Here is a 55,156-nt window from a genome sequence, read left to right on the forward strand (position 1 = left end):
GCTTCGCGAACGTGGACTTGCCCGAGCCGGTGCGCCCGACCACGGCGACGTGCTCGCCGGGCTCGATGCTGACCGTCACGTCGCGCAGCACCAGCGGGCCGTCGCCGTAGCGGGCGCTGACCCGCTCGACGCACACACCGACCGCGCCCGGCGGCAGGGCGACGCCGCCGCGGACCGCGGCGCTGGGCGTGCGCGCCAGCTCCAGCGCGCGCCGCCAGCCGGTGAGCGCGTTCTGGGCCTCGCCGAGGCTCTGCACCAGAAACTGCAGGGGGCGCACGAAGAAGCCGACGAGGAACACCATCGCCACCACCTCGCCCGGGGAGAGCCGCGACCAGACCCCGCCGAACAGCACGGTCACCGTCATCGTCGAGATCGCGAGCTCGCCGAGGGAGGCGTTGGCGTGCAGCGGGACGAGCGTGTGCACCAGGCTGTCGCGGGCGCGGTCGACGGCCTCGCCGAGGCGGTCCCGGGTGCGGGCGGCGGTGCCCGTGGCCCGGATCACCGGCGCGCCGAGGACCGCCTCGGTCACCGCGGTCTGCAGCGCCGACAGGTCCCGGCGGGCCCGGCCGTAGCGGCGCGCGATCACCCGCTGGAGGCCGAGCATCCCGCCGAGGACGAGCGCGGCGAGGGCGAGCACGGGCAGGGCGAGGCGCCAGCTGTACACCACCATGATGCCGGTGGCGATGAGCAGCTGGGCGCCGTTGGTGAGGAACTGGACCCCGCCACCCTGCAGGAACGTGGTCACCTGGTCGACGTCGCTGGTGAGCCGGGTGGTCAGGTCACCGCTGGGCAGCCGGTCGGCGGTGCTCGCGGCCATCTCGTGCACGCGGCGCAGGCCGTCGCGGCGAAGCGTCGCCAGCCCGCCCTCGACCCGCGCGTGCAGGCGCCGGTTGAGCAGGATCGACGCCGTCCCGGCCAGCACGACCGCCGCGGCGCCGACGGCGACCGCGGGACCGACGACGTGCGGGCGCAGGCCGGCGTCGATCGCGTGCTGCACGCTGAGCGGCGCGACGACCCGCCCGGCCCCGGCCAGCAGGGCGAGCCCGCCGAGGAGCGCGAAGCCCTCACCCCGCACGGGACAGCACCACCACGCGGTCGGCGATCGCCGACGCCGCCGGGCGGCTGGTCGCCATCAGCACCGTCGTGCCCTCCAGCCCGGTCAGCGCGCTGAGCACCTCGCGCTCCACTCGCTCGTCCAGCGCCGAGGTCGGATCGTCGAGCACGAGCAGCCGCGGCTCGCGCAGCACCGCGCGGGCGAGGCAGATGCGCTGCCGCTGGCCGCCGGAGAGCGTGGCGCCGCGCTCGCCGACGACGGTGTCGAGCCCGTCGGGCAGGCCGCGGACGATCTCGTCGGCGGCGACCCGGCGCAGGGCGGCCCAGAGCTGCTCGTCGGTGAACGGGCCGGCGAGCGCGAGGTTGGCCCGGACGGACTCGGCGAACAGGAAGGACGTCTGCGCGACCACGGCGACGTGCCCGGCCACGACACCCTCGGCGAGCTCGCGGACGTCGACGCCGTCGAAGAGCACCGTGCCGGCGGTCGGATGGCTCTGCCCGCCGGCGAGGCCGAGCAGGGTGGATTTTCCGGCGCCGACGGTACCGACGACGACGGTCACCGTCCCGGGTTCCAGCACGAGATCCACGCCGGAGAGCAGCCGGTGGCCGTCGCGGGTGACCCCGGCCCCGCGCAGCTCGACGCGCAGCGGGCCGGTGCCCGCGAGCCGCGCCTCGCCGAAGCGGTCCACGCCCGGGTCGTCCAGCACCGCGCGCACGCGGGCCAGGCCGGCGCCGGACAGGGGCAGCATCGACAGGAACCGGCTGATCACGTTGAGCGGGATGGCGATGGTGATCAGGAGGTACACGACCCCGACGAGCGCGCCGACGCTGGGCGCCCCGACCGCGAGCACGAGCAGGACGGCGGCGGTCGGCAGCAGCTCCAGCACCGGGTCGAAGACGGAGCCGACGGCGGCGATACGCAGGTTCGCGCCCCGCAGCTCCTCGACGGCGGGCGCGAAACGGGCGTCCTCGGCCGCGACCAGCCCGAGGCTGCGCACGACCGGCCCGGCCTCGATCGACTCGTGGGCGATCGTGCCGACGACACCCCGGGCGGCCTGGGCGGCGCGGGCCCGCGGGGCGAGCCGGCGCTGGTAGAGCACGTTGAGGCCGAGCACGAGCACCACGAGGGCGAGTCCGGCCAGCCCCAGGGCGACGGCCCGGGCGAACAGCTCCCCCAGCGCGAGCAGCAGCATGAAGACCATGCCGAGGGCGAAGTACGCGAACTGCATCGGCGACCAGAGGGCATCCACATCGGACACCGCGTGGGCCAGGAGCCGGCCCGGCGGGTGGCGGCGGTGCCAGTCGGGGTCGAGGCGCAGATAGCGGCCGGTCACGGCGCGGCGGGTGTCGGCCTGGGCGCGGTACTGCACCCGTCCCGTGGCGACGCCGCGCACGAAGATGGTCGCCCAGCGGACCAGGGAGATGCCCAGGATCAGCAGGGCGCTGATCCACCAGGCCGACGCCGGCACCGGGCGGCCGGACAGCGCCGGCACCACGAGGTGGTCGGTGGCCCAGCCGACGGCCGCCGCGCCGACGACCATGGTGGCCCCGTTGACCAGCCCGGTGACGGTGGCGACGGCGGCCGGCCCGGGATGCGCGCGGGCGCCGGCGAACTGGGCCGCCAGCGCCCGCCACGGCTCAGACACGCACGCCCGCCGCGCGGCCGGGCACCGCGTCGAGCAGCTCGCGGGTGTGCGGGCTCCGCGGATGCGCGAAGACCTCCGCGGCCGGCCCCTCCTCGACGACCCGCCCGCCGCGCATGACCGACACCGTGTGCGCGATGTCGGCGACGACGGCGAGGTCGTGGGAGACGAACAGGTACGACAGCCCGAGCGCCTGCTGCAGCTCGACCAGCAGCCGCAGGATCTGGTCCTGTACCAGGACGTCGAGCGCGGAGACGGGCTCGTCGAGCATCAGCAGGTCCGGCCGCAGGGCCAGGGCGCGCGCGATCGCGACCCGCTGGCGCTGGCCGCCGGAGAGCTCGCTGGGCAGCCGGTCCAGATACGCGGCCGGGAGCCCGACCTGGTCGAGCAGCTCGCGGGCCCGGGCGGTGCGCTCGCGCCGGTCGCCGACCTTGAACGCGACCAGCGGCTCGGTGACCGACTGCCGGACGGTGAACCTCGGGTCGAGGGCGGCGAACGGGTCCTGGTGCACGAGCTGGGCCTTGCGCCGCAGCGGCCGCAGCTGGTTCCAGCCGCGCCCGGCGATCTCGGTCCCGTCGAGCACGATCGAGCCGCTCGTCGGCGCCTCGAGCCCGAGCGCGATGCGCAGGGTCGTGGTCTTGCCGCACCCGGACTCGCCGACGAGGGCGTGGGTCCGGCCGCGGGGCACGGTGACGCTCACGTCCTCGAGGGCGTTGAAGCCGCGCCGGCCGCGGCGCAGATCGTCCACGGCGAACGTCTTGTGCACCCCGGTGAGGGTCAGGATCGGCTCGGGCGCCGGCTCGCCGCGCACGTCGAAGCGGGCCTCCACCCGGCCCCCGTGGGCCAGCCGCGGGGCTGCGGCGATGAGCTCCCGGGTGTACTGCACCCGCGGGTCGGTCAGGATCGTGCCCGGCTCGCCCTCGTCGACCTTGCGACCGTCCCGCATGACCACCACCCGGTCGGCCCGGTCGGCGGCCACGGCCAGGTCGTGGGTGATGACGAGCAGCGAGATGCCCTGCTCGCGGACCAGGCCGCCGAGGTGGTCGAGGATGCGGCGCTGGACGGTGACGTCGAGGGCACTGGTGGGCTCGTCGGCGATGATGAGTTTCGGCCGCCCGGCCAGCGCGATCGCGATGAGCACCCGCTGGCGCAGGCCGCCGGAGAGCTCGTGCGGGTACTGCCGCGCCCGCAGTTCCGGGTCCGGCACGCCGGCCTTGTCGAGGAAGTGGTGCACCTGCTCCGCCCCGCACGCCTCGGCCACCTGCGCGCCGATCCGCTTGGTCGGGTTGAGGCCGACCATCGGGTCCTGCGGGATGAGCCCGACCACCGAGCCGCGCAGCCGCCGCAGCGTGCGCTCCCGCGCCCCGGCGATCTGCACGCCGGCGACCAGCGCGGAACCGCCGGTGATCCGCCCGTTGGCCGGCAGCAGCCCGATGAGCGCGTTGGCGGTCGTGGTCTTGCCGGATCCCGATTCGCCGACGATCGCCACGATCTCGCCGGCGCCGACGGTCAGGTCGAGCCCGCTGACCGCCGGCGTGATCCGCCGGTGCCGGGTGTAGCCGATGTCGAGGCCCCGTACCTCGACGAGCGCGTCCGTGGTCACCGCGTCAACTCCTGCATGGTCTTGGAGATGTGGTTCAGGCTGAGCACGAGCAGCGCGACGAACAGGCCGGGCAGCAGGCTGAGCCACCACGCCGTCACGAGGTAGTTGCGGCCGTCGGCGATGAGCGTGCCCCACTCGGCGGCCGGTGGGGCCGCGCCGAAGCCGAGGAAGCTCAGCGACGCGATGGCGATGATGGCCACGCCGCCGTCGAGAACCGCGAGGACCGCGACCGGGCCCCACGAGTTGGGCAGGATGTGCCGCAGCAGCACCCGCGACCAGGACGCGCCCGCGGCGCGGGCCGCCTCCACGTAGGGCAGCGTCTTGACCCGCAGCACCTCGGCCCGGGTGGTGCGGGCGAAGCCGGGCACGATGCCGACGCCGACGGCCACCGCGACCGGCATGGTGCCGTAGCCCAGGGCGGTGACGATGGACAGGGCGAGCAGTAGGCCCGGGATGGCCAGCAGCACGTCGATGATCCGCATGAGCAGCGCGTCAGTGGCGCCGCCGAAGAAGCCGGCGACGATGCCGAGGGTGAGCCCGGCGACGAGGGCGATGCCCAGGGCGACCAGCGTGGCCTCGATGGTCAGCGGCGAGCCGTAGAGCATGCGGGTCCACAGGTCGCGCCCGTAGCTGTCGGTGCCGAACAGATGGCTCCCGCTCGGTGGGAGGATCGCCGACTCGGGGTGCGTGTCGTAGGGGTCCGCGCCGGTGAACCAGCGCGGCCGGAACGCCGAGATGACCACGAACAGCACGTAGAGGGCCGCGATCAGGAACAGCGGTTTGCGCAGCAGTTGCGTGGTCACAGCGCGGCCCCCTTGGTGTAGGAGATGCGCGGGTCCAGCAGCGGGTAGATCAGGTCCACGACGAGGTTGACGAGCACGAAGATGGTCGCGGCGATGGTGACCACGGCCAGTACGACCGGGACGTCCTGGGAAAGGACGGCCTGCTGAGCCAGGTTGCCCAGGCCCTCCCGGGTGAACACCGTCTCCACGACGATCGAGCTCGTCACGGTGAGGCCGACGATCACGCCGAGGATCGTCATCGCCGGGAGCGCGGCGTTGCGGAAGGCGTGGCGCAGGTGCACCGCCGAGCGGGACAGGCCCTTGGCCCGGGCGGTGGCGATGTAGGGCTGGCGCAGGGTCTCGTCGAAGGTCTTGATGAGCACCTGCGCCAGCACCGAGGAGGTCAGGACCGAGATGGTGGCGACCGGCATCACGAGCGACGCCGCGCCCTGGGTGCCGGTCGCCGGCAGCCAGCCCAGCTGGAAGGAGAAGAACTGGATGAGGAACAGGGCGACGAAGAACTGCGGGAACGAGGCGCCGAGCGCGGGCAGCCGGGTAAGGGCGATCCGCAGCGGGTTCCAGCGGGCGAACGTCGCCAGGTAGGCCAGCGCGGAGCCGGCCACCAGGGACACCGCGGCCGCGCTCACGCTCAGCAGCAGGGTCTGGCCGAAGCGCTGGCCGATGAGCTCGGTGACCGGCACGCCCTGGCTGAGCGAGAGCCCGAAGTCGCCGTGCAGGGTGCCGGCCAGGTGGTGCCAGTACTGCGCCCAGATCGACTCGTCCAGCCCGAACCGGTGCCGCATCGCGGCCAGCTGCTGCGGGTCCAGGCTGTCCTGCTGGATGCCGGCCGCGGCCAGCTGCAGCTGCATCGGGTCGCTGGGCAGCAGGTACAGGATCGCGAAGGTCAGCGTGAACGCGGCCCACAGCACGGCGACCGCCTGGCCGACCCGCCCCAGGACGTACCGGGTCACCGGGTCAGTCCTTCCAGACGTCGTTGAGCTTGAGGAAGCTCTCCGAGGTGAACGCGAAGCCGTGGACCTTGCCGCTGACGCCGGCCTTCTGCACCCGCTCGAACAGCGGGAACGTGACGCCCTCGTCGAGCAGGAAGTCCTGCAGGTCGGCGTAGGCCTGCTTCGTCTGGGCGGCGTCGGTGCTCTGGATCGCCCGGGCGAACAGGGCCTGGATCTTCGCGATGCCGTCGGGCGAGGCCGAGCGCCGGGCGAGGGCCTTGGAGTTGGCGACGTCGGGGTTGAGGATGAACTGCAGCGCGCCGGGGTCGGCCCGGGTGAAGTAGGTGCCGGTCAAGTCGTAGTCGCCGTTGGGCAGGTACGTGGTCGTCTGCGCGGTGGTGAGGGTGCGCAGGCTCAGGTTGATGCCGACCTTCTTGAGCTGGGCCTGCAACAGTTCGGCGCCGGGGGTGGCGCTGGTGATCGGGTAGTCGATGGTGAGCTGGGCGCCGTTCTTGGTGCGGATGCCGCCCGGGCCGGCGGTCCAGCCGGCCGCCTCCAGGGTCTTCTGGGCCGCGTCGGGGTCGTAGCCGAGCTTCGCGGACTTGTCGGTGAAGAAGGGCGTGGTGGAGTCGAACGCGCCCTGCACCACCGGGTAGCTGGCGCCGAAGACGGTGGTCGCGTAGGTCTTGCGGTCGACGGCCTGGTTGAGGGCCTTGCGCACGGCCGGGTCGCTGAGCACCTTGCCGTCGGCGGTGTTGGCGAAGAGGGTGTAGGCCACGCCGGGCAGGGCGCGCTGCTCGACCTTGTCGCCGGAGCGCTGGATGAGCTGCTCGTCCTGCGGCGTGAACGGGTTGCGCGGCCAGGCGATGTCGATCGCGCCGCTGACGAGGTTGCCGGTGCGGACGCTGTCCTCTGCGACGTAGGTGAAGACGACCTTGTCGAGGTACGCCTCGCCCTGGTTCTTGGCCAGGGCCGAGCCCCACGCGTAGCCGGCCCGCTTGGTGAGCACCGTCTCGACCTTGGCCGTGTAGTGGTCCAGCACGAACTGCCCGGAGCCGACGACTCCCTTGCCGGTGCAGCGCTCGGCCGGGGTCAGCTGGTATTCGGCCGGGTCGGTGATGGCGAGGTTGGTGGTCGACGTGGCCTGCAGGAACGACGAGTTGGGCTTGGCGAGGTGGAACGCGACGGTGCCGGGGTCGACGACGTCGGCGCCGGTGAGCCCCTGGACGTAGGAGGCGCCGTACGCGGCCCCGTTGGTCGCCTTCACGGTGGCGATCCAGCCGGCGGCGTTGTCGGCGACCGCCTGGGCGTCGAGTTTCTTGCCGTTGGCGAAGGTGACGCCGTCGCGGAGCTTGAAGGTGTAGGTGAGCCCGTCCGGGCTGATCTGCCAGCTCGTGGCGAGCCAGGGCACGATCTCGCCGGTCTTCGGGTCCTGGTCGGTGAGCGAGTCGGCGAAGTTGCGGATGATGGAGCGGGATTCGATCCAGTACACCTGGAACGGGTCGATGCAGGGCAGCGTCGCGTTGTCGGGCCAGAACGACACCTTGAGCGTCCCGCCGGACTTCGGGGTGCCGCCGCCGTCCCCGTCGCCGGCCGGCGACGTGCCGCCGCACGCGGCCAGGGCCAGCGCCGCGGCGGCCGTGGTGGCGAGCAGTGTCAGCTTGCGCATGAGATCAGTCCTTCTCGGGGTTCAGGATTCGCCGGCCGCTCGCCAGCAGGACGGTGTCCTCCTGCGGCGGGTGGACGCGGATGCACAGCGCGTCGCGCAGGTGCCGTTCGAGGGGGTGGTGCCGGGACAGGCCGGGGTTGCCCAGCGCGGCCACGGCGGTCTGGGTGGCGGCGATCACGGCGCGCGCGATGGCCACCTTGACCGCGGAGAGCTCGGGCAGGATCGAGCGGTCGCCGGCCTCGAGGCGCAGCAGCGCGCCGTGCAGCAGGGTCTCGGCCGTCACGATCTGCAGGTCGATCTCGCCGGCGACGGCCTGGATGCGCTCGGTCTGCGCGATCGGCCGGCCGAGGGCCGCGGGCACCCGCTCGCGGGCGAAGGCGGCGAACGTGGCCCGGGCCGCCCGGGCCACGCCGATGTAGAGCGCCGGGTGGCCGAAGCTGCCGGGGCCGGCCGCGGCGGCCGGGTCGCGGTACACGCCGTCGGGGCCGCGGGGGATCTCCACGAACGCGTCCGCGGGCACGTGCACGTCGGTGTAGACGACGTCGTGCGTGTTGGAGGCGCGCAGGCCCAGGTGGTCCCAGGTGTCGACCCAGGTGATGCCGGGCCGGTCGCCGGCGACGACGACGTGGCCGACGCGCGGGCGATCGGGATCGCCGTCCGGCTCGTCGGCGACCGCCCACACGACGTGGTAGGCCAGCCCGGCGCCGCCGGTGGCGTAGGCCTTGCGGCCGTTGAGCACCCAGCCGCCGCCGGTGCGGGTCGCGGTGGTCTTCGGCAGCCCGCCGCGGGCCGGCGCGCCGAGCTCGGGCTCCGCGCGGATCGCGTTGACCAGGGCCGGGCCGTCCTTCGAGCGCCGCAGCAGGTCGTCGTAGGTCTCCGCCGGCCAGGTCGGGCCGGCGGCCTGGGCGGCGTGGGTCAGCAGGGTGTTCGCGGCGAGCAGGCCGACCGAGGCGTCGCCCTCGCCGATCGCGGTGAGGATGCGGGCGACCTCGCGCGGGCCGGCGCCGGGGCCGCCGAACTGCCGCCCGACCGAGGCGGTGAGGAGGCCGGCGTTGTGGGCGGCCCACAGGCCAGGCCAGGGCAGCTCGGCGGTGCGGTCGAACTGCGCGGCGGTGACGGCGATCTCGGCGGTGACCTTGGCCAGCGCCTCCTCGGAGAGGTCGAGGCTCATGGCTGCCCCGCCGTGGCGTATCGCGCGTACTCCGGCGCGTAGTTGCCGGGGTGCTCGGCCTGCAGGGTGCCGCGCCGCCCGGTCGCGCGCCGGTGCGCGAGCTCCTGGCGGACGAGCGGCAGCACGTGCTTGCCGTAGTCGACCGCGTCGGCAAGGGTGTCGTAGCCGCGGATCGACACCAGCGAGGCGCCGTGGTCGATGTAGTCGAGGATCGCGGCCGCGACCGTCTCCGGCGAGCCGACGAGGGCGGTCGAGGCGCCGGCCGCGTTGGTGACGGCCGCGGTGCGGGTCCACAGGGCCCGGTCGTAGAGCTCGGAGCGCTCGGCGAAGGCCAGGGCCCGCTGCGAGCCGACGTTCTGGGGCTCGGCGGTGGAGCGGGCGAAGTTCTTCGCGATCAGGGTGACGTACCGCTGCGCCTTCCGCCAGGCCAGCTCGTCGGTCCGGTCGATGATCGGGCGGAACGTGACCCAGATGCGCGGCAGTGTGGTGCGCCCGGCCGCGCGCGCGATGTCGTGCACGCGGTCGATCTCGGTGCGCAGGTCGGCGAGCGGCTCGCCCCAGAAGCTGAAGATGTCGGCCTGGGCGCCGCCGACGGCGAAGGCCTCGTCGGACTGGCCGCCGATGGAGATCGGGATCGGGCCGTCGTAGGGCGCGAAGCCGGGGCCGAAGTCGTCGAAGCGGTAGAACTCGCCCTCGTGGCTGAACGGGGCGGTCTCGGTCCACGATCGGCGCAGGATGTCGATGTACTCCGACGTGCGCGCGTACCGCCGCTCCTTCGGCAGGTAGTCGCCCTGCCGGGCCTGCTCGGCGTCGCTGCCGCCGGAGATCAGGTGCACCACCGCGCGGCCCTCGGTGAGCTGGTCGAGCGTGGCGAGCTTCTGCGCGCCGACGGTCGGGAAGGTCGTGTTGGGCCGCAGCGCGACGATCGGCCGGAGCCGCTCGGTGAGCTGCCCGACGGCGCTCGCGACGACGAACGAGTCGGCGCCGGCCGCCCCGTAGGGCAGCAGCGTGTAGTCGTACCCGGCATCCTCGAGCGCGCGGACGTACCGCCGGAAGAACGGCAGGTCGATACCGCGGCCCGGCACCGGGTTCAGCTCCGTCGACGGGTTCAGGTGCGACAGGCTGATGAACTCGGCCTCCGGTGCGGCGGCCGACGGAATGGCGTCGTGCTCGGCATCTCCTATCATACCTATCAGCTTGATAGGAAATTCTCCCTACGTCCAATGCGAATCGGCACTCGGCACCGACCGGGATTCCCGATCGATCGGCGCGATCTCAAATCACACCGGCGAGATAGGATTGCGGCATGGACTCCGCCGAGCTGCGCCGCGTCTTCGGCGCCTTTCCCAGCGGTGTGACCGCGGTGGCCGCGCTGGTCGACGGCGTGCCCGTGGGGCTCGCCGCCAGCTCCTTCACCTCGGTGTCGCTGGACCCGCCGCTCGTCTCGGTCTGCATCGGCCGCGCCTCGAGCACGTGGCCGCGGCTGCGCCGCTCGGCCCGGCTCGGGGTGAGCGTGCTGTCCGCCCACCAGGCCCACCTGGGCCGGCAGCTCAGTGGCCGCGGCGACCGGTTCGCCGGCGTGACCTGGCGGGCGACCCGCGGCGGCGAGATCCTGCTCGACGGCGCCTGCGCGTGGCTGGAGTGCAGCGTCGAGCGCGAGATCCCGGCCGGCGACCACGACATCGCGCTGCTGCGCGTGCACGCCCTGGACGCCGACCGGGACACCCCGCCGCTCGTGTTCCACCGCAGCGCGTTCGCCCGCCTCCACGCGGCCTAAAAGGTCTTCCCCGGGGCGGTTGGCAGGCCGGCCTCGGCCCAGGCCGCGAACCCGCCCTCGACGTGCACCACGTCGGTGTAGCCGAGCGCGATCAGCTCCTCGGCGACCGGCCGGGAGCCGTCGACCGAGCCGCAGACGACGACGATCGGCGTGTCCGGCCCGTCGACGCCGATCTCGGCGGCGACCCTCGTGCGGTCGAGGATCCGCGCGCCCGGGATCGTGCCGTCGCTCTCCCGCCGCGGCGCGCTGCGCACGTCGACGAGGACCGCGCCGCCCTCGACCCGGCGGTGGGCCTCGCCGGGCAGCACGAGCGGCGCGCCCTGGGGCTCGGCCCCGGTGACGACCGGGCGGTCGGGCAGCTTCGCCCACTGCGACCACGATCCGGGGTACAGCACCACGTCCTCGACGCCCGCGAGACTCAGCGCCGCGATCTCGTGTGCCGCGGTCACCCCGGATCCGCAGTAGACACCGACGGCCCGTCCGGGGGTGACACCCAGCGCGGCGAAGCGCTCGGCGAGTTCCCCGGCCGGGCGGAAGGTCCCGTCCTCGTCGAGGTTGGCGGTCGTCGGCGCGCTCACCGCACCGGGGATGTGGCCCGGGCGCGGGTCGATGGCGTTGGGCTCGCCGCGGTAGCGCTCGGCGGCGCGCGCGTCGAGCAGCAGGCCGCCGCCGGCGACGAGGCGGGCCGCGTCGTCCGGGCCGGCCGTGGGCAGCGCGCCCGCGGTGAGGACGACGTCGCCCGGCTCGGGCTTCTCCTCGCCGGTCGTGATCGGCTGCCCGGCCGCGCGCCAGGCGGGCAGGCCGCCGTCGAGCAGCCGGACGTCGGCGAGGCCGGCCCAGCGCAGCAGCCACCAGGCGCGGGCGGCGGCGAGGTTGCCGTTGTCGTCGTAGGCCACGACGGTGTCGCCGGTGTTGATGCCCCACCGGCGGGCGGCTGCTTGCAGGTCGGCGAGCTCGGGCAGCGGGTGGCGGCCGCGCGCGGGCGCGGCCGGGGCGGCCAGGTCCTCGTCGAGGTCGGCGTAGACGGCGCCGGGGATGTGCGCGTCGAGGTACTGCGGATGCCCGGGCGGCCCGCCGAGCCGCCAGCGCACGTCGAGCAGCCGCACGCGGCCGGACGGGAGCAGCTCGGCGAGCTCGTCCACGCTCACCAGGACCGTTGGCTGGGTCATGTCAGATGGCCTTTCCGGGGTTCAGGATGCCGTTGGGATCGAACAACCGCTTGATGCGCCGCTGCAGCGCGAGCGGGCCGGGGCCCAGCTCGCGCTCCAGCCAGGCCCGCTTGAGCAGGCCGACGCCGTGCTCGGCGCTGACCGTCCCGCCGAGCGCCAGCGCGAGGGCGAAGATGTCGTCGGCCGCCCGCTGCGGCTCGCCGGCGTCCGCGCGCAGGATCGGATGGAGGTTCCCGTCGCCGGCGTGCGCGAAGACGTACACGTCGGCGCCGGTCGCGGCCGCGATCGCGTGCACGCCGTCGACCGCCTCGGCCAGCCGCGACCGGGGCACCGCGATGTCCTCGATGAGCACCGGTCCCCCGGCCTCGATGGCCGGCAGCGCGTCGCGGCGGGCGGCGGCCAGCTCGGCGGCGGTCGCGGGGTCGGCGGTGGTCTCGACGGTCTTCGCGGTGCGGCCGAGCACGCCGGCGACGGCCGCGATCTCCTCCTCGGCGCCGAAGCCGTCGGTCTGCACCAGCAGCAGCGCCGCGCCCCGCCCGGCGTGATCGGTGCCGCGCAGCCCGTCGATGGCGCCGAGGGTCTTGCCGTCGACCAGCTCGAGCACGGCCGGGCGCAGGCCCGCGACGGCCAGCGCGACGGAGGCGGCCGCGGCGTCGGGCACGGAGGCGAAGTGCGCGAGCGCGGTGGCCGTGCGGGGCGGGCGGGGCAGGAGCCGCAGCGTCGCGCCGACGACGACGCCGAGGGTGCCCTCGGAGCCGACGACCAGCCCGACGAGGTCGAGCCCGACGGCGCCCTTGACGGTGTCGTGGCCGAGGTGCAGCAGCGTGCCGTCGGCCAGCACGACGTCCAGCGCGAGCACGCTGTCGCGGGTCACCCCGTACTTCGCGCCGCGCAGCCCACCGGCGTTCGTGGCGATGTTGCCGCCCACGGTGCAGATGGCGACGCTGCCGGGGTCGGGCGCGAAGAACAGCCCGTGCTCGGCCGCGGCGCGGTCGAGTTCGGCGGTGACGACCCCGGGCTCGACCCGGGCGATGCCGTCGACCGGGTCGACGGCGAGGATGCGGTTCAGGCCGGACACGTCGAGCACGATCGCCCCGGCCCCGGCGGCCGCGCCGCCCGCGAGCCCGGTGCCCGCCCCGCGCGTGACGACCGGGATGCCGTCCCGGTTCGCCTCGGCGAGGGTGCGCTGGACGTCGGCCACGGTCCGGGCGCGCACGATCGCGCGCGGCGGCCCGTCCGGCCGCCAGCCCGACCGGTCGGTGGCGAGCTCAGGCACCGACCGCAACCTCCAGCAGCTCGGCGACGCGATGGGAGCCGGGCGGGCGTCCGGCCGCGGCCTGGGCGCCGAGCAGCCGCTGGAGGCGCTCGTTGACCGGCGTGGCGACCCCGTGCCGGCGGCCGAGGCGGACGATCTCGCCGTTGAGGTGGTCGACCTCGCTGGACGTGCCGCGGGCGAAGCTCTGCCACGTCGACAGGCGTCCGGGCACGTGGCCCGGCACCGGCTCGAAGGTGAGCACGGACGCGGCCCCCAGCGCCTCGGCGGCGACGATCCCGGCCGCGGCGTAGACGGCCTCGGCCTCCGCCGTCAGCAGCGCACCGGCCCGGGCCTTCTCCTCGTCGGTGCCGTCGAGCAGGTCCAGGCCGTTGCGCACGTTGCCGAGCAGTTTGCGGGCCTTCCACGCGGTGATGTCGGGCACGCTGTGCACGCCGAACCCGGCCGCGGTCAGGTCGGCGGCGATGCGCTCCTGCTCGTCGTCGCGGCCCCGCGGGTACCGGCCGATCCAGAACACGCCGACCACCGGGTGGGACGGGTTCACCACCTCGCCGGGGACGAGGTAGCTGGCCGCGACGGCGACGGTCGCGCCGTAGACCCGGCCGAACCGGCGCAGCGCGTCCTCCTCGGTCGCGAGCCCGTTCTGCAGCGTCACGACGGGCAGGTCCGCGGCCGGCCCGCCGTCGTGGACCGGCCGCCAGGCCCAGGCGGACAGCGCGGACTCGGCGTCCTGGGCCTTCGTCGCCAGCACGAGCACGTCCCCGGCGGTCAGCCGCACCTCGTCCGGGCCGCCGGCGACCGCGAGCGGCACCACGTCGTCGCCGTGCGGGCGGCGCACGCGCAGCCCGCCGGCGCGGATCGCGTCGAGCTGAGCGCCCCGGGCGACGAGGACGGACGGGATGCCGGCCAGGGTCAGCTGCGCGGCGAGCAGCCCGCCGACCGCCCCGCCGCCGATGACCACATACCGGGTCACGCCGGCACCGCCGACCGGCCGGCCAGTTCCTGGCGGACAAGCGGGATGATGTACCGGCCGTAGTCGATCGCGTCGTTGAGGTTGTCGTAGCCGCGGATCGAGATGAGCTCGGCGCCCAGATCGATGTAGTCGAGGATCGCCGCGGCCACCGTCTCGTAGCTGCCGACCAGCGCCGTGGACGCCCCGGCCGCGCCGGTCGCGGTGGCCGTCGGCGTCCACAGTGCGCGATCGTGCACATCCTGCCGCGCGGCGATCTCCAGCAGGCGCTGCGAGCCGACGTTCTGCGGGGCGCCGCCCGGTGCCGCCCAGCGGCCGGCGTTCGGGCGCCGTCGCAGGATCTCCAGGACGCGGTGGGCCTTGTCCCACGCCAGGGCATCGGTCGGGGCGACGATCGGGCGGAAGGTGACCCAGATGCGCGGGGTGTCCGCGCGGCCGGCCGCGCGCGCCTCGGCCGCGATGCGGTCGATCTGCGCCCGGGTGTCGGCCAGCGGCTCGCCCCACAGGCCGAAGATGTCGCCGAGGGCGCCGCCGACGCGGTAGGCCTCGTCGGAGGAGCCGCCGACGGAGACCGGGATCGTGCCGTGCACGGGCCGGACGACGGAGACGAAGTCCTCGAAGCTGTAGTAGGCGCCCGCGTGGTCGAACGGCGCCGTGGACGTCCAGACCCGCCGCAGGATCCGGATGTACTCCTCCTCGCGCTCGTACCGCTGCGCCTTCGTGAGCCGGTCGCCCTCGCGCGCCTGCTCGGCGTCCGAGCCCCCGGCGATGAGGTGCACGACGGCCCGGCCGCCGGAGAGCTGGTCGAGCGTGGCGAGAGCCTTCGCGGCGACGGTCGGATACATCGTGTTGGGCCGCAGCGCGATGATCGGCCGGAGCCGCTCGGTGAACTGGGTGAGCGCGGCCGCGACGGTGAACGGGTCGTGGAAGGTGGAGTTGTACGGCACCAGCGTGTAGTCGAACCCGCCGTCCTCGAGGACCCGGGCGTAGCGGCGCAGGAACGCGACGTCGAGCGCCGGGTCGCCGCCGCCGTTGACCTCGTTGCTGCCGTTGACGTTGATGGCGCTGATGAACTCGACGGGCATGGCTCAAAAGCCTACTAACCCGATCGGAATTAAACCAGCACGGTTTCTCGCAGTGCACCGATCGGCTTCCGCGATCGGTCAGGCCACGCTGCGCAGCCGCGGCGAGGCGAAGAACTCCCGGCTCACCTCGCACGCCGCGTGCTCCAGCTCGGGGTCGATGCCGCGGCGCGCCGCCACGTGCAGCCCGACCGTGCCGACGTCGGGCAGCTCGGGCAGCGCCACCAGCCCGGCCGGGGTGCGACCCGTGCTGGGCAGCAGCGCGACGCCGAGCCCGGCCCGCACCGCGGCGACCACGCCGTCCAGGCTGGTCGCCTCGGCCGTGATCGTGGACACCCGCCCGTCGAGGTCGAGGGCCTGCAGGGCCCGCTGCCGCAGCCCGCACGGCTCCTCGAAGGCCACCACCGGCCACGGGTCGTCGCCCTCGGGCGGGGCGAACTGGGGCGCGCCGTACCAGTGCAGGGGCAGCTGCGCGACCGGCGTGCCGAGCGGCTCCGCGCCGGCCAGCACGACCGCGAGGTCCAGGGTGCCGCGCGCGACGCCCTGGGCCAGCTGCGTCGAGCGGTCGATGCGGAAGCGCACCGAGCGGCCCGGAAAGCCGTGGCGCATCGCGGCCAGCAGCTGCGGCAGCATCCGGTCGGCCGCGTGCTCGGTGCAGCCGACCAGGATCACCCGCTCGGCCACCACCTCGAGCCGGCGCAGCGACTCGTCGTGCACGGCCAGGATGCGCCGCGCCTCGACGAGCAGCGCCTCGCCGTGCACGGTGAACCGCACGCCGCGGCCCGCCTTCTCCACGAGCGGCTCCTTGAGCCGCCGCTCGAGCAGCCGGACGTGCTGGCTCACCGTGGACTGGCTCACGCGCAGGGCCGCCGCCGCGCGGTGGAAGCCGCCGCAGTCGGCGATCGCGACGAGCGTGCGCAGATGGATGAGATCGAGCGGATCGGGCATGGGCCGGCTCGTTTTCTGTGCGGGCGGAAAGGGTCGCGGAGAATCGCCTCAGCGACAGATCGCGCTCGCGGTGCGCCGGAAGTCGACGTAACGGCGCAGGACGCCACGGTACGTCGAGCGATGCATAACCCAGATCATGCGGACGGCGACGGAGCCTGTCAATCTCCATCACGCCGGGTGACGAGCATCGCGGTCAGGGGCGGTCGTCCGGGCGGCCCTTGGCGATGCGGCGCAGGTAGTGGTCGACCTCCGGCTGGTCGTACCCCCGGAAGGACACCTTGAAGCTCACCGCCTGCGCCTCCGCACGGGCCTCGGCCACCCGCTCCGGCTCGCCCGAGGCGATGGCCGCGTTGGCCTTCTCCACGAACGCGTCGACCTCGGCGCGCGCATAGCCGTGAAACCCGGTCGTGAACTGCGTCATGCGTCAAGTGTGCTCCCCCGGGGCGTGACCGGAAACGATCACGGCACCGGGTCGACGGTGCCCCGCGGGGTCGACGGATTGCAGCGCTTGATGCGCGCGGCGGTGAGGCGGGAACCCTCGACCAGGCCGTACCGGCGGACCGCCTCCAGGCCGTAGTTGCTGCACGACGGCGTCTGCCGGCAGCGGAACGGCAGGTGCGGGGACAGGAAGCGCTGGTAGCCGCGGATGGCGGCCATGCCCGCGCGCCCGGGACCGCTGGTGGCGGCGCGCGGCGGCCGGGTCGGGGCCGCGACCGCCATGAGCGTGAGCAGCGAGCCGAGCATGAACGGGTTGCAGTCGCAGCCGTCGCACCCGTCACAGCCGTCGCAGAAGTCGAGGTCGCACCCGCTGAGATCGCAGTTCGACCAGTCCCGCCACCACCGCCGCCGCGGCGACACCTCCGCCTCATCCACGCCGCGCATTGTGCGGCCCGGCGGCGGCCGTGATCAATGCCGCTGTACCGCATCGGACAGCCCAGGACGCGGAACCGCTGGATCGTTCGGTGGATCACCGCCCGTTTCCCGGCACGATATGGTCCGCCGATCGGCTCGCCGATCGGCCGGCCGAACCAGCGCGCGCTCGTCCTGCGCTGGCTCGAGGAGTCCTGCGGCAACAAGGAGCCAGTGGACCTCGGCACGCTGACGATCGAGCACGTCATGCCGTAGAGCTTCACGAGCCACTGGAAGGCCGCGCCGACCGCGGACCTCAAGCCCGGCGAGGAGGTGCGGCAGGTCCACGCCGGCCTGGTGCACACGATCGGCAACTTGACGCTGACCGGCTACAACGCGTCGCTGAGCAACAAGCCGTTCGAGCAGAAGCGACCGAAGCCGGCGTCCAGCGGCGTGTCCATGAACCAGGAGATCGCCCGGCGGGAGCGGTGGGGCCGGCCGGAGATCCAGAGCCGGGCATCGCCATCCCCGCCGCCAAGATCGAGCTGCGCCCGAGCTTCCCGCTCGAAGTCCTCGCCGAGCCGGGCAGTCTGGACCTGCTGGTCGAACGGCTCGAGTGGTTCCGCTCGGCGGCCATCCCGACCCCGGGCGGTGCACACGGCTCGCCCGGCGCGAGCTGAGCAGTATGCACCGCGGCAGTTCGCCGAGCTGGGCGCGCGTATCCGGACAGCGTTGGCAGACGTCTGAGAACGATCCGCGTCTGCCGGCGCGCCGGCCCGACGGTGGCGCCTCGCTCGCGCCTACGAACGCAACGCCGCTACCTCCGAAGCCGTGATCGGCTGGGCTGTCCGCTCCGGCTCGAGGAACTCCAACCGGTTGCCGAGGGGGTCGAACGCGTAGAAGCGGCGATGGCCCGGGAAGTTGTCGTCCCAGTCCACCTCGACACCGGACTCGGTCAGGTGCTTCGCCAAGGCGTCGAGGTCACTGACCAGCAGGCCGGGGTGCGCCTTGCGGGCCGCGACGAATTCCTGCTCGACACCGAAGTGCAGCTCCAGGGCGCCGCTGCGGAACCAGCAGCCACCGCGGGCCGCGAGGACCGCGGGCTTCTCAAGCTCCACCATCCCGAGGATGCCGCCGTAGAACGCCCGGATCTGGTCTTCGGTGCCCGCCGGGATCGCCAACTGGGTGTGGTGCAGGCCGTTGAACGAGTACGGCGGTTCTTCATTCGTGCTCACGGACTTCCTTTCCACGGTGTGTGGGTCAGGCGCGGCGGGCGGCGACGACCATGGCGCCCAGCACGCCCGCGGAGAAGATGATCTGGTTCGCCAGGGCCGTCTCCGGGTGGCGGGTCACGATCGCGAGCAGGGCCGGCCACAGCGCCAGCACCGCCACGTCCACGCCGCCGGCCAGCCAGACCAGCAGGCCCGTGGGCATCGTGCCCGCCGGGGACACCAGCGGGGCGATGTCGTGGCGGACCTGGCGGCGCCGTGCCGAGCGCAGGGCGCCCGCGGCCAGGCCCGGGCCCGCGCACGCGCCGAGCAGGGCCCACACGGCCAGGCCGCCGGCGTGGGCCTGGGCGCCTACGGCGGTGAGGGCGATCGTGGACCAGACGGTGCACAGGGCGACGGGCACGGCGATGCGGCCGGTGAAGAGCTGGCCGTCGGTGAGGCCGAGCAGCCGGGCCAGGGCCGGGTCGTCGCGGTCGCGGCGGGCGTTCGCGGTGGCCGAGGCGGCCGCGACCACGCCGGCGAGCAGCCACGCGGCGGCGATCACCCAGCGGGACACGGGCAGGCCGGTCGCGAGGACCGGGACGGTGGCCAGCGCCAGGGCCAGCAGCACGCGCACCGGCGAGCGGACCAGCAGCAGCGCGTCCTGGCCGGTGGCGGCGAGCCTCCCGGTCAGGCGCGGGAGGCGGTCGGGGCCGAGCCGGCGGCCGCGCCAGCGACGCTCCTCGGCGGCGCGCGAGGCCAGGCCGGGGTCCATGGTCACGAACACTGCGGTGGCGGCGCCGCTGCTCTGGGCGGCGTCGGCGAGGTTGGCGAGGGTGTAGGACCTCAGGCGGTACCAGAGCAGGAAGGGAACCACGAGTGCGGCGGCGGCGACGAGGGCCGCGACCCAGGCGTGCCGCCCGGCCAGCAGCGGCCAGCCCCACGGGCCGGTCGCGGCGACGGCGGTGACCGGGGTGCCGACGGCGGAGAGGACCCCGACCGCGGCGGCGACGATCGCGAGGACCGTGGCGGCGGCGGTGAGCCGGCGGGCCGGGCGGCGGCTCGCGGACTGCACGACGGCCGCGGCCCCGACGACGAGCACCCCGCCGGCGATCGCGGCGACGAGCACGGCGCCGGCGCCGGTCGTCGACAGCGTCAGGGTGAGCAGGCCCTGGGCCAGCCCGGCGAGCAGGCCGAGGCCGAGCACCTGCGCGGCCGCGGGGACGAGCAGGGGGCGGCGGTCCAGCGGGGCGGTGAACAGCCACTGCAGGGCGGGCGCCGAGGTCGACAGCGGGCCGAGCGCGGCGGTCACGGCCAGCAGCGCCGCGGCCCAGGCGAGCCCGGCGGCGAGCACCACGCCCTCGCGGACGCCGGCCGGGGCGGTCGTCGCGCCGCTGAGGACGGACGCGACCTGGGCCCAGATCATGTACCCGACCATCGCCGCGAGCAGCACGAGCGTGTAGATGGTCTCGAACCGGTCGGAGGCGTCCCCGGCGGCCCGCTGCCGCTTGCGGATCCAGCGGCGGACGTTCACTCGTCGGCCCAGTCGAGGCCGAGCTCGATGATCTCGCAGCCGGCGGTGACCGTCGGGTCGTGCGAGGCGAGCAGCGCGGCCCCGCCCCGGCCCAGGTACTCGTCGATGAGCGCCGCGACCGTCGCCCGCCCCTCCTGGTCGAGGTGGCGCTCGGGCTCGTCGAGCAGCAGCAGGCGGCTCGGGCGGTCGAGCACCATCGCGAGCGCGAGCCGCTGCCGCTGGCCCGACGACAGGCTGCCGGGCGAGGCGTCGGCGAACCCGTCCACGCCGAGCCGGGCCGCGAGCTCCCCGTCGGCGAACCAGTCCTCGGCGATCGGGGCGTTGGCCATCCGTACCAGCGTCAGGTGCTCCCGCGCCGACAGCCCCGGATACCAGGCGGGCGGCTCGAGGAGGGCCGCGACGGCCCGGCGGAAGCCGGCCTCGCGCTCGTCGACGCGCTCGCCGCCGACCCGGACCTCGCCCTCGGCCGGCTCGAGCAGCCCGGCGACGCACCGCAGCACCGTCGACTTGCCGATGCCGTTCGGGCCGCGCAGGGCCACGCCCTCGCCCGCCTCGACCGCGAGGGTCAGCTCCTCGATGACGACGCGGTCCCCGTACCCGACCTTGAGCCGGTCCATCGTCAGCACCGGCCGAGCATAGACCCCGCTCAGACCAGGCCGGCGTCGTGGACGAGCATCGCCACCTGGGTGCGGTTGTCCAGGCCGAGCTTGGTCATGATGTGCGTCAGGTGCGCCTTGACCGTCGCGACGCTCATGGTCAGCTCCGCCGCGACCTCCGCGTTGGTCAGCCCCCGCGCGACGCCCACGGCCACGTCCCGCTCGCGCGGGCTCACCGCCGCCAGCTGCCCGCGCGCCCGCTCGAACGCGGCCGCGTCGGCGGCGACCCGGGCCATGAGCCGCCGGGTGACGGCCGGGGACAGGATCGGGTCGCCGGCGGCCACGCGCCGGATCGCCTCGACGATCCGCTCGGGCGGGGTGTCCTTGAGCAGGAACCCGCTCGCCCCGGCCCGAAGCGCCCGCACCACGTGCTCGTCGGTGTCGAACGTGGTGAGCACGACCACCTCGGGCGGCTGCGGGCGCGCCCGGGCGCGGCGGGTCGCCTGGATGCCGTCGACCCGGGGCATGCGCAGGTCCATGAGCACCACGCCGGCCGCGTGCCGGTCGAGCGCGGCGGGCACCTCGTCGCCGTCGGTCACCGCCGCGACGACCTCGATGCCGGGCGCGCCGTCGAGCATCATCGTGAGCGCCGACCGTACCAATGGATCGTCGTCGACCACGAGCACGCGCACTAGACCGTCCGGCACGGCAGCTCCGCTCGCAGCCGGAACTCGCCCGTCGCGGTCACGGCGTGATCGAGCGTGCCGCCGGCGAGCCCGACCCGCTCGGTGAGCCCGACCAGCCCGACGCCGGAGCCGGACAGGTCCGGCAGGTCCTCGCCGACCGGGTTGCGCACGTCGACGACGAGCATCCCGCCCTCGGTGCGCAGCTCGACGGTGACCGGCTGGCCGGCCGCGTGCTTGCGCGCGTTCGTGAGCGCCTCCTGCACGACCCGGAACGCGGTGCGCCCGATCAGCGGCGCCAGCCCGGGCGCGCCGGACTCGTCGCGGAAGTGGACGCTCTGCCCGGCCGCGACCGCCTCCTCCACGAGGCGCGGCACGTCCGGCAGTGAGCGCATGACCCCGGTGTCCTCGTGGCGCAGCACGGCGATCACCTCCCGCAGCTCGTCGAGGGCCTGGTGCACGCCCAGCCGGATCACGCCCGCCGCCTCGGCCAGGCGCTGCGGCGGGGCGTCCGGGCGGTACTCCAGCGCGCCCGCGTACATCGCCAGCAGCGACAGCCGGTGCGCGAGCACGTCGTGCATCTCCCGCGCGACCAGCGTGCGCTCGGCCAGCCGCGCCTCGAGCACGCGCCGGCCCTGCTCGGCCTCGGCCCGCACCGCCCGCTCCCGCAGCGAGATCAGCAGCTGGTGGCGGGCCTGGGCCCAGACGCCCCAGCCGAGCAGCGCGGCATAGGCGGCGGCCATGAGCAGCAGCCACCACCCGTAGAACAGGCCCGGGTAGGGCCGCCACCGGCCCTGCACCGCGTGCCCGGCGATCCCGGCCACCGCCACGGCCACGGCGCCCCGCAGGGGACGGCGCCGGGCCGCGTTGAGCGCCGCGAACGTCGCGGCCGGCGTCGCCACCGGCGAGAGGGCCGCCAGCGCGCCGAGCGCAAGGCCCGCACCGACGGGGCGGAACAGCGCCGCGACCGCCCCCGTGACGGCAACGACGGCGACCGCGATGTCGAGCGGGCCGTGCGCGGGCACGAGGCCGGTCGCGGTGAGGCCCCCGATCGCGACGACGATCACGGTGGCCGCGACCCGCAGCGGTCCAGTCGTGCTCACGGCGGTCAGACTAGGCGGAGTTGCCGCGGCCGTACCACCGACCAAAGTCGTAACCGCGGATCCCGCCCGGCCGATGCGCCGCCCCGCCTCGCTTTCTACCGTCGGGCCATGACGACCGCCCACACCGTGGCGCGCCGGGGCGGGGTCCACGCCTTCCGGACCGCCACGCTGCGCACCCGCGGCTCGATGCGCCACGGCGCCCTGCACACGGACGCGGGCGACTTCGAGCTCGAGCCCACCGACCGCTGCCGCCTCGGCGTGGTGGCCCGCGCGGGCGGCCGCCCGGTGGTGACCCTGCACCCGGCCGGCGCCCGCGTGCCGGGCCCCGGTGGCGACGCGGTCCGCTGGAGCCTGGGCCGGCACTCGGGCACGCTGACCCGTGGCGACGCCCGCATCGAGGTGCGGGCCGGCTGGCCCGGCCGGCCGCTGCGGGTCGAGGTCACCGGCGGGTGGGCCGAACTCGACCTGGTCGTGCTGACCGCCTGCTTCGCCGTGCTGACCCGCCGCCGGCAGCGCCTGCTCACGGCGGCCGCGATCGCGGGCGCCACCGGCGGGCCGCACTAGCGGCCGGTGGTCAATGGGCCCGGCGGGTGCCCTCGTACGCCTCGGACTGCTGCTCGACCCGGCCCTCGTCGGTGATGCTGAGCAGCGTGAGGGCGATCATCCGCACGCCGAACGCCGCGACCGTGATGAAGATGAGCGTGATCGGCGAAGCGCCGGCCGCGTTGTCGACGGTCGCGGCGAAGTCGATCGTCACCTGGCCGGCCATCAGGTACTGCGCGACGGTCATGGCCAGCCCCACCACCAGGATCGGCCCCGCCATCCGCCAGCGCCGCGTCGCGCCGGTCGCCAGGTAGACCGCCGTCGCGATGACCGCCGTCAGCCCGGCCGCGATCGCCACCGCGGCGGGCGCGTTGATCGACGTGACGTAGCCGGAGCGGCCCGACAGCATCGACTGCACGATCATCGCGGACGTGAGCAGCCCGACCGTCACCCCGGCGGCGACCGTCCACAGTGGCCGGGGCCAGGCCGCGGCGACCCCCAGCACGACGACGCTGATGAGGATGGTGCCGACGGTCAGCGCCAGCCCGGGGGCCAGGAAGAACTGCACCTGGTCGTCGCGCAGGTGGATGGCGGTGGCGAGGACGAACAGGGCGTCGTCGCGGGCGGTCTCGATCAGCCCCCAGGCGGCGCCGACGACCAGCACCGCCCGGTTGGCCGTCGAGCGGCGCTCGTCGGTCATGCGCACCAGGCAGAAGACGGTCAGCACGCACCCGATGCCGTTGGCGAGGAAGACGCCGAGGACGTACCAGGGGCTGTAGAGCACAGGGACTTCGGTCATCCTTCTCCAGTCCGGTACGCCACCCTCCGGCGCGGAGCTTAACCGGGCTCGGGTCCGCATCGACCGGCAGGGTGCACATGCATGAATGCGGTACCCAGCGGCCCAGGAGAGGGCCTAAACCAGCAGGCGCATCGTGAACGTCGCCCCGCCGCCGGGCACGCCGTCGGCCTCGATGGTGCCGCCGTGCCCGGTGACGACCTCCCGGGCGAGCGCGAGACCGAGGCCGAAGCGCCGGTGGTCGTCGTGGCCGCGGGCGAAGCGGTCGAAGATGTGCCGCGCGTCCGCCGGGTCGAAGCCGGTGCCGTCGTCGCGGACGATCACCTGGACGCACGGCGGGGCGTCCAGCCGGCCGAGCTCGACGCGCACGTGGCCGCCGGGCGGGGTGTGGCTGAGGGCGTTGTCGACCAGGGCGGTGAGGACCCGGCGCAGGGCGGCCTCCCGGCCGTGGATGATCGAGGGTTGCTCGGGATCGGTGCGCAGCTCCAGCTCGACCTGCCCGGCGCGGGCGCGGTCCCGGAAGCCGGCGAGCACGGCGTCGGCCAGCACGCCGAGGTCGACCTCGGCGCCGGTCTCCGCGCGGCCGGCCAGGTGCGTCGACAGCAGCAGGTCCTCGACGATCTCGCCGAGCTGGCGGGTGCCCGCGACGAGACGGCCGATGTCCGGCGCCATGTCGGCGGCGGAGGCGCCCGCCCGCAGATCCTGCTGGAGGAGCTGGGTGCGGGTGTGCAGCTGGGCGATCGGGGTGCGCAGCTCGTGGCTGGCGTCGGCGACGAAGCGGCGCTGCCGGGCCAGGGCCTCGCCGAGCGGCGCGGTGGCGTTGCGGGCGAACAGCCAGCCGGCGGCGACGGCGCCGGCGAGGCCGAGCAGCTCGGCGGTGCCGAGGGCGGCGAGCAGGCGGCGGGTCTCGGACCGCTGGGCGGCGAGGCTCCCGACGACCTGGACGGTGGCGGTCCCGTGGCGGCGGGTGACCACGAGGTAGCCGCCGTTGCTGGTCTGCTCGGCCGGCCCGCCCGCGCGGACCCGGTCCATCGCCGCGCGGTCGGGGAACCCCGCGGGGGCGTCCTCGGTGGCGGTGAGCGCGCCGGCCTCGTCCAGCCGGAAGATCCAGCTGCCGCGGGGCGGGTCGACGACGTCCTCCTCCGTCGCCGCCGTCTGCCGCACCGAGGAGGTGAGGGCGGACGTCTCCTCGCGGGACACGACGTACAGGGCGACCGCGCCGACGGCGAGCAGGATCAGCGCGATCACTACGGTGTACCGCACGGCCAGGGTGCGCCGCGCGTGCCGCAGCAGGTCCCCGTCGGGATCGGGCCGGTTCACAGCCGGCCCAGCCGGTAGCCGGTGCCGCGGACGGTGGTCACCACGGCCGCGCCGAGCTTGCGGCGCAGGTAGTGGACGTAGGTGTCGGCCAGCGTGTCGGTACCGGAGTCCGGAAAGACGCCGGCGGCGATCTCGCGGCGGCTGAACACGCGGCTCGGGTGCTCGGCGAGCAGGCGCAGCAGGTCGCTCTCCCGGCCGGACAGGGTCGTGACGGTGCCGTCCCCGGCGGTGACGGTCCGGGTGATCAGGTCGAACTCGGCGGTGCCGACGGCGACGACGTGCCCGGCGGCCGGGGGTTGCCGCCGCAGCAGCGCCCGGACCCGGGCCAGCAGCTCGCCGAGGTCGAAGGGCTTGACCACGTAGTCCTCGGCGCCGCCGTCGAGCCCGGCGATGCGGTCGGCGACGGTGCCGAGGGCGGTGAGGATCAGCGCGGGGGTCCGCACACCGCTGCGGCGGAGCCGGGCCAGCAGGTCGAGGCCCTCGATGGCGGGCAGGCCCCGGTCCAGCACCAGCAGGTCGTAGCCGCGGGTGAGGGCGCGGTGCAGGCCGGCCTGCCCGTCGGGGGCCAGGTCGACGGCGTAGCCGGCGTTGCCGAAGGCGCGCACGAGCAGCTCGCCGAGCTCGCGGTCGTCCTCGACGAGCAGTACACGGATCACGCCTCCACTCTCGCTCATCCGACGTGGGCCCGGTCGAGCGCGCCCTGCAGCGAGGTGCGATACCCGTCGCTGGTGTACGTCGCCCCGCTCACCGTGTCGATGTGCGCACTCTGCGCGGCCAGGGCCTCGGCGCGCAGCCGCGGCAGGGCGGCCATGCTGATCTCGGCGTCCCGGTCGTTGGCGTTCGGCCAGCGCACGGCGCGCACGTCGGCGATCGTCCGGCCCCGCAGCCGGACCTCGACCTGGACCGGCCCGTAGCGGGTCCGGGCCACCGGCCCCTCCACCGCCACCGTCGCCGCGGCGGAGGCGGATCCCGACGGCACCGGATCGGCGGGCGGCACCGGCACCGGGGCGGGCGGGGCGGCGACGGTCGCGCCGAGGCTGGTGCGGTAGCTGAACAGCAGGATGGTGGCGGCGACGGTCGCGGCGAACCACAGGGTCAGCCGGCGCATCGCGGGCCCCCGATGCTCACCATGCGAACTCCTCGCTGTGGATGCGCCCGCCGGGGACGCCGGCCGCGCGCAGGTCGGCGCGGACGGCGGCCATCCAGGTGGCCGGCCCGCACAGGTAGGCCTCCCGGGCGGCGATGTCCGGCACGATGTGGCGCAGCGTCCCGGGGGCGTCGAGGCCGGCCGGGAGCCACGACCCGTACCGCGACCGCGGCCCCTCCAGGTAGACGACCCGGACCCCGTGGCGGCGGCCGAGGTCGTCGAGCTCAGTCCGGAAGACCGCCTCGGCCCGGCCCCGGACCCGGTAGAGCAGGACGGCGTCGGGCGCGGCGAGCTCGTCGAGCAGCGCACGCATGGTCGTGATGCCGACGCCGGCCGCGATCAGCAGCGCCGGGCGGCCGCTCGACCGGCCGGCGGTGAGCGCCCCGTACGGCCCCTCGACGAGCACGCGAGTGCCGGGCCGCAGCGAGCCGACCCGCCGGCTGCCGTCGCCGAGATCCTTGACGGTGATACGCAGCGCGTCCGGCGCCGGCCCGGCCGACAGCGTGAAGGGGTGCGCCCGCGACCAGCCGGGACCGTCGAGGAAGCGCCAGAGGAAGAACTGGCCGGCCCGGGCGGGCAGCCGGTCGAGCCGGTGCCCGCGCAGGTACACCGAGACGATCCCTGGCGCCTCGGCGACCACGTGGTGGACCCGGAGCCGGTGGTACGCCGAGCGCCACAGGGGCAGCCCGAGCCGGAAGACGACGACGGCCAGGAGCGCGGCCGAGTAGAGGCCCCACCAGTAGACGGTGGCTGCCGCCGAGGCGGTGAAGTCGGCGCCCGTCCACAACTGGTGGGGCAGGGCCAGGCCGATGCCGAGGTACGCGTACAGATGCAGCAGATGCCAGGACTCGTAGCGCAGCCGGCGCCGGGCCGCCCGCACCGACAGCACCACGACCAGCACGAGCAGCAGCGTCCCGGCCGCGGCCAGCAGCATCCCGGGGTACGTGACGACCAGGTCCCACCCGGTGCCGAGCAGGCCGTCGCCGCCCGTGCGCGCGTAGCCGGCCGTGATCAGCACGACGTGGGCGAGCATCAGCCAGCAGGAGCCGAACCCGGCGAGCCGGTGCGAGCGGGCCAGCGCGTCCTGGCCGAAGCCGCGCTCCACCCAGGGGATCCGGGCCATCAGCAGCACCTGCAGCACCAGCAGATCCGAGCCGACCAGCCCGGTCACCCGGCCCAGCGCGGTGAGCGGCTCCTCCCGGTATCCGCCGTCGGACGCCCACAGGGCGAGCACCGCCAGCACGCTCGCCGCCGCGGCCGCCCATGCCACCGCCCGCCACCCGTGCCGCGGCGGGGGCGGCGGCGGGCGGCGCCGCCCGGCCAGGCGCACCCGGCCGGCCGCCGGCGGGCCGATCTCGTTCACGCCGGCCAGTCTGCGGACCGCACATGGGAGAACTCGAAGAATCGGCTTCCTAACCTTGGCCGGTCAGAACATCCGGCTCCCGGCGAGGACCCCATGACCACCTTGAACGGCCTGCCCGCGCACATTCTGCTCGTCCACGCCATCGTCGTGCTCCTGCCGCTGTCGGCGCTGCTGCTCGTGCTGACCGCGGTATGGCCGGCCGCCCGGCACCGCCTGGCCGGCCCGAACGCCGTGCTGGCGGTGCTGGTCGTGCTGCTCGTGCCGTTGACCACCGACGCGGGCGAGTGGCTGGAGCGCCGGGTGCCGAGCGGCGAGCTGGTGCACACGCACGCCGAGCTGGGCGACACCGCGATCTTCTACGCCGTCCCGATCGCGGTGCTGGCGCTCATCGTCTGGTGGCGGGACCGGGAGGCCCGGGCCGTCGCCGGGCGCCGGACCTACCTGGCCCCGCTGTCGAGCGCGGTGACGAGCGTGGTGGCGGTGCTCGCGCTGGTCGCGGGCGTGGCCGGCGTCTACGGGATGTACCGCATCGGCGACTCCGGCGCCAAGGCCGCCTGGACCGGCAACTTCAGCTCGCAGGACAACGGCCGCGGCCACGACTGACACCGAGGGCGCCGAGCCGGCCGGCGACGCCGAGGCCGAGCAGCACGGCCGGGCCGGCGCCGGGGTGCGGGGCGGCCGCGAACCGCTCCACCGACGTGACGAGCCCGGCCGCGGCCGCGGTGAGCAGCACCGCCGACGTCGCCTCGCCGGCGATCAGCAGGTCGCGGCGGGAGTCGCCCGGGGCCGTGACGGCGAAGTACCGGCCCGGATGCCCCGGCAGTGCCCACGCCGCCGGGTCCTCGAGCGGCCGTAGCGCCGCACCGGCGCGCTCCGCCGCGGCCCGCAGCATCGCGACGCGGCCGGGCCCGAGCGGGGCGTCGGCGAACGGGCGCCGGTCCGTGTGCCGCACGGCGATCGCGCGGTGGAGCCGGTCGGTGCGGCGACGGTGGGCGGCCGGGCCGGTGTAGCGCACCAGGGCCAGCAGGCCGGGATCGCCGTCGGCCGCGAACCGCTGGACCGACGCTCCGGCGCCGTCGGCCGCCAGTGTGACCAGGGCGTGGTGCAGCGAGGCACCGCAGCTGATCGTGGCGATGCGGCCGTCGCGGTCGTCGGGCGTGCGCCGCCGCGTGTCCTCGAACAGGGCCGCCCGGTCGCCGTCGATCCGCCAGCGCCACGGCCGGGTGCCGCCGGGCGAGGGCGCCTCCTGGGCGGCCAGGGCGGCCCGCATGAGCAGCCGCCCGGGCTCGTTCGCGCTCCTCGCCGGCGCGCGGTCGATGTACTGGATCGCCACCATGACGTGCTCCCGATACGTTCGGCTACAGGGTTTCGAGTCCGGCTTCGCGGAACCGGGCCCGGGCCCGCTCGAGCAGCCCGGCGGAGGGTGGCTCGGTGTCGCGCAGCGGGAACGGCAGGCCGAGCCGGTCGTACTTGCCGGCGCCGAGCCGGTGGAACGGCAGGACGTCGACGCGTTCCACGGTGCCGAGCCCGGCCGCGAAGGCGGCCAGGCCCCCGATCTCGTCGAGGTCGTCGGTGACGCCGGGCACCAGGACGTACCGCAGCCACATCGACGTCCCCCGCCGGGCCAGCCGGTCGGCGAAGTCGAGCGTGGGCCGCAGCTCGCCGCCGGTCAGCCGCCGGTATCCGGCCGGGTTCCAGCGCTTGATGTCCAGCAGCACGAGGTCGGTGGCGTCCAGCAGCGCGTCGTCGGCGCGGGCGCCGAGCGCGCCGGAGGTGTCGAGCGCGGTGTGCAGGCCCAGCTCCCGGGCGCCGGCGAGCAGCGCCCGGGTGAAGCGCGGCTGGAGCAGCGGCTCGCCGCCGCTGACCGTGAGCCCGCCGCCGGCCGCCCGCACGAACCCGGCGAATCCGCGCACCGTCGACAGCAGACCGTCCACGGTGGACTCCCGGCCGTCGCGCATGTGCCACGTGTCCGGGTTCTGGCAGTACAGGCAGCGCAGCGGGCACCCGGCCAGGAAGGCGACGAAGCGGGTCCCGGGGCCGTCCACACCGGTGGACAGGTCCCAGGAGTGCACCCGGCCCGTGGTCATCGCGAGCCGTGGAAGGTGCGCCCGAGCACGTCGCGCTGCTGCTCGGGGGTGAGCCTCACGAAGTTCACCGCGTAGCCGGAGACCCGGATCGTCAGCTGCGGGTACCGCTGCGGATGCGCCATCGCGTCCAGCAGCGTCTCCCGGTCGAGCACGTTGACGTTGAGATGGAACCCGCCCGCGCCCATGTAGGCGTCGAGCAGCCCGGCGAGGTTCGCGGTGCGCTCCCGCTCGTCCCGGCCGAGGCCATCGGGCGTCACGGTGCTGGTGAGCGAGATGCCGTCGCGCGCGGAGGCGTACGGCAGCTTCGCCACCGACAGCGCGGCGGCGGCCATGCCGTGCACGTCGCGGCCGTTCATCGGGTTGGCGCCGGGCGCGAACGGCTCACCGGCGCGGCGGCCGTCCGGGGTGTTGCCGGTGTGCTTGCCGTACACCACGTTCGAGGTGATGGTGAGCACCGACTGGGTGTGGATCGCGTCGCGGTAGGCCGGGTTGCCGCGCACCTTGCCCATGAAGGTGTCCACGAGCCACACGGCGATCCGGTCGGCGCGCTCGTCGCCGTTGCCGAAGGCCGGGTACTCCCCCTCGACGGTGTAGTCGACGACGAGCCCGGTCTCGTCGCGCACCGGCCGCACGGTCGCGTACCTGATGGCCGCGAGGCTGTCCGCCGCGACCGACAGGCCCGCGATGCCGCAGGCCAGGAACCGGCGCACCGGATAGTCGTGCAGCGCCATCTCGAGGCGCTCGTAGGCGTACTTGTCGTGCATGTAGTGGATGATGTTCAGCGCGTCGACGTAGGTGCGGGCCAGCCAGTCCAGCGTGCGGTCGTAGGCGGCGAGGACAGTGGCGTAGTCGAGCACGTCCCCGGCGACCGGCGGGGCCGCGGGGGCCACCTGGACGCCGGACATCTCGTCGCGCCCGCCGTTGATCGCGTACAGCAGCGCCTTGGCCACGTTGACCCGGGCGCCGAAGAACTGCATGTCCTTGCCGACGCGCATGGCCGAGACGCAGCACGCGATCGCGGTGTCGTCGTCGCTGTACCGCCGCAGCAGGTCGTCGTTCTCGTACTGGATCGCGCTGGTGTCCAGCGACACCTTCGCGCAGAAGCGCTTGAACGGCTCCGGGAGGGCCGGCGACCACAGCACCGTCAGGTTCGGCTCCGGCGCCGGTCCGAGGTTGTACAGCGTCTGCAGGTAGCGGTACGAGGTCCGGGTCACCAGCGTCGAACCGTCGCCGCCCATGCCGCCGATCGACTCCGTCACCCACGTCGGGTCGCCGGAGAACAGCTGGTCGTACTCGGGCGTGCGCAGGAAGCGGATGATGCGCAGCTTGATGACGAAGTCGTCGACGAGCTCCTGGGCGCCCGCCTCGCTCAGCGTGCCGTCGGCGAGGTCGCGCTCGAGGTACACGTCGAGGAACGTCGAGGTGCGCCCGAGCGACATCGCGGCGCCGTTCTGCTCCTTGGCGGCCGCGAGGTAGCCGAAGTACAGCCACTGGATCGCCTCGCGGGCCGTCCGCGCGGGTCCGGCGATATCGAAGCCGTACGACGCCGCCATCGCCTTGAGCTCGGCGAGGGCCCGCAGCTGCTCGGCGAGCTCCTCCCGGTCGCGCACCACGTCCGGGGTCGCCGCGCGGTGCTCGAGCGAGGCCTTGTCCCGCCGCTTGGCCTCGGCGAGGAAGTCGACGCCGTAGAGCGCCACCCGCCGGTAGTCGCCGATGATGCGACCGCGGCCGTAGGCGTCCGGCAGCCCGGTGATCACGCCCGCCTTGCGGGCCGCGAGGATCTGCGGCGTGTAGGCGTCGAATACGGCGTCGTTGTGGGTCTTGCGGTGCCGGGTGAAGAACTCCTCCACGAGCGGGTCGAGCTCGTAGCCGTACGCGCGCAGGCCGTTCTTCACCATGCGCAGCCCACCGGCGGGCATGATGGCCCGGCGCAGCGGCGCGTCCGTCTGCAGCCCGACGATCAGCTCCCGGTCCCGGTCGATGTAGCCGGGCGCGTGGGAGGTGATCGAGGCGGGCGTGCGCGGGTCGACGTCGTGGACGCCCCGCTTGCGTTCGGCCGGGAACATCGCCGTGAGCAGGCCCCAGATGTGCGTGGTCCGCTCGGTCGGGCCGGCGAGGAAGCTCCCGTCGCCGGTGTAGGGCCGGACGTTGGCACGGATGAAGCCGGCGACGTCGACCTCGTCGCGCCACCGCCCGCCGCGGAATCCCCGCCACGGGGCGAGCTCGGTCTGCGCGGAAAGGCTCATGGTGGTCATGGCCCAAGCGTCGCCCGTTCTCCGGCGCGCGGGCAGGGCCGAAGTCCCCGCGGCCTCGGGCCGTCGGCCCCTGGATACATCCCCCGCAACGGCGATCACATGATCTCGGGCGGAGATCCGCCCGGCGCGTACGGCGAAAGGACGACGACGATGTCCCGCACTCATGACGAGGTCGAGATCAGCGTGCAGCTGCAGCCGGGCATGGAGCCGCGGATCCAGCACTATGCCCGGGAGAAGGTCGCCGCGGTCCTCGGGCACACCGCCCGGCCGGTGCTGTTCGCCCGCGTCCGGCTCGACCGGACCGGCAACCCGGCCGCGGTCCGGCCGGTGACCGCCCGCGCGGAGATCGACCTCAACGGCCGGGTCCTGCACGCCGAGGCGCACGCCGACTCGCCGTACGAGGCGCTGGACCGGCTGCAGGACCGCCTGCAGGCCCGGCTGGACCGCCAGCGCCCCACCCACTGAAGGAGATCCTTGATGCGAACGGTGACCGAGTCCGAGCTCGGCCATATCCTCGGCGCGCTGCCGGGTGTGCCGCGAATCGTCGCGAGCGGCAACTTCGCCGCCCCGCACCGGCTGCTGGCCACCGCCGACGCGAGCATCGCCGAGTTCCGGCTCGTCATGCTCAACGCCCAGCCGGGCATCCCGGACCGCGATGGCGTCGTCCACGAGACGTCGTTCGTCGGGCCGGGGATGCGCGGCGGGCCGCGGCTGCGGTACCTGCCCTGCCGCCTCTCGCTCGTCCCCGACCTGCTGCGGCAGCACCTGGTGCCGGACGTGGTGCTGCTGCACACGTCGCCGCCGGCGGGCGGGGCGGTGAGCCTCGGCGTCGAGGTCAACGTGCTGCCCGCCGCCGTCGAGGCGTGCCGCGCCCGGGGTGGCATCGTCGTGGCGCAGGCCAACCCGAGCATGCCGGTCACGTACGGCGACGCCCAACTGCCCGTCGAGGCGGTCGACTACCTCGTGGAGGCCGCGGAGCCGCTGGCCACGCACGCTCCGGCGGCGCCGGACGACACCTCCCGGACCATCGGCGATCGGGTAGCTTCCCTGGTACCGCCGCAGGCGACCCTGCAGCTGGGCATCGGCGCCATCCCCGACGCCACATTGGAGGCGCTGCTGGGCCGGCGCGGGCTGCGCATCTGGTCGGAGATGTTCACCGACGGCGCCCTGGCCCTGGAGAAGGCCGGCGCGCTCGATCCCGGGACCCCGGTGACAGCCTCGTTCTGCTTCGGCTCCGAGGAGCTCTACGACTGGATCGACCACAACCCGCGGGTGCGGATGCTGCGCACCGAGAAGACCAACGACCCGGCGGCGATCGCCGCGCACCCGGGCCTCATGAGCGTCAACAGCGCCCTGCAGGTCGACCTGTTCGCCCAGGCCAACGCGAGCCGGGTCGGGAGCCGCACGCACTCGGGCTTCGGCGGCCAGACCGACTTCATCGTCGGGGCGATGCACTCCCCCGGCGGGCACGCGATCATCGCGCTGCGGTCCTGGCACCCGAAGGCGGACGTGTCCGCGGTCGTGCCGCTGCTGTCCGGGCCGGTGACCTCGTTCCAGCACAGCTACATCGTCACGGAGCAGGGCACCGCGCGGATCTGGGGCCGCGACTCGGTCGAGCAGGCGCAGGAGATCCTCGACCACGCCGCCCACCCGGACGTGCACGACTCGCTGCTCGACGCGGGGCGCCGGCTGGGTCTGCCGCTGCGCTGAACGGACGGGGCGGCCCGCGACCGGCGCGGGCCGCCCCGTCAGGCGCTCAGAACATCACCGGGGCCTGGTACGGCTTCGGCTCGTCGTCGGCGATCGCCGAGAGGTGGCTGACGACGTCGACCACGCCGTCGATCCGCTCGATCCGGCGGATCAGCGACGGGATGACGGACGCGCGCTCGACCTGCCCCAGGAGCGTCACGACGCCGTCGTCGACCTCGGCCCGCAGTTGCGCGGGCTCCACGCCGGGCATGCCCGGCAGCGTCTCGGCCATGATGTCGCGCAGGATGTCCGCGTCCGTGCGCAGGAACACCTTGAGCAGGTCGCGGCGGGTCACCATGCCGACCAGCCGGCCAAGGTCGTCCACGACGGGCAGCCGCTTCAGCCCGGCCGCCTCCATGATCCGCGCCGCGGCCGCCAGGGACGCGCCGCCCGTGATGGTCACGGCGGGCGCGTTCATCAGCTCGCCGGCGGCAGTGGCGTGGGCCTTGCCGCGCGCCTGGCGGGTGTGCCGGCTCTCGAACATCCGGACCCGGTCGTCGTCCCCGGCGAACTCGATCTTCGCCATCAGGTCGGCCGACGACACCACCCCGGCCACCCGGTCGAAGGCGTCGACCACCGGCAGCGCGTTGACCTCGTGCGCCTCGAGCAGGTCGACGATCTCCTTGAACGGTGTGTCCTCCCGCACCGACACCGCGCCGACGGTCATCACGTCGGCCACTTCCCAGCGGCTCATCACAGGCCTCCTTCGCCCGATCGTCACGCCCTGAACGTATGACCGCCCGGCGCGGGCGCCCAGGGTCCAACGGCACGTTCCCGGCGAGCCGTACGCCCCCGGTTCCGGGCCGCGGCGCCCGAGCCGGAGTGCACCAGCGGTTTGAGACTTCGTGGCGCGCCCGAGCGGCCGGATCCGGCCGAAGTCTCAACCGTTGTTGCAGCGGTACGATGCACATGTATGACCTTCGTACCTGAGTCCTGCGAGCTGCTGGCGTTCGGCGAGCCGACGCACCTCGAGGACGCCGTCCCCCGCCGGCGCAACGAGCTGTTCGCCGAGCTCGCCGGGCGGGGCTTCCGCACCATCGCGCTCGAGATCGACCGGGTCGCCGCGCTGCTCGTCGACGACTATGTGCGCGACGGCGTCGGGGACCTCGACACGGTGCTGCGCGACGGCTTCTCGCACGAGTTCGGCCGGCTGGCGGCCAACCGCGAGCTGGTCGTGTGGATGCGGGAGTACAACGCGGCGCGGCCGCCGCACGAGCGGCTCTCGCTGCAGGGCTTCGACGCGCCCACCGAGAACATGAGCGCGCCGAGCCCGCGGGGCTACCTCGAGTACACCCGCGGGTATCTGGGTCTGGACGCGGATCTCGACCGGCTGGCCGGCGACGACGAGCGGTGGTCGCGGACCGAGGCCGTGCTCGACCCGGCGCGGTCGCCCGGCTCCGGCCCCGAGGCCGCCGAGCTGCGCACGATCGCCGAGGACATGTGGACCGAGCTGCACATGCGGGCGCCGTCGCTGATCGCGGCCACGTCCGCCGAGGCGTGGCGCCGGGCCCGGACGCAGTTGACGGGCGGGATGCAGCTGCTGCGGTACCACCGCGCCTGCTCGATCCCCGGGCTCGACCAGAGCGTGCGGGTGTCGCGGCTGATGGCCGTGCGCGACGTGCTCATCGCCGAGAACATCCTCGACCTGCGGGACACCCCGGCGCTGCTCTACGGCCACAACCTGCACCTGCGCCGCGGCCCGAGCCGCTGGACGCTCGGCGAGCTGGAGCTGACCTGGAGCGGCGCCGGGTCGATCATCGCGCCGCTGCTCGGCGCCCGGTACCACGTCATCGCCGGCAGCCTCGGCACCAGCGCGGCCAAGGGACTCGGCGCGCCGGATCCGGACACGTACGAGGGCCGGCTGCGCCCGGGCCTGACCCCGGCGTCCGAGGTGCCGGCCGCGCGCACCCGCACCGACACCACGCCGCAGATGGGCTACTTCCCGCTGGACGCGGACACCGTCGCCGGCGTCGACGCCGTGCTGCACGTGCCCGGCTGACGCTCGCCGGGCCGGGGCCGCCTCGGGGATACTCGGGACCGTGCAGATCCCTCGCCTGGTCACCGACGACTTCGCGGACGAGCGGCTCCCGGCGGTGGCGGCGGCGATCACGATGATCCTGACGCTGCCGCAGCCGGCGGCGCAGCGCGTGGACGCGATCGCGATCGCCAGCGGCCAGGGCGAGCAGTGGCGCTTCACCCACGCGATCCGCGCGTGGGAGGCGAACCCGCGGCTGCGCCGGCTCCTGGTGGCGAACGCGAACCCGGCCGAGGCCACGTACGTCGAGATCACCCTCGACCACCTGCGCGGCCTCGGCCTGCGCCGCACCGAGGGCGTCCACGTCCAGCCGGAGCCGGCGGCCGACACCGGCCGGCAGGCGGTCTGGATCGCCGAGCAGGTGCGGGCGCACGGCATCGGCGGGCTGGCGCTCGCCGTGTCGCCGTACCACCTGCCCCGCGCCTACCTCACCGTGCTCAAGGAGCTGCTGCGGCGCGGCCTGCGCGTCCCGCTGCTGCCGTCGCCCGTGGCCGTGCCCCCGCACCGGCGCATCCCGGAGACCGGCGCGACGGCCCACGAGCTGGTGCCCGGCGAGCTGCGGCGCATCCTGACGTACATGCGCGAGGGGTGGGTGGCGACGCCGGAGGAGCTGCGGGAGTACCTGCGGTGGCTCTGGGACACCCACGAGCCCCTGCTGACGGGCTGACCGGCCCGGGTCAGCGCGGGCGCACCGTCGACTCGCGGACGGTGAAGCCGGTCGGCAGGACGATCGGGTCGCCGGTCAGCCGCTTGCCGTCCAGGTGGTCCAGGAGGGCACCCGCGGCCACCTCGCCCATCCGGCGGACGGGCTGGTGGACCGCGGTCAGGGGCGGCTCCGTCTGCGTGGTCCACGGCAGGTCGTCGAAGCCGACCACGGCCACGTCGTCGGGGATGCGGCGGCCCGCCTCGCGCAGGACGCCCATGGCCGCGCCCGCCATGACGTCGTTGTGCGCGAAGACCGCGTCGAAGGCCAGGCCGCGCGCGAGCGCCTCACGGGCCCGGGCGATGCCGCTGGCGTAGGTGAAGTCGCCCTCCAGGGTCAGGGCGGGATCGAGCGGTACACCGGCGGCTTGAAACGGCTCCTGAAAGCCGGCCAGGCGCGCCCGCACGCAACCGAAGCGGGGCTCGCCACTGATGATCAGCGGGCGCGTGCGGCCGATGGCGAGGAGGTGCTCGGCCGCGGCGCGGGCGCCCATGCGGTTGGAGGTGCCGACCCAGGGGAAGCGCGGCTCGTGGCCGCGGTCGTCGATGAGGACCACCGGCAGCCCGTTGTCGTGCAGCTCGGCGATCTTGTCGAGGGTGCCGGAGGGCTCGATGACGAGCAGCCCGTCGAACGCTTTTCCTGAAAGTTGCGCGGCGAAGCGGCGCATCGAGTCCGGGCCCTGGTTGAACGTGAAGACCAGCAGGCCGAAGCCGCGGCTCTCCACGACGTCGGCGACGCCCTGCAGCACCTCGCCGACCCAGGGCCAGGTCAGCGACGGCACGAGGATGCCGACGCTGCCGGTGCGGCCGCGGGCCAGGCCGACCGCGCGGGCGCTCGGCACGTAGCCCAGCTCCTGGATGACGGCCCGGACGCGGGCGGCGGTGAGCTCGTCGATGCCGGGCGCGCCGTTGACGACCCGCGAGACGGTGGCCTTGCTGACGCCGGCCCGCGCCGCCACGACGGCCATGGTCACTGGCACAGTGAGCGCCCCCATGTCAAGCTAATCGATCTTGATGAAACCGGTCTCGCAACCGGTTCGAAGCATCTAAATCCTCTTGACAAGTGAAGTCAAGACTTCTCGATCTCATGACGGCATGGTTACATCGACATTCGTTGGAAACGCTCCCAACTTCTTCCACGGAGGTCACCTTGCAAGTGAGATCGATCGCGGCCATTGTGCTGGCCGCCGCCGCAACGCTCGTCGCGCCGCTGGCCGCCGCGGCGCCCGCCCACGCCGACACCGTCGTGTGCGACGAGTTCGGCAGCGCGGTCGCCGGGTCGTACATCGTGATGAACAACCGCTGGGGCAGCACCGCGACGCAGTGCATCAACGTCACCGCCAACGGCTTCCGCATCACGACGCAGGACGGCTCGAAGGGCAACGGCGGAGCGCCGCTGTCCTACCCGGCGATCTACGCGGGCTGCCACTACACCGCCTGCTCGCCGGGCACCAACCTGCCCAAGCAGCTGAGCTCGATCGGCTCGGCACCGTCGTCGATCGCGTTCTCCTACGCGGGCGGCACCTACGACGCGTCGTACGACATCTGGATGGACCCGACCGCCAAGAAGGACGGGGTCAACCAGATGGAGCTCATGATCTGGTTCGACCACACCGGCGGCGTCTCGCCCGTGGGCAGCCCCGTCGGCAACACCACGATCGCCGGCAAGTCCTGGCAGGTGTGGCAGGGCAACAACGGCGGGAACGACGTCGTGTCCTACGTCGCGCCGGCCCAGATCCCGTCATGGTCGTTCGACGTCATGGACTTCGTCCGGGACGTCGACGCCCGCACGCAGGTCGACTCGTCGTGGTACCTGACCAGCATCCAGGCCGGCTTCGAGCCCTGGTCCGGCGGCGTGGGCCTGGCCGTGAACTCATTCTCGGCGACGGTCAACGGCGGGACCCCGCCTCCGCCCGCCGGCGGCGGCGGCCACATCGTCGGGCAGGGCAGCAACCGCTGCCTCGACCTGGCCGAGTTCGGCACCGCGGACGGCACCCCCGTCCAGCTGTGGGACTGCGGCACCGGCTGGAACCAGTCGTGGTCGCGTACCGGCTCACAGTTCAAGAACCCGCAGACCGGCAAGTGCCTCGACGTCGCCGGCGGGTCGACCGCGAACGGCGCGCGCGTGCAGCTGTGGTCGTGCAACGGCAGCGGCGCGCAGAACTGGATCGTGAACGGCAACGGCACCATCGTCAACCCGCAGTCGGGCAAGTGCCTGGACGCGGCGGGCCAGGGCACCGGCAACGGGACCCGGCTGCAGATCTGGGACTGTTTCGGCGGCGGCACGCAGCCGAACCAGGTCTGGCGACTGACCTGAGCACGGAGCCCCACGAAGGTCAAGTTCATGGGGCACCGCCAACGCACACTCCCGCGATGAGAGCGATTCGGTAACGGTATCGCAAGGGCACGGCCCCGGACCATGCACGCGGCTCCGGGGCCGTGTCACCGAGGGGCGCGCAGGCCGGCCAGGAGGATGTCGAGGTAGCGCTCCTCGGCGCCCGCGTCGGCGTCCGCTCCGGCGCCGACCGCGTGCTGCACGCCGCAGATCAGGCGGCGCACGTCGTCCGCGGTGACGTCGGAGCGGACGGCGCCGGCCGCGCGGGCGCGGGACAGGACCGTCGTCACCGCGGTGCCGAGCCGGGCATGCAGGTCCGTCGTCGCGTCCAGGCACGCGGGCTGGGCCGCCGACGCGAGCACCACGGCCAGCGTCGGGTCGTCGCGCAGCAGGCGCAGGGCGTTGCGCAGCAGGGTCGCGAAGCCGGCGGCCGGCTCGGGGTCGGCCGCGGCCGCCTCCGCGTCGGTGACGAGCGCCCCGAGGCTCTCCGCCGCGAGGGCCTCCAGCAGCGCCTGACGGTTCGCGAAGTGGCGGTAGGCGGTGCCGACGCCCACGCCGGCGTCCTTGGCGATGGCGTTCATGGGCAGGTCCAGGTCGCCGGCGCGCACGCGCTCCCGGGCGGCCGCGAGCATCTGGGCCCGCACCCGGGCGGAGTCGGCGCGGAGCGTCACACCTAGAGGATAACTCATCCGTTCTGTGCTACGGTCGACCCACCAGCGGATAGATTATCCGTTCAAGGGGAGGGACCGTCATGGACATGGCCGGGCGTACCGTCATCGTCACCGGGGCCAGCAGCGGGCTCGGGCAGGCCGTCGCGCGCGAGCTCAAGCAGCGCGGCGCGCACGTCATCGCGGCCGTGCGCACGCCGGACCGGGCGGCCGAGTTCGACGCACGGGCGCTGGACCTCAACGACCTCGACTCCGTGCGCGCGTTCGCGGCGGGCGTCGGCGAGCGGGTCGACGTGCTCGTGAACAACGCGGGCATCGGCAACCGGCCTCGGGAGCTGAGCGCGCAGGGCTTCGAGAGCACGTTCGCCACCAACTTCCTCGGCCACTTCGCGCTGACCGGCCTGCTGCTCGACCGGATGCGCGGCGACGGCGGGGCGCGGATCGTGCATGTGGGCTCGGCACTGTACCGCCACATGAAGACGCTCCCGCTCGACGATCTGGCCGCCGAGCGCGGATACTCCAAGGGCCGCGCCTACGTCGGCTCGAAGCTCGCCCAGCTCGTCTTCGGCCTCGAACTCGACCGGCGCCTGCAACTGGCGGGCCGCCCGATCCGCAGTCTCGTGGCCCACCCGGGCATGGCGAACACCCCGATGAACTCGAACCTGCCCAGCCGCGCCGGGCGGGCGTTCATGAGCGTGCTGCAGGCGACCGTCGGCCGGCCCGCCGACCGCGCGGCGATCCCGATCCTCTACGCGGCCACCGACCCGGACGCGCGCCCGGGCGACTTCATCGGCCCGCGCCTGCGCAAGTGGGACGATCGTGTGCACGCCGGCGCGATCGCCCCGCACGCGGCCGACCCGGCCCTCGCCGCGCGCCTGTGGGCCATCGCGGAGGACGCCACCGGCGTGCGGTTCGACCTGGACGGCACTACAGCGCCTCTCGCAGCAGGTCCCGGGCCTCGGCGCCGCCGTCCAGCTGCCGGTTGACCCGGTGGGTGCACCGCCATCCCTCGGCGGTCCGGACGAACTCCCAGCGGTTGACGCCGGTGCGCCAGGTGCGGAAGGTGTCCGTGGCCTCGTCGCGCAGTACCAACTGTGAATAGGCGATGGCGACGGCACGATCGCCGTCGATGCGCAGGTGCGGCACGCCCTGCAGGTGGGCGGCGCCGGCCCGGATCAGCCCCTGGTGCAGCTCGCCGGTCACCATGCCGGCGATGGCCGCCCGGCCGTGCAGCGGCGCCGGGTACACGTCGTAGACGCCGTCGTCGGTCCACAGCCCCGCGGCCGGCTCCGGGGAGCCGCTGTCCACCGCGGGTCCGTAGGTGGCCAGCAGCTGCATGAGCGCCAGCCGGTCCTCGAGCTCGCGGACCCGGCGCTGCAGGTCGGCGAGCACCTCGTCACGCTCCGGCATCGAATGCCTCCGGGAAGAGCCGCCGGAGCGCCTCGAGCTGCTCGACGCAGTGCTCCGCGCTTCGGTGCCGCAGGACGATGTTCAGCATCGTGGCGCCGGCCGCGTGGAACTGCTCGACGTGCCGCCGCGCCTCGCCGGGCTCGGCGATCGGGTCCAGCGGCGGCGGGTTGAGGACCACCTCGAAGCCCGCCGGCCGCTCGACGGCGGCCAGCATCGCCCCGATCCGCTCCGGCGGCAGGCCGAACGGCACCCAGGCGTCGGCGAGCTCGGCGGCCCGCCGCAGCGAGCGCGCGGTGTACCCGCCGATCCACAGCGGCACCCGGGTCCGCGGCGCGTGCGGGTCGACGAGGAAGTCGCGGAACGCGTAGTGGGTGCCCTCGTACTCGGGCACCGCCCGGCCCCACGCGGCCCGGATGGCCGCGATCGCGTCGTCGGCCGCGGCGCCCCGCCCGTCGAAGTCGGCGCCCAGCAGCGCGAACTCCTCCGCGAGGCTGCCGACGCCGAGGCCGAGGACGACCCGCCCGCCGCTGAGCAGGTCGAGGGTGCCGTACCGCTTCGCGATGGCCAGCGGGTGGTGGTAGCCGAGCACGAGCACGTGGGTGGCCAGCCGGATGCGGGTCGTGTGCGCCGCGAGGAAGCCCAGGGTCGCGAGGGGGTCCCAGTAGGTGCCACCGGCCCGCGCGGCGATGCGGACCGGCACGCCGACGTGCTCGCTGCAGGTCAGATGGTGGTAGCCGAGCCGGTCCGCCGCCACCGCGACCCGGACCAGCTCGGCCGGGCCCGCCGCGGCCTCCCAGGGGCTGAACTGCCCGGGCGGCCGGAAGACGACAGGGCTGAGGATGCCGAACCGCATGCCGTAGGCTACCAAGCGCTTGCTTGCTTCGGAACGGTGGATAACGCTTTTCCGCGATCCGAGGGTTAGTTCACAAACGCTATGGCGAAAACCCCGGCATTCGTACCGTCAATCGCCGTGCGCACCACGGCGAAGCTGATCGCGGCCGGCAGCCTGGCCGCCGTCACCTGGCTGTGGCTCACGGGCCTGGCGACGTCGGCGCCCGGGCTCGCGGCCGCCGGGCGCCTGGCCGCGCTGTGGTCGACGGACCTGCTGCTGCTCCAGGTGCTGCTGATCGCGCGCATCCCCTGGGTCGAGCGCGCGTTCGGCCGGGACACGCTCGGCGCCTGGCACCGCTGGACCGGCTCGGCCTCGTTCGTGCTCCTGCTCGCGCACGCCGGGCTCGCGCTCGTCGCCTCCGCCAAGCGCGCCGGCACCGATCCGCTGCACCAGCTGGGGACGCTGCTGAGCGTGTACCGCGGCATGTGGCCGGCGCTGCTGGGCCTGCTCGCGCTCGTGCTCGTGACGGCGACCTCGCTGCGGCCGGTGCGGCGCCGGATGCGCTACGAGACCTGGCATCTGCTGCACCTGTACGCGTACGCCGGCATCGCCCTCGCCGTCCCGCACGAGCTGTGGCTGGGCAGCGACTTCACCTCCCCGGCGGCGCGGGCGTTCTGGTGGACCATGTACGCGGCCGCGGCCGGCTCCACCGTGGTCTTCCGCCTCGGCCTGCCGGTCTGGCGCACGCTGCGGCACCGGCTCACCGTCGACCGCGTCGTCGAGGAGGCGCCGGGGCTGGTCTCCGTGTACCTGCGCGGCCGGCGGCTGGACCGGTTGCCCGCGCGCGCGGGGCAGTACTTCGTCTGGCGGTTCCTGGACGGCCACGGGGCCCTGCTCGGCAAGCCGTTCTCCCTGTCCGGGCCGCCGAGCCGCGACCGGCTGCGCATCACTGTCAAGACGGTCGGCGCGGGCACGGCCCGGATGGGCACGCTGCGCCCGGGCACGCGGGTCGTCATCGAGGGTCCGTACGGCCGGATGACCGCCGGCACCTACTCGGGCGGCCCGGTGACCATGTTCGCCTGCGGCATCGGGGTCACGCCGCTGCTGGCCCTGCTGTGGGACCTGCCATACGGCCACGGCAAGGCGACGCTGGTGTACCGCACCCGCCACCCCCACGACGTGGCCTTCCTGCACGAACTGGAGTGGCTCGCCCGCGACCGCGGCGTCCGGCTGGTCCCGCTCGTCGGCCCGCGTGCCTCGGCCGGCTCATGGCTCCCCGTGGGCTACGCGGACTACGACGACCTGGCCGCCCTGCGCTCCCTGGCCCCCGACCTCGCCGAGCACGACGTGTACGTGTGCGGCCCCGACCCGTGGACCGACGCGGTCCTGCGCGCCGCGCGCCGCATCGGCGTCCCCGCCCCGCGCCTGCACCGCGAACGCTTCGCCTGGTGAACCCCGGCGATCCGCGGCGATCCCCGGCGCGGTACAGCCTGCACCACCACGATCGGCCAGTGGGCTGCATCGCCCCGGGGCCGCGGCGCTCATAGCGTTCGATGCATGCCAACGAATACACGTGTTCTCGTCGCGGCCGGGGTCTCGGCCGTCCTCGCGGCCGGGGTCGTGGCCGTACCGCCCGCGCTCGCGAACCCGGCGCGCGACGGCGTCCAGCCGCGGCTCGAGCGCCTCGTGCGCGACGACGGCTTCCCGGGCGCGCTCGCCTCCGTCCGCGGCCGCGACGGCCGCGTCCGCGACTCCGCCGCCGGGAGCAAGGTGCCGGTCAACGGGCAGGTGCGCATGGGCAGCAACACCAAGACGTTCACGGCCGTCGTCGTGCTGCAGCTCGCCGGGGAGGGGAGGATCGACCTCGAGCAGAGCGTCGAGCACTACCTGCCCGGGATCGTGCACGGCAACGGCAACGACGGGTCGCGCATCACGGTGCACCAGCTGCTGCAGCAGACGAGCGGGCTGCCCGACTACGACGACGTCCTGTTCGCCAAGCCCGACGATCTCGTCGCGCTCAGCCACGCGTACTTCGAGCCGCGGCGGCTCGTCGACGCGGCGCTCACGAAGCCGCCGAGCTTCGCGCCCGGGGCGAAGTGGGAGTACAGCAACACCAACTATGTCCTCGCCGGGCTCATCGCCGAACGGGTGACCCAGCGGCCCATCGGCGAGGAGATCACGCGGCGCGTCATCGAGCCGCTGCGCCTGCGCGACACGTACTGGCCGGGCGTCGGCGAGCAGCGGCTGCGGGGCCGGCACCCGCAGGGCTACGTCGCCGTCGCACCGGGCGCCCCGTGGGTCGACGTCACCGAGATGGACCCGTCGCTCGGGTGGTCCGCGGGCCAGCTGGTCTCGACGCCGTCGGACCTGCGGGCGTTCTTCGAGGCGCTCGTCGCCGGTCGGCTGCTGCCGCCGGCCCAGCAGCAGGCCATGCTGACGACCGTCGCCGCGCCGGACTTCGAGCCGACGGACCACTGGTCGTACGGCCTCGGCATCGCCCGCCACGAGCTGCCCTGCGGCGGCATCGCCTGGGGCCACGGCGGCGACATCCAGGGCTTCGAGACGCGCAACCTCGTGACCACGGACGGCCGCGGCGCCGTCGTCGCCGTGACCGGGCTGCCGACGTCGCTCGACATGGTCAAGGACGTGGCGGACAGCGTCGACGCGGCCCTGTGCTGAGGTCGCTCAGCGCTCGGCGTAGGGGCTCGCCCACGCGAAGCGGTCCGCCGCGCTGAGCCGCTCCACCTGCTCCACGCTCAGCTCCAGCTCGACGCCGTCCAGCGCGGCGTCGAGCTGGTGCGGCTTGCTGCCGCCGAGCATCGGGCGCAGGCCGCGGGACAGCAGCCAGGCCAGCACCACCTGCCCGCGCGCGGCCCCGGTCTCGGCGGCGACGGCGTCGAGCGCCCGCAGGCGGGCCGCGTTGCCCGGGTGGTCGTACACCGGCGGAATCTCCTTCGCCGGGTTGTCGTAGGCGCCGGAGAGCAGCGGCGTGTACGCCCACACGTCCATCCCGTGCTCGGCGGCGTAGTCGGCCTGCTCGTCGCTGAGCACGCCGAAGCGGTGCTCGACGCCGGGCGGGAGCGTGCCGGGGCGCGGCCGCAGGTAGGTGGCGTTGAGCTGCAGGGCGTCGAACGGCCTCGCCCCGGTTCGCAGCGCGTGGGCACGGCCGCGCTCGACGAGCCACGCGGGGTGGTTGGACACGCCGAAGCGGTCCGCGGCGAGCCCGGCGAGCGCGTCGACGGTCTCCTCGATCGGCACCGAACGGTCCTCCTGGTGCAGCCAGAGCAGGTCGACGCGGTCGATGCCGAGGCGGTCGAGGCTTCCGGCGAAGGCGTGCCGTACCGCCGCCGCACCCAACCCTTCCCGGCGGGCCGGCCACGAACCGGGTTCGAGGGGCTCGGCCCCGAGCTTGGTCGCGATCCGCACCCGTTCCCGCACGCCCGGCCGGGCCGCGAGCCACCGCCCGAGCACGCGCTCGCTGGCGCCGCCCCGGCCGTCGCCGGCGGCCCAGAACGCGTAGCAGTCGGCCGTGTCGATCCAGGCGCCGCCGCGCTCGACGAACCGGTCGAGCAGCGCGAACGAGGTGTCCTCGTCCACGGTGGTGCCGAACATCATCGCCCCGAGCACGAGCGGGGACTGCCTCGTTTCCGTCACGCACCCGAGCCTGGCACCTGGAGCGCGCTCCAGGTCAAGGGGGAGACGGCGGTGGAGCGGGTCCTGGGCGCGCATAGTCGCGGGCGCCCGGGTAGTCCCCGCGACCGTGCGCAATGAGCCGCAGGCCGTGCTGAGCCCACTGACCCGCACCGCCCTGTTTCTCGTGCTCACCCTCGACCCGGGCGGGGAGTCCACCGCCCGGGACCTGCTCGCCGAGCTGCCGGGGCTGCAACGCGCGGTCGGGTTCCACTCGCCGCAGGGCCGCCTCAGCTGCGTCGCCGGCATCGGCTCGAAGGCGTGGGACCGGCTCTTCGCGGGCCCGCGCCCCGCCGAGCTGCACCCGTTCCGGGACATGCGGGGACCCGCACACCAGGCCGCCGGTACACCCGGGGATCTGCTCTTCCACATCCGCGCCCAGCGCCTGGACCTGTGCTTCGCGCTCGGGGCCGAGATCATGCACCGCCTGCGCCCGGCGACCACGCTGCGGGACGAGGTGTACGGCTTCAAGTACCTCGACGTGCGCGACCTGCTCGGCTTCGTGGACGGCACCGAGAACCCGACCGGCACGGCGGCCCGCGACGCCGTGCTCGTCGGCGAGGAGGACTCCGTCTTCGCGGGCGGCAGCTACGTGATCGTGCAGAAGTACCTCCACGACCTCGAGGCCTGGAACGCGCTGCCGGTCGAGGAGCAGGAGCGCGCGATCGGCCGCCGCAAACTGTCCGATGTGGAGCTGGCCGACAAGCCGCCCGACTCGCACGTCGCGCGCACCGACATCGGCCCGAAGATCCTGCGCGACAACATGCCCTTCGGCGCCGCGGGCCGCGGCGAGTTCGGCACGTACTTCATCGGCTACGCCCGCACCCCGTCGATCACCGAGCACATGCTGGAGCGCATGTTCCTCGACGACCCGCACGACCGCATCCTGGACTTCTCGACCCCGGTCACCGGCTCGCTGTTCTTCGCCCCGGCCGCGTCCTACCTGCAGCAGCAGTAGGCCACGGCCGGGACGGTTTCACGTCGTCAGCGGGCCACGTACTGCGCCAGGTGCTCGCCGGTCACGGTCGAGCGGGCCGCGACCAGCTGCGCCGGGGTGCCCTCGAAGACCACGCGGCCGCCGTCGTGGCCGGCACCGGGGCCGAGGTCGATGATCCAGTCGGCGTGGGCCATGACCGCCTGGTGGTGCTCGATCACGATGACCGACTTGCCGGCGTCGACCAGCCGGTCCAGCAGGCCGAGCAGCTGCTCCACGTCGGCGAGGTGCAGGCCGCTGGTCGGCTCGTCGAGGACGTACACGCCACCCTTGTCGGCCATGTGCGTGGCCAGCTTCAGCCGCTGGCGCTCGCCGCCGGAGAGGGTGGTCAGGGGCTGTCCGATGCCGAGGTAGCCCAGGCCGACATCGGCCAGGCGGGACAGGATCGCGTGCGCGGCGGGCAGCCTGGCCTCGCCGTCGGCGAAGAAGGCCTCGGCCTCGGTGACCGGCATGGCCAGCACCTCGCTGATGTCGTACCCGCCCAGCTTGTACTGGAGCACCGACGCCTCGAAGCGCTTGCCGTCGCACTCGTCGCACACGGAGGAGACGCCGGCCATCATGCCGAGGTCGGTGTAGACGACCCCGGCCCCGTTGCAGGTCGGGCAGGCGCCCTCGGAGTTCGCGCTGAACAGGGCCGGCTTGACGCCGTTGGCCTTCGCGAACGCCTTGCGGACGGGCTCGAGCAGCCCGGTGTACGTCGCCGGATTGCTGCGCCGCGAGCCCTTGATGGTCCCCTGGTCCACGGCCACGACCCCGGCCCCCGGCGGGACCGAGGCGTGCATGAGCGAGCTCTTGCCGGAGCCGGCGACGCCGGTGATCACGGTGAGCACGCCGAGCGGGACGTCGACGTCCACGTCGCGCAGGTTGTGCGCGTTCGCGCCGCGGATCTGCAGCATGCCGGTCGGCTTGCGGACCGAGTCCTTGAGCGCGACCCGGTCGGCGAGGTGCCGCCCGGTGACCGTGTCGCTCTTGCGCAGCTGCGCCACGGTGCCCGCGAACGTGACCTGGCCGCCCGCGCTGCCCGCGCCCGGCCCGAGGTCGACGACGTGGTCGGCGATCGTGATCGTCTCCGGCTTGTGCTCGATGACGAGCACCGTGTTGCCGTTGTCGCGCAGCTGCAGCAGCAGCTCGTTCATGCGCGCGATGTCGTGCGGGTGCAGGCCGACGGTGGGCTCGTCGAAGACGTACGTCACGTCGGTCAGCGGCGAGCCGAGGTGCCGGACCAGCTTGACCCGCTGGGCCTCGCCGCCCGAGAGCGTCCCGGCGGGGCGGTCCAGGGAGAGGTACCCGAGGCCGATCCGCACGAACCCGTCCAGCGCGTGGCGCAGCCCCTCCAGCAGCGGCGCCACCGACGCCTCGTCCAGCCCGCGGACCCACTCGGCCAGGTCGCTGATCTGCATCGCGCACGCGTCGGCGATGGAGATGCCCCTGACCTTCGAGGTGCGGGCCGGCTCGGCCAGGCGCGTGCCGTCGCACTCCGGGCAGGTCTGGAACGTGACCGCCCGCTCGACGAAGGCGCGCACGTGCGGCTGGAGGGCGTCGACGTCCTTGGCCAGCATGGACTTCTGGAGCTTCGGGATGAGGCCTTCGTACGTCAGGTTGACCCCGTCGACCTTGATCCTGGTCGGCTCCTTGTGCAGGAAGTCGGCCAGCTCGCGCTTGGTGAACTTCTTGATGGGCTTGTCCGGGTCGAAGTAGCCGCAGCCGAGGAAGATCCGGCCGTACCAGCCGTCCATGCTGTAGCCGGGCACCGTGATCGCGCCCTCGGCCAGCGACTTGTTCGCGTCGTAGAGCTGGGTCAGGTCGAGCTCGGTGACCGAGCCGCGGCCCTCGCACCGCGGGCACATGCCGCCGAGGCGCTCGAAGGTGGCCCGGACCGTCGAGCGGTTGCCGCGCTCGACGGTGATGGCGCCGCTGGCCCGCACCGAGGGCACGTTGAACGAGAACGCGTTCGGACCGCCGATGTGCGGCTGCCCGAGCCGGCTGAAGAGGATCCGCAGCATCGCGTTGGCGTCGGTGGCCGTGCCGACCGTGGAGCGCGGGTCGGTGCCGAGCCGCTGCTGGTCCACGACGAGCGCGGTCGTCAGCCCCTCCAGCCGGTCGACCTCGGGCCGGGCCAGCGCGGGCATGAAGCCCTGGACGAACGAGCTGTACGTCTCGTTGATCAGCCGCTGCGACTCGGCCGCGATGGTGCTGAACACCAGCGAGCTCTTGCCGGAGCCGGAGACGCCCGTGAACACCGTCAACCGGCGCTTGGGCAGCTCGATGCTGACGTCCTTGAGGTTGTTCTCGCGCGCACCCGTCACGCGGATCAGGTCGTGGCTGTCAGCAGCGTGCCTGCCCATGTCGTCTCCCTACGCAGTCCAGCGGCCGTCGCGCATGATCTCGCGGCCACGCAGCTCATTCTCCTCGCGCCAGGCCTGCACCCGCCGGGGAGTGATCCGGAACCAGTTGTACGACGAGCCGTACTCCCGCGGATCGAACCCGCTCCGCGCGGCGAACCGGTCCCCCGTCTCCTTGGCGAGCGCGTCGATCGCGAGCACCTCGACGTCCCCGTCGATCATCGACACGTCCCGCGTGAGCCCGAGCCCGAGCCGGGCCTTGCGGGTCGCGATCAGGTTCCGGCCCGTCGGGCTCGCGGCCGCGGTGGCGATGAGCACGGCCTGCCCGTCCCAGTCGAAGGAGAGCGGCACAAGGTACGGCTCCCCCTCCGGCGAAGCGCTGGCGACCCACAGGTCCACGTCGCCGTCGAGCCGCTCCCGCGTGTCGGCCTGGCGCTGCGCGCGGGAGCGGGGGCTGGGAGCGCTCACTGGTCCTGGAGCAGACCGAGAACGTTGCCGTCGGCGTCGAGGACGGTGGCCACCAGGCGCCCGTTGCCCACGTCGTGCGCGGCCTCCTTGACGGAGCCGCCGGCCGAGGTGATCTCGGCGATCTTCCCCGCGATGTCGGAGACGTGCCAGTAGGCCACCGGCGCGGTCTCGCCCTGCGGGCCGCGGTTGGGCACGAGCCCGATGTGCTGGCCGGCGACGTCATAACCGACGTAGTACGCGGAGTCGTGCTGCGGCTCGAGGCCCAGCAGCGCCGAGTAGACGGCCTTGGCCTTCTCGAGGTCGCTGACGGGGTGCAGCACGGTCTTGATGCCCATGTTCTCGATGTTCGTCATGCGTTCGAGCCTAGGTGCGCCCCTCGGCCCGTACTTCTCGATTCCTGATCGAAGTCGCGTCTCAGTCCCGCGAACGATGCCGTGTCGGCGCCGTGTCGCTCCCGTGTCGGCGGGCCCGCGCAGGCTTCGGGGCATGACGAACCCTTCAGTCACGATCGTCGGCGCCGGTCTCGGCGGTCTCGTCCTGGCCCGCGTCCTGCACGTGCACAGCATCCCGTCCACCGTGTACGAGGCCGAGCGCTCGCCGGCGGACCGGGCCCAGGGCGGGCTGCTCGACATCCACGAGTACAACGGCCAGCCCGCGCTGGCCGCGGCCGGCCTGACGGCGCAGTTCCACCGGATCGTCCTGCCCGGCCGCGAGTCCTACCGGGTCGTCGACCGGGACGGCACCGTGCTGTTCGACAAGCCCGACGACGGCACCGGCGACAGCCCCGAGGTCCCCCGTGCGGCGCTGCGCCGGATGCTGCTCGACTCACTTCCCGCCGGTACCGTCCGCTGGGGCCACAAGCTCGCCTCCGTACGCGGCCACGGCTCCTATGAGCTGACCTTCGCGGACGGCACGACCGTCGTCACCGACGTGCTCGTCGGCGCCGACGGCGCCCGGTCGCGGGTCCGCCCCCTGCTCACGGACGCCACTCCTGTGTACGGCGGCACCGCGGCGATCGAGACCTTCCTGTTCGACGCCGACCGCCGCCACCCGGAGACCGCCCGAGCCGTGGGCGGCGGTTCGCTGTTCGCCTTCGACACGGGCGCGAGCGGCAAGCTGTTCCTGGCGCACCGGGAGGCCGACGGGAACCTGCACGCGTACCTCTGGCTGTCCCGGCCCCTGGAATGGTTCAACGCCATCGACTTCGGTACTCCCGCCGCGGCGACGGGCCTTATCGCGCGGGAGGTTGAGGGCTGGGCCACCTCGCTGGCCGCGCTGATCACGGACAGCGACACGGCGCCGGTGCTGCGGCCCCACTTTGCGCTGCCGGCCGACCTGCGGTGGGACCGTGTGCCGGGCGTGACGCTGCTCGGGGATGCCGCGCACTTGCAGCCGCCGAACGGCGAGGGCGCGAACCTGGCCATGCAGGACGGGGCCGAGCTCGGCTTGGCCATCGCGGCTTCTCCCGGTGACGTTGAGGCGGCGCTCGCGTCTTACGAGGGGGCGATGTTCCCGCGTAGCGCCTCGGCGGGGGCGGAGGGTGCCGTGAACAATGCCGTGCTTCTGGGCGCGGACGCGGCTCAGAACCTGGTCTCTTTGCTGTCCGGGGCGCGATAACTCCGACTCGACCGGCGGCGCGACTCGACCGGCGGCGCGATAAGTCGGGCACTTCGTGCCACGACTTATCGGATTTTTCGCCCGACAGGCGTTAAGTCCGATTCTGATCGGGCCCGGCCCGGTGCGCGATGATGAGGGCGTGCGGATCACGACGCTTGGGCCCCTGGCCGTCGACGGCCGGCCGGTGCGGGGAGACCGCCTGGCCGCGGTGATCCGCGAGCTCGTCGACGCCCGGGGCCGCACCGTCTCCACCGGCGCGCTGATCGACGCGGTCTGGCTGGGCGCGCCGCCCGACGACGCCACCGGCGCGGTGCAGGCCCTGGTCGGCCGCGTGCGCCGCCTCGGCGTGCCGGTCCTCGCGGCGCCCGGCGGCTACCGGATCCCGGCCGGTGACGTCGAGATCGACGCCGTCACCGTCCGCGAGCTGACCGACCGGGGCCGGCAGGCGCTGACGGCGGGCGACGCGGTCCGCGCGAGGGACCGCGCCGACGAGGCAAGGGCGCTGTTCCCGGAGATCCCGGAGCTGGACGAGACCGGCAGCGCCCGGCTCTTCGGCGACGTCGTGTCCCTGCGGGCGGAGGCCGCTCTGGCCGCAGGCGGCCCGTTCGACGAGGCCGACCTGCGCCGGCTGGCGACCCGGGTGCCGCCCGACGAGCCCGCCGCCGCCCTGCTCGTGCGGGTCCTCGCGGCCCAGGGCCGCGACGCCGAGGCGCTCGACCTGGTCGGACGGGTCCGTGAGGAGCTGGCCGACCGGTACGGCGCCGACCCCTCCCCCGCCCTCGCCGACGCGCACCTGGCCCTGCTGCGGGGGCAGCTGCGGACCGCCCGGCCACGACCGGCGGCCAGCCTCCCCGCCGCCTGGCGCCGGGCCGTGACCCCGCTGGTGGGCCGCGACCCGGACCTCGCCGCGGTCGGCCGGGCGCTGCTGGAGGCGCCGCTGGTCACCGTCGTCGCGACCGGCGGGGCGGGCAAGACCCGGCTGGCCGCCGAGCTCGCCCGCTCGGTCAGCGACTCCCGGCCCGTCCACGTCGTCGAGCTGGCGGGGCTGCGCTCGCCGTCCGAGGTACGCCCGGCCGTCCTCGCGGTTCTGACCAGCGACGGGTCCGGCCTGGAGCGCCGGATGGCCGGCCCCGAGCAGCGGCTGCGGGCGGCCGGGGCCGAGTTCGACGGCCTGCTCGTGCTCGACAACTGCGAGCACGTCCTCGGCGCCGCCGCGGAGGTCGTGGCCGAGCTGCTGGCCGTGGCGCCGCCCGAGGCCGGCGTGCTGGCCACCAGCCGGGCGCCGCTGGGCCTGGTCGGCGAGGTCGTCCACCGGCTGCCCGCGCTGCCCGACGGCGAGGCGATCGCCCTGCTGGAGGCCCGCGTCCGCGCCGGCGGATCGGTGCCGGCCTGGCCGCGGGAGCAGGCCCTCGCGCTCGTCAACCGGCTCGACAACCTGCCGCTCGCCCTCGAACTGGCCGCCGCCCGGCTGCGGCACATGCCGATCGAAGACGTACTGGCCGGACTCACCGACCGTTTCGCCCTGCTCGACGACGCCCTGCGCGGCCTGCCCGAGCGCCACGCCAGCCTGTGGGCGATGGTCGACTGGAGCCGCGAGCTGCTCGACCCCGCCGAGCGCGACCTGCTCGAACGGCTGGCGGTGATCCCGGCCCCGTTCACCGCCGACACCGCAACGGCCGTGGCCGGCGGCGCCGACGTCCGCCGCGGCCTGTCGATCCTGGTCGAGCAGTCCCTGCTGCGCCTGGAACGCGACCGCTACCGCATGCTGGAGACCGTCCGCGAGTACGGCGAGGCCCGGCTCACCGCGTCCGACGGGCGGCGGGCGGCCATGGCCGGGCTGGTCGCGTGGGCCGCGCGCCGGGCCGTCGCGCTGATCGGCGACTTCGTCGGCCCGCGGCAGCTCGAGGCGATCGCGGGCTGCGCGGCCGACCAGGAGAACCTCCTCGCCGCCCTGCGCTGGGCAATCGAGCACGACGACGAGCCGGCCGCGGTCGACATCGCCGGCGCCCTGTTCCAGCTGTGGACGGTACGCGGGCAGCATCTCGAGGCCAGCGCCTTGGCGCGCACGCTGCTGCGCCTCGACGACCCGGCCGCCCGGAAACGCTCGGCGATCCAGCAACCAGCGGCCGCCGGAGGACCGCGGCCGCACGCCGATCGGCTCGCCTGGCTGCTGGTGCTCATCGGCGTCAACGCCGGCAACACCGGCCCGCTGCGGCTCAACGCGCTCGCCCGCCGCGCCCTGCGCAACCTGCTCGCGCAGCGCCCCGGCGAGGTGCGGCCACGGACGGTCGCGCTGGCCACGGCGCTGCCCGGACTGGAGCAGGCCGACCCGGACCGGAGCCTGGCCGACGCCGCGCTGCTCGTCGCCCACTCGGACCCGTACGTCCAGGGCATGGGCCATTTCATCCGCGCCGTACTGCTGGAGAACGCCGGGCCGCGGCCGGACGCGGAGCTGGCCTACCGCCGCTTCGAGGCCGTCGGCGACCACTGGGGCATGGGGATGGCCGCCCACGCCGCCGGGCACGCGCTCAACGCCGGCCCCGGCGCGCGCACCGACGAGTGGCTGCGCCGCAGCGAGCGCCACCTCGACCTGATCGGCGCCGCCCAGGACGCCCGCTCGGCCCGGGCCGTGCTCGACACCCACCTGGCCCTGGCCGGCGACACCGAGGCCGAGCGTCGCCTGCTGGAGATCGCCGGCTCGGACCGGGCCGACGAGGTCGACATCGGCCAGGCGAACCTCGGCCTCGCCCAGCTGGCCTGGCGCCGCGAGCGGCACGAAGAGGCGCTGACCCATGCCGAGGCCCTGCTGCGAACCGCCGCCGGCGCGACGGAGGTCGGGATCGAGTTCCGCATCGCGGGCGCCGTGCTGCATCTCTGGGTCGCCGAGGCCCGCCCGGCCGCCGGGGCCGGGGCCCGCGCCGCGGAAGCCCTGCGGGACTGCCGCGCCGACGTGCTGGCCGCCCACGACCGCCCGCTGTTCGGGGCCTGGGCCATGGGCGGCGCCGAGTTCGCCGCCTTCCGGGGCGACACCGGCGCGGCCCGCGAACTCTGGGCGCTGGCCACCCGCATCGGCGCGAACGTCACCCTGTTCTTCCCGCTGGGCCGCGGCGACCGGCTCACGGACGTCCTGGGCGACCGGGCGAGCCGCGAGGCCCTGCTGGCCGAGGCCGGCGCGCTGATCGGGTCCGTCGCCGCCCGCCGCATCGGCACACTGATGGACGGCCTGCTCGCGTAGGCCGGCGTCGTGGCGTGAGTACAGTCGGGCAATGCCCGAGCTGGAACGGCTGCATGCCGGTCATGCCCAAGCGGTCCTGGCCTTCGAGCTGGCGAACCGCGCCTACTTCGCCGCCTCGGTCTCCGACCGCGGCGACGCCTACTTCGACCAGTTCACCGACCGCTACGACGCCTTGCTGGCCGAGCAGGAGGCCGGCATCTGCGCCTTCTACGTGCTCGTCGGCGACGACGGCTCGGTACTCGGCAGGTTCAATCTGTACGACATCGAGGACCACACCGCGACACTCGGCTACCGGGTCGCGCAGCGTGCTTCCGGTCGGGGCGTGGCGACCGCGACCGTCCGGGAGCTGTGCGGACTGGCGACGGCCCAGCACGGGCTGCGCACACTGCGGGCCGCCGCCGCCCACCGGAATCCCGCGTCCCAGACGGTGCTGACCAAAGCCGGGTTCGTCCCTGTCGGCCCGGCCGGCCCGGCCGACCTTGGTGGTCAGCCCGGCACCTGGTACGAGCGCGACCTGATGCTCTAGCGGTGCCGACGGTGCCGGAGGCGCCGCCGGCGTGGGAGAACGGCAGATCAAGGCTGGCGGCTCCGAGGGGACGCGGCATCGCGCTCAGGCCCGCCGTGAACAGCCGACGGCCGACCTCGCCCGGCGGCCCCCGTCAGTCGCGGCGGGGCGCGACCGGAGCGCTCAGGCCCGCCGTGAACAGCCGCCGATCGACCTCGTTCAGCGCCAGCCGCAGCGCCCCCAGCGCCACGCTGTCCGCGCCCAAGGTCGAGGCTCGCACCTCCGGCATGCGCAGGCACAATTTTGCCAGCTCGCGCCGCAGCGGCTCCAGCACCAGGTCCGCCGAGCGCGAGAACCCGCCGCCGAAGATGACGACCTGCGGGTCCAGGGCGAGCACTAGGGCGGCCGTGCCCACCGCCAGGTCTTTCACGTAGCGGTTCACCGCCGTGCGGGCGTCGCGGTTGCCGGCCCGGGCCGCGTTGAAGACCCAGGCCGCGGCGTCGTCGGGGTTGACCGTGGCCGGGACGCCGGGGCAGCGCTGCAGGTGCTCGGGGGCGGTCAGCCAGCGCACCGCGCGCAGGGCGCCGATCTCGCCCGCGGCGCCGCCGAAGCCGCGGCGCAGGATGCCGTCGATGATGAGGCCCGCGCCGGTGCGCATGCCCGCCAGGAGGTAGACGATGTCGTTGGCGTCGCTCGCCGCGCCCTGCCAGCGTTCGGCCAGCGCGGCCAGCTTGCAGTCGTTCTCCACCACGATCGGGCAGGTGAAGCGGTCCTTGAGGTGGGCCGCTAGGTCGACCGTCTGCCAGCCGGGCAGGGGCGTGAACAAGGTGGTCTTGCCGGACGCGTCGACCGGGCCGGTGACGCCGACGGTCACGGCCCAGATGTCGTCGGCGGACTTTCCGCCCTCGTGCAGCACGTCGGCGAGCACGTGGTCGAGGGCGGCCAGGCGCTCGGCCGGGCCGGCGTCGGCCGCGACCGCTCTGCGGGTGGTGTGCACCAC

Annotated in this window: 55 protein-coding genes and 2 pseudogenes (2 of these 57 cut by a window edge); 18 read left to right on the top strand and 39 right to left on the bottom strand. The window is 74.3% G+C overall.

What is annotated here, in order from left to right; all coding sequences use genetic code 11:
- The 8 genes in view from ABT369_RS32115 to ABT369_RS32150 are tightly spaced (at most 4 nt apart) and all read right to left on the bottom strand, a layout consistent with a single transcriptional unit that may run on beyond the window.
- Positions 1–1,075 carry the 5' portion of an ABC transporter ATP-binding protein gene (locus ABT369_RS32115; RefSeq protein WP_350617666.1) on the bottom strand. Its footprint begins 509 nt before the window's first position, so 1,075 of the gene's 1,584 nt are visible here — the first part of the coding sequence; its start codon is at positions 1,073–1,075; its stop codon lies beyond the left edge, outside the window.
- On the bottom strand, positions 1,065–2,699 hold the full coding sequence (locus tag ABT369_RS32120) for an ABC transporter ATP-binding protein (RefSeq protein ID WP_350617667.1): 1,635 nt from the start codon (positions 2,697–2,699) through the stop codon (positions 1,065–1,067). Before ABT369_RS32120 ends, ABT369_RS32115 begins: the two co-directional genes overlap by 11 nt.
- Positions 2,692–4,299 carry a dipeptide ABC transporter ATP-binding protein gene (locus tag ABT369_RS32125; RefSeq protein WP_350617668.1) on the bottom strand — a complete coding sequence of 536 codons (1,608 nt, stop codon included), beginning with the start codon at positions 4,297–4,299 and terminating at the stop codon, positions 2,692–2,694. Before ABT369_RS32125 ends, ABT369_RS32120 begins: the two co-directional genes overlap by 8 nt.
- Positions 4,296–5,102: an ABC transporter permease gene (locus ABT369_RS32130; RefSeq protein WP_350617669.1), complete on the bottom strand. Its 807-nt coding sequence runs from the start codon at positions 5,100–5,102 to the stop codon at positions 4,296–4,298. Before ABT369_RS32130 ends, ABT369_RS32125 begins: the two co-directional genes overlap by 4 nt.
- Positions 5,099–6,052, bottom strand: coding sequence for an ABC transporter permease (locus tag ABT369_RS32135; protein WP_350617670.1), 954 nt, complete (start codon positions 6,050–6,052; stop codon positions 5,099–5,101). Before ABT369_RS32135 ends, ABT369_RS32130 begins: the two co-directional genes overlap by 4 nt.
- A gap of 4 nt (positions 6,053–6,056) precedes the next feature.
- Positions 6,057–7,700, bottom strand: coding sequence for an ABC transporter substrate-binding protein (locus tag ABT369_RS32140; protein ID WP_350617671.1), 1,644 nt, complete (start codon positions 7,698–7,700; stop codon positions 6,057–6,059).
- Positions 7,701–7,704: 4 nt separating this feature from the next.
- Complete coding sequence (locus tag ABT369_RS32145; protein ID WP_350617672.1) at positions 7,705–8,871, bottom strand: acyl-CoA dehydrogenase family protein; 1,167 nt, start codon at positions 8,869–8,871, stop codon at positions 7,705–7,707.
- Entirely contained in the window at positions 8,868–10,058 is a 1,191-nt protein-coding gene (locus ABT369_RS32150) for an LLM class flavin-dependent oxidoreductase (protein ID WP_350617673.1), read from the bottom strand. The genes ABT369_RS32145 and ABT369_RS32150 overlap by 4 nt, the downstream gene beginning before the upstream one ends.
- 119 nt (positions 10,059–10,177) lie before the next feature.
- On the opposite strand from ABT369_RS32150, the gene ABT369_RS32155 reads away from it, so the two are divergent.
- Entirely contained in the window at positions 10,178–10,648 is a 471-nt protein-coding gene (locus ABT369_RS32155; protein WP_350617674.1) for a flavin reductase family protein, read from the top strand.
- Here ABT369_RS32155 and ABT369_RS32160 read toward each other — a convergent pair.
- The 8 genes and pseudogenes from ABT369_RS32160 to yidD all read right to left on the bottom strand — a co-directional run bounded on the left by ABT369_RS32160 (position 10,645) and on the right by yidD (position 16,963).
- Entirely contained in the window at positions 10,645–10,956 is a 312-nt protein-coding gene (locus ABT369_RS32160) for a rhodanese-like domain-containing protein (protein ID WP_350617739.1), read from the bottom strand. The genes ABT369_RS32155 and ABT369_RS32160 overlap by 4 nt on opposite strands.
- 3 nt (positions 10,957–10,959) lie before the next feature.
- Positions 10,960–11,817: pseudogene (locus ABT369_RS32165) on the bottom strand (sulfurtransferase); the annotation flags it as partial.
- Position 11,818: 1 nt separating this feature from the next.
- Complete coding sequence (locus ABT369_RS32170) at positions 11,819–13,093, bottom strand: FAD-binding oxidoreductase (RefSeq protein ID WP_350617675.1); 1,275 nt, start codon at positions 13,091–13,093, stop codon at positions 11,819–11,821.
- The gene (locus tag ABT369_RS32175; RefSeq protein WP_350617676.1) at positions 13,086–14,063 is read right to left on the bottom strand and encodes a ketopantoate reductase family protein; all 978 of its coding nucleotides are present in this window, start codon (positions 14,061–14,063) and stop codon (positions 13,086–13,088) included. The genes ABT369_RS32170 and ABT369_RS32175 overlap by 8 nt, the downstream gene beginning before the upstream one ends.
- The gene (locus ABT369_RS32180; RefSeq protein WP_350617677.1) at positions 14,060–15,145 is read right to left on the bottom strand and encodes an LLM class flavin-dependent oxidoreductase; all 1,086 of its coding nucleotides are present in this window, start codon (positions 15,143–15,145) and stop codon (positions 14,060–14,062) included. Before ABT369_RS32180 ends, ABT369_RS32175 begins: the two co-directional genes overlap by 4 nt.
- A 78-nt stretch (positions 15,146–15,223) precedes the next feature.
- A complete protein-coding gene (locus ABT369_RS32185; protein WP_350617678.1) occupies positions 15,224–16,090 on the bottom strand; it encodes a LysR substrate-binding domain-containing protein in 867 nt (288 codons plus the stop codon).
- A 193-nt stretch (positions 16,091–16,283) separates the two neighbouring features.
- A complete protein-coding gene (locus tag ABT369_RS32190; protein ID WP_350617679.1) occupies positions 16,284–16,511 on the bottom strand; it encodes a DivIVA domain-containing protein in 228 nt (75 codons plus the stop codon).
- Positions 16,512–16,549: 38 nt separating this feature from the next.
- The gene (yidD, locus tag ABT369_RS32195; RefSeq protein WP_350617680.1) at positions 16,550–16,963 is read right to left on the bottom strand and encodes a membrane protein insertion efficiency factor YidD; all 414 of its coding nucleotides are present in this window, start codon (positions 16,961–16,963) and stop codon (positions 16,550–16,552) included.
- A gap of 36 nt (positions 16,964–16,999) precedes the next feature.
- Between yidD and ABT369_RS32200 the strand changes: the two genes are divergently transcribed.
- The 3 genes and pseudogenes from ABT369_RS32200 (at position 17,000) to ABT369_RS32210 (ending at position 17,619) form a co-directional block, all read left to right on the top strand.
- On the top strand, positions 17,000–17,215 hold the full coding sequence (locus ABT369_RS32200) for a hypothetical protein (RefSeq protein WP_350617681.1): 216 nt from the start codon (positions 17,000–17,002) through the stop codon (positions 17,213–17,215).
- A gap of 81 nt (positions 17,216–17,296) precedes the next feature.
- Positions 17,297–17,398: pseudogene (locus ABT369_RS32205) on the top strand (GmrSD restriction endonuclease domain-containing protein); the annotation flags it as partial.
- A gap of 29 nt (positions 17,399–17,427) precedes the next feature.
- Complete coding sequence (locus ABT369_RS32210) at positions 17,428–17,619, top strand: hypothetical protein (RefSeq protein WP_350617745.1); 192 nt, start codon at positions 17,428–17,430, stop codon at positions 17,617–17,619.
- 120 nt (positions 17,620–17,739) lie between these two features.
- On the opposite strand, the gene ABT369_RS32215 is transcribed toward ABT369_RS32210, so the two are convergent.
- The 5 genes from ABT369_RS32215 to ABT369_RS32235 are packed head-to-tail and all read right to left on the bottom strand — an operon-like array spanning position 17,740 to position 22,063.
- A complete protein-coding gene (locus ABT369_RS32215; protein ID WP_350617682.1) occupies positions 17,740–18,174 on the bottom strand; it encodes a VOC family protein in 435 nt (144 codons plus the stop codon).
- Positions 18,175–18,199: 25 nt separating this feature from the next.
- Positions 18,200–19,681: a DUF6297 family protein gene (locus tag ABT369_RS32220; RefSeq protein WP_350617683.1), complete on the bottom strand. Its 1,482-nt coding sequence runs from the start codon at positions 19,679–19,681 to the stop codon at positions 18,200–18,202.
- A complete protein-coding gene (locus tag ABT369_RS32225; RefSeq protein WP_350617740.1) occupies positions 19,678–20,298 on the bottom strand; it encodes an ABC transporter ATP-binding protein in 621 nt (206 codons plus the stop codon). The genes ABT369_RS32220 and ABT369_RS32225 overlap by 4 nt, the downstream gene beginning before the upstream one ends.
- Before the next feature lie 29 nt (positions 20,299–20,327).
- Complete coding sequence (locus ABT369_RS32230) at positions 20,328–20,984, bottom strand: response regulator transcription factor (RefSeq protein WP_350617684.1); 657 nt, start codon at positions 20,982–20,984, stop codon at positions 20,328–20,330.
- Positions 20,969–22,063 carry a sensor histidine kinase gene (locus tag ABT369_RS32235; protein WP_350617685.1) on the bottom strand — a complete coding sequence of 365 codons (1,095 nt, stop codon included), beginning with the start codon at positions 22,061–22,063 and terminating at the stop codon, positions 20,969–20,971. The genes ABT369_RS32230 and ABT369_RS32235 overlap by 16 nt, the downstream gene beginning before the upstream one ends.
- A gap of 108 nt (positions 22,064–22,171) precedes the next feature.
- On the opposite strand from ABT369_RS32235, the gene ABT369_RS32240 reads away from it, so the two are divergent.
- Positions 22,172–22,627, top strand: a complete 456-nt coding sequence (locus ABT369_RS32240) for a hypothetical protein (protein WP_350617686.1) — start codon at positions 22,172–22,174, stop codon at positions 22,625–22,627.
- Between the two features lie 10 nt (positions 22,628–22,637).
- On the opposite strand, the gene ABT369_RS32245 is transcribed toward ABT369_RS32240, so the two are convergent.
- From ABT369_RS32245 to ABT369_RS32265, 5 genes are all read right to left on the bottom strand, one after another.
- Positions 22,638–23,405: a hypothetical protein gene (locus ABT369_RS32245; protein ID WP_350617687.1), complete on the bottom strand. Its 768-nt coding sequence runs from the start codon at positions 23,403–23,405 to the stop codon at positions 22,638–22,640.
- Between the two features lie 114 nt (positions 23,406–23,519).
- Positions 23,520–24,722, bottom strand: coding sequence for a sensor histidine kinase (locus ABT369_RS32250; protein WP_350617688.1), 1,203 nt, complete (start codon positions 24,720–24,722; stop codon positions 23,520–23,522).
- Complete coding sequence (locus ABT369_RS32255; RefSeq protein WP_350617689.1) at positions 24,719–25,378, bottom strand: response regulator transcription factor; 660 nt, start codon at positions 25,376–25,378, stop codon at positions 24,719–24,721. The genes ABT369_RS32250 and ABT369_RS32255 overlap by 4 nt, the downstream gene beginning before the upstream one ends.
- A gap of 14 nt (positions 25,379–25,392) precedes the next feature.
- On the bottom strand, positions 25,393–25,830 hold the full coding sequence (locus ABT369_RS32260) for an FMN-binding protein (RefSeq protein ID WP_350617690.1): 438 nt from the start codon (positions 25,828–25,830) through the stop codon (positions 25,393–25,395).
- Positions 25,831–25,846: 16 nt separating this feature from the next.
- The gene (locus ABT369_RS32265; protein ID WP_350617691.1) at positions 25,847–27,232 is read right to left on the bottom strand and encodes a ferredoxin reductase family protein; all 1,386 of its coding nucleotides are present in this window, start codon (positions 27,230–27,232) and stop codon (positions 25,847–25,849) included.
- A 93-nt stretch (positions 27,233–27,325) separates the two neighbouring features.
- On the opposite strand from ABT369_RS32265, the gene ABT369_RS32270 reads away from it, so the two are divergent.
- On the top strand, positions 27,326–27,835 hold the full coding sequence (locus ABT369_RS32270; RefSeq protein ID WP_350617692.1) for a DUF2231 domain-containing protein: 510 nt from the start codon (positions 27,326–27,328) through the stop codon (positions 27,833–27,835).
- On the opposite strand, the gene ABT369_RS32275 is transcribed toward ABT369_RS32270, so the two are convergent.
- From ABT369_RS32275 to pflB, 3 genes are read right to left on the bottom strand one after another with little or no spacing between them, the layout of a single operon-like run.
- Positions 27,801–28,568 (bottom strand): hypothetical protein, encoded by a 768-nt coding sequence (locus tag ABT369_RS32275; RefSeq protein WP_350617693.1) that lies wholly within the window; start codon positions 28,566–28,568, stop codon positions 27,801–27,803. The two genes, ABT369_RS32270 and ABT369_RS32275, sit on opposite strands and share 35 nt — an antisense overlap.
- 22 nt (positions 28,569–28,590) lie before the next feature.
- Positions 28,591–29,319, bottom strand: a complete 729-nt coding sequence (gene pflA / locus ABT369_RS32280; RefSeq protein ID WP_350617694.1) for a pyruvate formate-lyase-activating protein — start codon at positions 29,317–29,319, stop codon at positions 28,591–28,593.
- On the bottom strand, positions 29,316–31,574 hold the full coding sequence (gene pflB, locus ABT369_RS32285) for a formate C-acetyltransferase (RefSeq protein ID WP_502891845.1): 2,259 nt from the start codon (positions 31,572–31,574) through the stop codon (positions 29,316–29,318). The genes pflA and pflB overlap by 4 nt, the downstream gene beginning before the upstream one ends.
- 150 nt (positions 31,575–31,724) lie before the next feature.
- Between pflB and ABT369_RS32290 the strand changes: the two genes are divergently transcribed.
- Together ABT369_RS32290 and ABT369_RS32295 are read left to right on the top strand one after the other, a co-directional pair.
- Positions 31,725–32,039 (top strand): HPF/RaiA family ribosome-associated protein, encoded by a 315-nt coding sequence (locus ABT369_RS32290; RefSeq protein ID WP_350617695.1) that lies wholly within the window; start codon positions 31,725–31,727, stop codon positions 32,037–32,039.
- Positions 32,040–32,051: 12 nt separating this feature from the next.
- Positions 32,052–33,284 (top strand): acetyl-CoA hydrolase/transferase family protein, encoded by a 1,233-nt coding sequence (locus tag ABT369_RS32295; RefSeq protein WP_350617696.1) that lies wholly within the window; start codon positions 32,052–32,054, stop codon positions 33,282–33,284.
- A 46-nt stretch (positions 33,285–33,330) separates the two neighbouring features.
- Here the strand turns inward: ABT369_RS32295 and ABT369_RS32300 are convergent, their stop codons facing one another.
- Positions 33,331–34,017, bottom strand: a complete 687-nt coding sequence (locus ABT369_RS32300; RefSeq protein ID WP_350617697.1) for a CBS domain-containing protein — start codon at positions 34,015–34,017, stop codon at positions 33,331–33,333.
- Positions 34,018–34,236: 219 nt separating this feature from the next.
- Here ABT369_RS32300 and ABT369_RS32305 point away from each other — a divergent pair, with 219 nt between their 5' ends.
- Both ABT369_RS32305 and ABT369_RS32310 read left to right on the top strand, forming a co-directional pair.
- Complete coding sequence (locus ABT369_RS32305; RefSeq protein ID WP_350617698.1) at positions 34,237–35,322, top strand: erythromycin esterase family protein; 1,086 nt, start codon at positions 34,237–34,239, stop codon at positions 35,320–35,322.
- 40 nt (positions 35,323–35,362) lie between these two features.
- Entirely contained in the window at positions 35,363–36,025 is a 663-nt protein-coding gene (locus ABT369_RS32310) for an ElyC/SanA/YdcF family protein (protein WP_502891846.1), read from the top strand.
- A gap of 10 nt (positions 36,026–36,035) precedes the next feature.
- Here ABT369_RS32310 and ABT369_RS32315 read toward each other — a convergent pair whose 3' ends face one another.
- Positions 36,036–37,040 carry a LacI family DNA-binding transcriptional regulator gene (locus ABT369_RS32315; RefSeq protein ID WP_350617699.1) on the bottom strand — a complete coding sequence of 335 codons (1,005 nt, stop codon included), beginning with the start codon at positions 37,038–37,040 and terminating at the stop codon, positions 36,036–36,038.
- Between the two features lie 170 nt (positions 37,041–37,210).
- On the opposite strand from ABT369_RS32315, the gene ABT369_RS32320 reads away from it, so the two are divergent.
- Positions 37,211–38,377, top strand: a complete 1,167-nt coding sequence (locus ABT369_RS32320; RefSeq protein ID WP_350617700.1) for a GH12 family glycosyl hydrolase domain-containing protein — start codon at positions 37,211–37,213, stop codon at positions 38,375–38,377.
- 125 nt (positions 38,378–38,502) lie between these two features.
- Here ABT369_RS32320 and ABT369_RS32325 read toward each other — a convergent pair whose 3' ends face one another.
- The gene (locus tag ABT369_RS32325) at positions 38,503–39,066 is read right to left on the bottom strand and encodes a TetR/AcrR family transcriptional regulator (RefSeq protein ID WP_350617701.1); all 564 of its coding nucleotides are present in this window, start codon (positions 39,064–39,066) and stop codon (positions 38,503–38,505) included.
- An 86-nt stretch (positions 39,067–39,152) separates the two neighbouring features.
- On the opposite strand from ABT369_RS32325, the gene ABT369_RS32330 reads away from it, so the two are divergent.
- Entirely contained in the window at positions 39,153–40,049 is an 897-nt protein-coding gene (locus ABT369_RS32330) for an SDR family NAD(P)-dependent oxidoreductase (RefSeq protein WP_350617702.1), read from the top strand.
- On the opposite strand, the gene ABT369_RS32335 is transcribed toward ABT369_RS32330, so the two are convergent.
- Complete coding sequence (locus tag ABT369_RS32335) at positions 39,991–40,473, bottom strand: nuclear transport factor 2 family protein (RefSeq protein WP_350617703.1); 483 nt, start codon at positions 40,471–40,473, stop codon at positions 39,991–39,993. The two genes, ABT369_RS32330 and ABT369_RS32335, sit on opposite strands and share 59 nt — an antisense overlap.
- Positions 40,460–41,326 carry a TIGR03619 family F420-dependent LLM class oxidoreductase gene (locus tag ABT369_RS32340; RefSeq protein ID WP_350617704.1) on the bottom strand — a complete coding sequence of 289 codons (867 nt, stop codon included), beginning with the start codon at positions 41,324–41,326 and terminating at the stop codon, positions 40,460–40,462. The genes ABT369_RS32335 and ABT369_RS32340 overlap by 14 nt, the downstream gene beginning before the upstream one ends.
- A gap of 117 nt (positions 41,327–41,443) precedes the next feature.
- Between ABT369_RS32340 and ABT369_RS32345 the strand changes: the two genes are divergently transcribed.
- Together ABT369_RS32345 and ABT369_RS32350 are read left to right on the top strand one after the other, a co-directional pair.
- Positions 41,444–42,757, top strand: coding sequence for a ferredoxin reductase family protein (locus ABT369_RS32345; protein ID WP_350617705.1), 1,314 nt, complete (start codon positions 41,444–41,446; stop codon positions 42,755–42,757).
- Between the two features lie 105 nt (positions 42,758–42,862).
- Positions 42,863–43,984, top strand: a complete 1,122-nt coding sequence (locus ABT369_RS32350) for a serine hydrolase domain-containing protein (RefSeq protein ID WP_350617706.1) — start codon at positions 42,863–42,865, stop codon at positions 43,982–43,984.
- A gap of 6 nt (positions 43,985–43,990) precedes the next feature.
- Here the strand turns inward: ABT369_RS32350 and ABT369_RS32355 are convergent, their stop codons facing one another.
- A complete protein-coding gene (locus ABT369_RS32355; protein ID WP_350617707.1) occupies positions 43,991–44,959 on the bottom strand; it encodes an aldo/keto reductase in 969 nt (322 codons plus the stop codon).
- Between the two features lie 127 nt (positions 44,960–45,086).
- Here ABT369_RS32355 and ABT369_RS32360 point away from each other — a divergent pair, with 127 nt between their 5' ends.
- A complete protein-coding gene (locus ABT369_RS32360) occupies positions 45,087–45,953 on the top strand; it encodes a Dyp-type peroxidase (protein ID WP_350617708.1) in 867 nt (288 codons plus the stop codon).
- Positions 45,954–45,979: 26 nt separating this feature from the next.
- On the opposite strand, the gene ABT369_RS32365 is transcribed toward ABT369_RS32360, so the two are convergent.
- Genes ABT369_RS32365 through ABT369_RS32375 form a run of 3 tightly spaced genes read right to left on the bottom strand, consistent with a single transcriptional unit; the run spans position 45,980 to position 49,152 of the window.
- On the bottom strand, positions 45,980–48,334 hold the full coding sequence (locus ABT369_RS32365) for an ATP-binding cassette domain-containing protein (RefSeq protein ID WP_350617709.1): 2,355 nt from the start codon (positions 48,332–48,334) through the stop codon (positions 45,980–45,982).
- A 9-nt stretch (positions 48,335–48,343) separates the two neighbouring features.
- A complete protein-coding gene (locus ABT369_RS32370) occupies positions 48,344–48,799 on the bottom strand; it encodes a pyridoxamine 5'-phosphate oxidase family protein (RefSeq protein WP_350617710.1) in 456 nt (151 codons plus the stop codon).
- The gene (locus tag ABT369_RS32375; protein WP_350617711.1) at positions 48,796–49,152 is read right to left on the bottom strand and encodes a VOC family protein; all 357 of its coding nucleotides are present in this window, start codon (positions 49,150–49,152) and stop codon (positions 48,796–48,798) included. Before ABT369_RS32375 ends, ABT369_RS32370 begins: the two co-directional genes overlap by 4 nt.
- Before the next feature lie 133 nt (positions 49,153–49,285).
- Between ABT369_RS32375 and ABT369_RS32380 the strand changes: the two genes are divergently transcribed.
- The 3 genes from ABT369_RS32380 to ABT369_RS32390 all read left to right on the top strand — a co-directional run bounded on the left by ABT369_RS32380 (position 49,286) and on the right by ABT369_RS32390 (position 54,177).
- The gene (locus ABT369_RS32380) at positions 49,286–50,416 is read left to right on the top strand and encodes an FAD-dependent oxidoreductase (RefSeq protein WP_350617712.1); all 1,131 of its coding nucleotides are present in this window, start codon (positions 49,286–49,288) and stop codon (positions 50,414–50,416) included.
- Between the two features lie 139 nt (positions 50,417–50,555).
- A complete protein-coding gene (locus ABT369_RS32385; RefSeq protein ID WP_350617713.1) occupies positions 50,556–53,651 on the top strand; it encodes an ATP-binding protein in 3,096 nt (1,031 codons plus the stop codon).
- 31 nt (positions 53,652–53,682) lie between these two features.
- Positions 53,683–54,177, top strand: a complete 495-nt coding sequence (locus tag ABT369_RS32390; protein WP_350617714.1) for a GNAT family N-acetyltransferase — start codon at positions 53,683–53,685, stop codon at positions 54,175–54,177.
- 133 nt (positions 54,178–54,310) lie between these two features.
- Here the strand turns inward: ABT369_RS32390 and ABT369_RS32395 are convergent, their stop codons facing one another.
- Positions 54,311–55,156: the 3' portion of an ROK family transcriptional regulator gene (locus ABT369_RS32395; protein ID WP_350617715.1), read on the bottom strand. It continues 324 nt past the right edge of the window; 846 of the gene's 1,170 nt are visible here — the last part of the coding sequence; its start codon lies off the right edge, out of view; its stop codon occupies positions 54,311–54,313.

It is taken from the genome of Dactylosporangium sp. NPDC000244 (assembly GCF_040300725.1).
GTDB lineage: Bacteria > Actinomycetota > Actinomycetes > Mycobacteriales > Micromonosporaceae > Dactylosporangium.

Coding starts and splice junctions, on each gene's coding strand:
- ABT369_RS32145 (WP_350617672.1), bottom strand. CDS start 8,871: ATGAGCCTCGACCTCTCCGAGGAGGCGCTGGCCAAGGTCACCGCCGAG.
- ABT369_RS32185 (WP_350617678.1), bottom strand. CDS start 16,090: ATGCCCGATCCGCTCGATCTCATCCATCTGCGCACGCTCGTCGCGATC.
- ABT369_RS32335 (WP_350617703.1), bottom strand. CDS start 40,473: ATGCCGGAGCGTGACGAGGTGCTCGCCGACCTGCAGCGCCGGGTCCGC.
- ABT369_RS32200 (WP_350617681.1), top strand. CDS start 17,000: ATGCCGCTGTACCGCATCGGACAGCCCAGGACGCGGAACCGCTGGATC.
- ABT369_RS32365 (WP_350617709.1), bottom strand. CDS start 48,334: ATGGGCAGGCACGCTGCTGACAGCCACGACCTGATCCGCGTGACGGGT.
- ABT369_RS32295 (WP_350617696.1), top strand. CDS start 32,052: ATGCGAACGGTGACCGAGTCCGAGCTCGGCCATATCCTCGGCGCGCTG.
- ABT369_RS32155 (WP_350617674.1), top strand. CDS start 10,178: ATGGACTCCGCCGAGCTGCGCCGCGTCTTCGGCGCCTTTCCCAGCGGT.
- ABT369_RS32180 (WP_350617677.1), bottom strand. CDS start 15,145: ATGCCCGTCGAGTTCATCAGCGCCATCAACGTCAACGGCAGCAACGAG.
- ABT369_RS32190 (WP_350617679.1), bottom strand. CDS start 16,511: ATGACGCAGTTCACGACCGGGTTTCACGGCTATGCGCGCGCCGAGGTC.
- ABT369_RS32330 (WP_350617702.1), top strand. CDS start 39,153: ATGGCCGGGCGTACCGTCATCGTCACCGGGGCCAGCAGCGGGCTCGGG.
- ABT369_RS32350 (WP_350617706.1), top strand. CDS start 42,863: ATGCCAACGAATACACGTGTTCTCGTCGCGGCCGGGGTCTCGGCCGTC.
- ABT369_RS32140 (WP_350617671.1), bottom strand. CDS start 7,700: ATGCGCAAGCTGACACTGCTCGCCACCACGGCCGCCGCGGCGCTGGCC.
- ABT369_RS32340 (WP_350617704.1), bottom strand. CDS start 41,326: ATGCGGTTCGGCATCCTCAGCCCTGTCGTCTTCCGGCCGCCCGGGCAG.
- ABT369_RS32225 (WP_350617740.1), bottom strand. CDS start 20,298: ATGGACCGGCTCAAGGTCGGGTACGGGGACCGCGTCGTCATCGAGGAG.
- ABT369_RS32150 (WP_350617673.1), bottom strand. CDS start 10,058: ATGATAGGAGATGCCGAGCACGACGCCATTCCGTCGGCCGCCGCACCG.
- pflA (WP_350617694.1), bottom strand. CDS start 29,319: ATGACCACGGGCCGGGTGCACTCCTGGGACCTGTCCACCGGTGTGGAC.
- pflB (WP_502891845.1), bottom strand. CDS start 31,574: ATGACCACCATGAGCCTTTCCGCGCAGACCGAGCTCGCCCCGTGGCGG.
- ABT369_RS32275 (WP_350617693.1), bottom strand. CDS start 28,568: ATGGTGGCGATCCAGTACATCGACCGCGCGCCGGCGAGGAGCGCGAAC.
- ABT369_RS32375 (WP_350617711.1), bottom strand. CDS start 49,152: ATGACGAACATCGAGAACATGGGCATCAAGACCGTGCTGCACCCCGTC.
- ABT369_RS32240 (WP_350617686.1), top strand. CDS start 22,172: ATGACGACCGCCCACACCGTGGCGCGCCGGGGCGGGGTCCACGCCTTC.
- ABT369_RS32270 (WP_350617692.1), top strand. CDS start 27,326: ATGACCACCTTGAACGGCCTGCCCGCGCACATTCTGCTCGTCCACGCC.
- ABT369_RS32305 (WP_350617698.1), top strand. CDS start 34,237: ATGACCTTCGTACCTGAGTCCTGCGAGCTGCTGGCGTTCGGCGAGCCG.
- ABT369_RS32300 (WP_350617697.1), bottom strand. CDS start 34,017: ATGAGCCGCTGGGAAGTGGCCGACGTGATGACCGTCGGCGCGGTGTCG.
- ABT369_RS32290 (WP_350617695.1), top strand. CDS start 31,725: ATGTCCCGCACTCATGACGAGGTCGAGATCAGCGTGCAGCTGCAGCCG.
- ABT369_RS32380 (WP_350617712.1), top strand. CDS start 49,286: ATGACGAACCCTTCAGTCACGATCGTCGGCGCCGGTCTCGGCGGTCTC.
- ABT369_RS32245 (WP_350617687.1), bottom strand. CDS start 23,405: ATGACCGAAGTCCCTGTGCTCTACAGCCCCTGGTACGTCCTCGGCGTC.
- ABT369_RS32390 (WP_350617714.1), top strand. CDS start 53,683: ATGCCCGAGCTGGAACGGCTGCATGCCGGTCATGCCCAAGCGGTCCTG.
- ABT369_RS32260 (WP_350617690.1), bottom strand. CDS start 25,830: ATGCGCCGGCTGACCCTGTGGTTCGCCGCGACCGTCGCCGCCACCATC.